The following is a 43,321-nucleotide window of genomic DNA, read 5'->3' as shown; positions in this document are numbered from 1 at the left end:
GCGCGGGGGCGGGGGCGGGCGGCGCGGTGCGCACATTGCGAAGATCGCCCTCGATCATCGAGAGACGATCGACGACGTGGCCAAGTGCGTTGTGGACGGCCTCCAGCGAATCCTGGGTGGTCCGGTTGGTCTCGGCCTGGCTGAAGCGGATGTCGGAGAGCTCGCGCTTGACGAGATCGACCATGCCGGACTCGGCGGGCGGCGTGGAGTTGCGGCTCTCGGCCAGCGCGGAATAGGTCGCCTGCTGCCGCTCCAGGTGCCGCAGAATGTCGTGCAACCCGTCCTCGACGCGGGTGAAATTGCCGTTGCGCGGATCGGAGGCGGCCTCGAGCCGCTCCAGCAGATACGAGACCCGCTGTTCAAGATGAGCAAAGGTCGACGCCGAGTCGTTGCCGACCTGCATGCGGTCGAAACGTTCGGACAGGGCGCGGATCGCGCTTTCGAGATGCTCGCTGCTCTCGGATGGCTGAGGGCGCTCGCGCGTTTCCAGAGCGGCGGTGAGCGCCGCGATGCGCTGCTCCAGCACCGCAAAACTGTCGCCTTGGCCGGACGCCCGGGTGACCTGGTCGACCTTGGACGACAGCAGCTGCACGTCGTCGGAGAGCCGTGCCAGCGCTTCGTTGGAGGCGACGTTGGAGACGATGCCGCGCAGCGCCGAGATCGCGCCTTCGAGCTGGCGGACCGTCGAGGGATCGTCATTGGCGCGCAGGATCAGATCGAGCTTGGCGCCGAGATTGCGGATCGCCTCGTCATAGCCGGTGAGCTGCTCGGCTGGCGTCAGCGTGCGGAGCACCTGCTTGATCTCGGACAGCGCGTGCTCGATGCCGGACAGGACCTGACCGTCGGTGCCGTTGGAGCGGGTCTCGTCGATGCGCCGATGCAGCGAGCGGATCTCGTTCTCGATCGATTCGATCGCGCGGCGCGGCATCGCCTCGGTGATGGCGTTGCGGATCTCCGCAAGCTCGCTGCGGAAGGTGTTGATCGCCTGCTCGGTATTGTCGGGGCGCTGGAGCGATTCGATCTGGCTCGTGATCTTGAGCAGATGGCGCTCGAGCGCAGAGAAATCCGGCCCCGGCTGCGGTGGCGGCGGAGCGTAGGCAGGCGCGGGCGGCGCCATCGGGGGCGCGTAAGGAGCTGCCGCAGGCGCGATCGGCGGCGCGGCGCGCGGCGGCATCTGCCTGGGCGTAAAGCCGTCGAGCTCGCTCTGCCGTGCCGTGATCTCGGCGACTGCGACGTCGAACGAAGCGGGGCTCAGGGGTGGTGAGCTGCGATAGACCTGTGCTGCCGCGCGCTCGACCGCATCGGCCTGGCGCTGGCGCGTTTCGACGGGGGCCTGTCGCGGTGCCGGAGCCTGCTGCGGCTTCGAAATCTGCGACAGCCTTGCATCGAGCCGCGAGATCGCGTCGTTGAGTTGGCGCGCAACGCCCTGCTCGCGCGAGACGTCTTGCCGCGGAGCATCCTGTCGCGAAGAATCTTGCCGTGGCGCGGGCTTTGAAATTCGTTCGATCTGCTGGGTGATGGCATCGAGCCGCTGGTGGATGTCGGCGACTTCGCGGCTTTCCTGGCTCGGCACGTGACTCGGTACGTGACTCGGGACTTGGCTCGGAACGTGCTGGACTTGCGGACGCTGGTCGTAAAGTCCGCGAAAGTTCGGCGGGGCGGTCTCGCCGAGCGTGGAGTTCAGCCAATCGTTGAGTGACATGCCGGCGCGACGCGCAGCAGCTTCGGCCCGCTCCCGGACGGATGGATCGATGCCGTCAACACTCCACGATACGCGCGAATTCATGACTCTGTCCGGTTCCGACTCCGGCGCCCCACCCGGCGCCTCCAGTCTTCCCTCGCGTGCCGGTTGCAAAGACAATCGGATTTGGCGCGGGTCGTCTGCCTCGAAAACCGACTTTTGTCTGTTACGGTAAATAACGGGTTAAGGAACCCGTTGACGGTGTCTTAAAGTTGGGCGGCGGGGGGAATGGGGGCGATCGTTGTGGCGCACGTCCGCTCGCCAAAATAACGGTGTCATGCCCCGCGAAGGCGGGGCATCCAGTACTCCGAGGCAGCGCGGCTAGGAGCGAGGCGCCGCGGCGTACTGGAGGCCCCGCTTGCGCGGGCGATGACGGCGGCGAGGTGGCAGCAGAACGCATAACGGTCGGGCTCGTCCCCCTAGCCCTTGCCCTCGCGCTTGCCTTCCTCCAGCGGCACCACGGTGCCGCTTGCGCTCATCGCCGACAGGGCCTCGAGCGCCTCTTCGCAGAAATCGGCCACCATCTGCTCGTGCCGGGCGCCGAGCTGAAGCAGCAGCAGGTTACCGAGGTCGAGCACGCCGGACGCCGCCCCTTCCGGAAAGCGCTTCTTCAGGATGCGCTCGTAGTTCTCGTGGCGGTCGCGGTGGTGCTCGAGCCGGGCCATCAGGTCGGTGCGCATGGGCTCGAGGCCGATGCTGTCGAGCGCATGCAGCCGCACCAGGAGGTCGTCCTTGATGGAGGGGGGCGTGCTCGGCCGCGCGGCCCAGTGCCGCAGCGCTGTTCGGCCCTCCGGAGTGAGCGTATAGATCAGTTTATTGGGTTTGCCTGTTTGCACGACCTCGCGGCCTTGGATGTAGCCGCGGTCGCGCAGCTTGGAGAGCTCGCGGTAGATCTGCTGGTGGTCGGCCTTCCAAAAGAAGCCGATCGAGGAATCGAATGTCTTGGCGAGCTCGTAGCCCGTCATCGGACGTTCTGTCAGGCATGCGAGGATTGCGTCGCCCAAGGCCATGACCGGTCCTCCTGTTCTCGACCTTAACCAATTGGCTTGACTTTATGCGCATCGGCGCATATGCGTCAATGTGCATATGAGGTGACCCAAGAACGAGGGCAAACACCGCCCCAAAAACACTAGTAGAATCAACCTTGTCGCTACTGTGCATGGGGTTGTTTTCGCGCTTTTTGTAGAAGCCTTTAGTTGCCCTGGCCTTTAGGGAGGCACCCGAGAATGACCGGCCTCGATTCCTGGTACGGCTACATGAAGTCGCATGACCGGGCAGCGCTCTGGGACCTGCTCCATCCCGACGCCATCTTCGAAAGCCCCGTCGTGCACTCGCCGCAGCGTGGACGCGACATCACCTTGAAATATCTGGCCAGCGCCGAGAAGGTGCTCGGCGGTCCCGGCTTCACCTACGTAGGCGAATGGAAGAGTGAGAGCGGCGCCGTGCTCGAATTCAAGACCATCATCGACGGCATCGAGATCAACGGCGTCGACATCATCAGTTTCGACGGCGACGGACGCATCACGCATTTCAAGGTGATGGTGCGGCCGCTCAAGGCGATCAACATGCTGCATCGCCTGATGGCGGAACAGCTTGCCGCCGCTCAATCCTAAACCAGCATCATCACTTCAAGGCCTGCCGGGAGACCACCATGCCGATCTACAAAGCCCCCGTCGAAGACGTGAACTTCCTGCTCAACGACGTCTTCCAGATCGATCGCTATGACAATCTGGCCGGCTTCTCCGATGCGTCGAGCGACGTGCGCGAAGCCATTCTCGGCGAAGCTGCCAAGCTTGCCGAAGAAGTGCTCCAGCCGCTCAATCGCGTCGGCGATCTCGAAGGCTGCAAGCGCGCCGATGACGGCAGCGTCACCACACCGAAGGGCTTCAAGGACGCGTTCAAGCAGGTCGCCGAAGGCGGCTGGCTCGGCCTGTCGGCACCCACCGAGTACGGCGGCCAAGGCCTGCCAGTGACGCTGAGCCAGGCGGTCAATGAATTCCAGATCTCCGCCAACATGGCGTTCTCGATGTATGGCGGCCTCACCATGGGTGCGACCGCGGCGCTGATCGTCCACGGCACTCCGGAGCAGAAGCAGACCTACGTGCCGAAGATGGTGGCGGGCGAGTGGACCGGCACCATGAACCTGACCGAGCCGCATTGCGGCACCGACCTCGGCATGCTCCGCACCAAGGCGGTGCGGCAGGCCGACGGCAGCTTCAAGATCACCGGCACCAAGATCTTCATTTCGGCCGGCGAGCATGACCTCGCGCCCAACATCATCCACCTCGTGCTGGCCCGCATCGAGGGCGCGCCCGCCGGCATCAAGGGCGTGTCGCTGTTCGTGGTGCCGAAATTCCTCGTCAACGCCGATGGTTCGGTGGGGCAGCGCAACGGCGTGGTCTGCGGCTCGATCGAGCACAAGATGGGCATCCACGGCAATTCCACCTGCGTGATGAATTACGACAACGCCACCGGTTGGCTGATCGGCGAAGAGAACAAGGGCATGCAGGGCATGTTCGTGATGATGAACGAGGCCCGCCTCGGCGTCGCCGTGCAGGGTCTCGCGCAGTCGGAAGTGGCCTATCAGAACGCGGTCGCCTATGCCCGGGATCGCATCCAGGGCCGCTCCCTCACCGGTGCCAAGGCGCCGGACAAGCCGGCCGATCCGATCATCGTCCATCCCGACGTGCGCCGCACGCTGCTGTCGATCCGCGCCTTCAACGAGGCCGCGCGCGCCTTCGTAATGTGGACCGCGCTGAAGAGCGACGTCGCCCATCGCTCCGAGGATCCCAAGGACCGTCAGGCCGCCGATGATCACATGGGCCTGATGACGCCCGTGCTGAAAGGCTTTCTCACCGACTACGGCTTCGCCAACGCGGTGCAGGCGCAGCAGATGTATGGCGGCCACGGCTACATCGCCGAGCAGGGCATGGAGCAGTTCGTGCGCGACGCCCGCATCGCCATGATCTACGAAGGCGCCAACGGCATCCAGGCGCTCGACCTCGTCGGCCGCAAGCTGCCGCGCGACGGCGGCCGCGCCATCATGGCATTCTTCGGCGAGGTCATGGCCTTCGCCAAGGACAACGGCGGCGACGAGGCGATGAAGCCCTACATTACCCCGCTCTCGGCTTCGCTCGGCCATCTCCAGCAGGCCACGACGTGGCTGATGCAGAACGCGATGGCGAAGCCCGACAATGCCGGTGCCGCCGCGACCGATTACCTGAATCTGTTCGGTTTCGTCGCGCTCGGCTACATGTGGGCGAAGATGGCGAAAGTGACGCAGGTGAAGATTGCTGAGAGCGGGGCAACCCCCTATCTCTCGACCAAGCTCGTCACCGGCCGTTTCTTCATGGAGCGGATGCTGCCGGAGACCGCCGCCAATCTCGCGCGCATCCAGGCCGGCTGCGCCACCATCATGGAATTGCCGGCGGAAGCGTTCTGAGGATTCCGCCCACGAATGATAGCGACCGCGCGGCGGTCGCGACCAATAACCGCAATCAGGAGGCTCCCATGGCAGATGCCTATATTTACGACCACGTCCGCACCCCGCGCGGCCGCGGCAAGGCGGATGGCGCGCTGCACGAAGTCACCGCGCTCGCGCTCGCGACCGTGCCGCTCAAGGCGCTGAAGGACCGCAATAACCTGCCGGAAGATTCGGTCGATGACGTCATTCTCGGCGTGGTCGATCCCGTCGGCGAAGCCGGCTCCGACATCGCGCGCTTTGCCGCGCTGAAGGCGGGCCTCGGCGAAGCGGTTCCGGGCGTGCAGATCAGCCGCTTCTGCGCCTCCGGCCTCGATGCCGTGAATTTTGCCGCAGCCCAGGTGATGAGCGGCCAGCACGAGCTCGTGATCGGCGGCGGCGCCGAATCGATGAGCCGCGTCGGCATCGGTGCCTCCGGCGGCGCCTGGCCGATGGACCCGTCGATGGCCGTGCCGGCCTATTTCATGCCGCAAGGTGTCTCGGCCGATCTGATCGCGACCAAATACGGCTTCTCGCGCGACGACGTCGACGCCTATGCGGTGCAGAGCCAGCAGCGTGCGGCGAAGTCCTGGGATGAAGGCCGCTTCGACAAGTCGGTCGTCCCGGTGAAGGACATCAACGGCCTCACCATTCTCGCCAAGGACGAGCATATGCGCCCTTCGACGACGATGCAGTCGCTGGCGCAGCTGCAGCCGGCGTTCACGATGATGGCGCAGATGGGCGGCTTCGACGGCGTCGCGGTGCAGTCGCATCCGGAAATCGAACGCGTCAATTACGTGCACCACGCCGGCAATTCGTCGGGCATCGTCGATGGTGCAGGCGCCGTCCTGCTCGGCAGCAAGGAAGCCGGCGGCAAGTACGGGCTGAAGCCGCGCGCAAAGATCCGCGCATTCGCCAATATCGGCTCCGAGCCCGCGATGATGCTGACCGGCCCGGTCGACGTCACCGAAAAGCTGTTTGCGCGCTCCGGCATGAAGAAGTCGGACATCGACCTGTTCGAGCTTAACGAGGCCTTCGCCTCCGTCGTGTTGCGCTACATTCAGGCCTTCGACATCGACAATGCCAAGATCAACGTCAATGGCGGTGCGATCGCGCTCGGCCATCCGCTGGGCGCGACCGGCGCGATGATCCTCGGGACCGTGCTCGACGAGCTCGAGCGCACCAACAAATCGACCGCACTGGTGACGCTGTGCATCGGCGGCGGCATGGGCACCGCGACCATTATCGAACGCGTCTAAGGGTAGGGAGCAACCAGCATGGCTTACAAGAACTTCAAGGTTGAGACCGATTCCGACGGCATCGCGCTCGTGACCTGGGACATTCCGGGCCGTTCGATGAACGTGCTCGACGAGACCTCGACCAGCGAGCTCGATGCGATCGTCAAGGCGACCACGGCCGACGCCGCGGTGAAGGGTGTCGTCATAACCTCTGCCAAGGAGGCGTTCTGCGCCGGCGCGGACCTGTCCATGCTCGAGGGCATGAACCAGGCCTACGCAAAAGTGTTCAAGGAACAGGGCGAGACCGCGGCGAACCAGATGCTGTTCGAGCAGAGCCGGCGCTTCTCGCAGGTGCTGCGCTCGATCGAGACCTCCGGCAAGCCGTGGGCGGCGGCGATCAACGGCCTCGCGCTCGGCGGCGGTTTCGAGATCACGCTGTGCTGCCACTATCGCGTGGCGGCGGAGAATCCCAAGACCCGCCTCGGCCTGCCCGAGGTCAAGGTCGGCCTGTTCCCTGGCGCTGGCGGAACGCAGCGCGTGCCGCGCCTGGTGCCGCCGCAGGACGCGATGACGATCCTGCTCAAGGGCGATCCGGTCACGATCGAGAAAGCCAAGGCGCTGAATCTGATTCACGTCGTCGTTCCCGCCACCGATCTCATCAAGGCGGCAAAGGACTGGATCAAGGGCGGCGGCAAGGCCGTCGCGCCCTGGGACGAGAAGGGCTTCAAGCTGCCCGGCGGCCCGGTGTTCTCCAAGGCCGGCATGATGATGTTCCCGGCCGGCAACGCGATCTATCGCCGCGAGACCTACGACAATTATCCGGCCGCACGCGCGATCATGAGCTGCGTCTACGAGGGCCTGCAGCTGCCGATCGACGCCGCGCTCCGCGTCGAGTCGCGCTATTTCACCTCGGTGCTGCGCTCGAAGGAAGCGGCTGCGATGATCCGCAGCCTGTTCCTGTCGATGCAGGAGCTCAACAAGGGCGCGCGCCGTCCGAAGGACGTGCCGCCGACCAAGGTGAAGAAGATCGCCGTGATCGGCGCCGGCTTCATGGGCGCTAGCGTCGGCTATGTTTCGGCCCGTGCCGGCCTCGACGTCGTCCTGATCGATCGCGACCAGGAGAGCGCCGACAAGGGCAAGGCGCATGCGCAAAAGGTGATCGAGGAGCAGATCAAGAAGGGCCGCGCCAAGCCCGGCGACGCAGAAGCCCTGCTCGCGCGCATCACGCCGACCGCGGACTATTCCGCGCTGAAGGACGTCGATCTCGTCATCGAGGCCGTGTTCGAGGACCGCAAGGTCAAGGCTGATACCTTTGCCAAGGCGCAGGTGCATATGAAGCCGGACGTGATCTTCGCGTCCAACACCTCGACGCTTCCGATCACCTCGCTGGCGGAATCCTTCAAGGACCAGGGCAGGTTCGTCGGCATCCACTTCTTCTCGCCGGTCGAGAAGATGATGCTGGTCGAGATCATCCAGGGCAAGAACACCGGCGATCTCGCGATCGCGACCGCGCTCGACTACGTCAGGCAGATCGGCAAGACGCCGATCGTCGTCAACGACAGCCGCGGCTTCTTCGCCAATCGCTGCGTCGGCCGCTACGTCGCCGAAGGCAACGAGATGTTCCTCGAAGGCGTGCCGCCCGCGATGATCGAGAATTGCGCCAAGATGGCCGGCATGCCGGTCGGCCCCCTCTCGCTGTCGGACGAGGTCGCGCTCGACCTGGGGCTCAAGATCATGAAGGCGACGGAAGCCGACCTCGGCCCCAACGCCATCAATCCCGATCAGAAGAAGCTTATGGTGGAAATGGTCGAGAAGCAGGGCCGTCTGGGCCGCAAGAACAGCAAAGGCTTCTACGACTATCCCGAGAAGGGCAAGGGTCAGAAGAGCCTGTGGCCGGGCTTGTCCGCGCTGCAGCCCAAGCAGCTCGACCCTGATACGCTCGACGTCGAGGAGTTGAAGCAGCGCTTCCTGGTGGTGCAGGCGGTGGAAGCCGCGCGCACGGTGGAGGACCACGTCATCACCGATCCGCGTGAAGCAGACGTCGGCTCGATCCTCGGCTTCGGCTTTGCGCCGTTCACCGGTGGCACATTGTCCTATATCGACTTCATGGGCCTCAAGAAGTTCGTCGAGCTTTGCCACAAGCTGGAAACGAAATACGGCTCGCGCTTCACCCCGCCGAAACTCCTCGAGGAGATGGCCGCAAAGGGAGAAACCTTCTACGGCCGCTTCGCTCCGAAGAAGGCGGCGGCGTGATTCTCTGAGCCGTAGCCAGGATGAAAAATACGAAAGGCCGGATTCTCGATCCGGCCTTTCGCATGTGCGCCTCAGGCAGCCGGAATCAGTCCTTCCTTCTTCATCGCTTCCTGCACCTGCGGCCGCGCCGCGACGCGGGTCTTGTAGGCGGCAAGGTTCGGCATCGCCGAGAGGTCGAACTTCATCCGGTCGCCCCAGGTCAGCATCGTGAAGAGATAGCCGTCAGCCACCGTGAACTGCTTGCCCATGAGGTAGTCGCGGCCGGCGAGCTGGCTGTCGATGTATTTCAGCTTGCCCATGACTCGGTCCTTGAAGAAGGCCTTGGCCTCGTCGTTCAGCGCCGGCGCGAACATCGGGCCGAAGCTCTTGTGGACCTCCGAGGTGAGGAAGTTCAGCCATTCGAGCAGCTTGTAGCGCTCGGAGCTGCCGTGGGCCGGCGCCAGTGCCTTGGCTGAGGCCTGATCGGCGATCATCTGGACAATCACCGGGCCTTCGGTCACGATCTCTCCGCTATCGAGGCCCAGCGCAGGGACCTGGCCCTTGGGGTTCAGCTTCAGATAATCCTCACCGTTTTCGAGCTTCTTGGCCCGGATATCCACCTTGACCAGTTCATAGGGCAGGCCGGCTTCCAGGAGCGCGATATGGGGGGATAGCGAGCAGGCACCGGGCGAATAGTACAATTTCATGGAATTTCCTCCTCTTGTTGCTTGGTTCAGGCGAAAGAACGACTACATGCATCTGCTTGAAATAGTCAAGATTGATGCAGGTGCATCGAATAGGGTAAGAGACGGGCGACGAGCTTGAGCGGGACCATGAAACGCAAACCATCGACCGAGGCGACTTCCGCCTGGATCCGCTTGATGCGGGTGCAGAGCCGCGTGCTCAATTGTGTCGAGCAGGACCTGAAGAAGGCCGGCTTCCCGCCGCTTGCATGGTATGACGCGCTGCTCGAACTGTCACGGGCGCCTTCGGGCGAACTCCGGCCGGTCGAACTCGAACGGCAGATGCTGATCCCGCAATATTCGACATCGCGGCTGATCGACCGCCTGGTCGACGAAGGCCTTGCCTCGCGGCGTGAATGCAAGATCGACAAGCGCGGCCAGTTCGTGGAGATCACGGAAGCTGGCCGCGAATTGCAGAAGCGGATGTGGGGCGCCTATTCGGCCGCGATCGAGAAATATGTCGGCTCAAAGCTGTCCGATGCAGATGCCGTGAAGCTCAGCGGTCTGCTCGACCGTCTGGGCTGCTCGTGCGGCGAGATGAAACTGCCGCCCATCGTCCACGCCAACGAAACCACGCCGTCGCGATGAGCGCGCGGCACACCAGCTCGTCCGTGCACCCGATGGGTTCGCGGACCATCCCGTCACCCGCGCGCGTTCGGTCGAAGCGCCTTTTGATTAGAGTTTGATATGGCGCGAGACCAGATCGATATGACGCCGTTGCAATCGCGCGACGAGCTCGTCAAGTGGTTCGAGGAAGGCTGCAAGGACCCGTCCGAATTCCGCATGGGCACCGAGCATGAGAAGACGCCGTTCACGCTCGAAGGCCACCGCCCGGTGCCCTACGAAGGCCCGCGCGGTATCGGCGCGCTGCTCGAAGGCATGAAGCTCCTGCTCGGCTGGGAGCCGATCATGGAGAAGGGCAACATCATCGGCCTCTACGACGTCACCGGCGGCGGCGCGATCTCGCTCGAGCCCGGCGGGCAGTTCGAGCTTTCGGGCGCCCCCGTCGAGAACGTGCACCAGACCCAGAGCGAGCTGATGGCGCATCTGGCGCAGGTGCGCGAGATCGCAACGCCGCTCGGCATCGGCTTCCTCGGGCTCGGCATGACGCCGTCCTGGTCGCGCGCCGACATCCCGGTGATGCCCAAGGGCCGCTACAAGATCATGACCAATTACATGCCGAAGGTCGGCCAGTACGGCCTCGACATGATGTACCGGACCTGCACGGTACAGACCAATCTCGACTTCTCCTCCGAAGCCGACATGGTCAAGAAGCTGCGTGTCTCGCTCGCGCTCCAGCCGGTCGCAACCGCCTTGTTCGCCAATTCGCCGTTTACCGAGGGCAAGCCGAACGGCTTCCTCTCCTTCCGGTCCGAGATCTGGCGCGACACCGACAACGCGCGCGCCGGCATGATGCCGTGGGCATTCGAGGACGGCATGGGCTTCGAGCGCTATGTCGACTATGCGCTCGACGTGCCCATGTATTTCGTCAAGCGCGACGAGGATTACATCGACGTCTCCGGCTCCTCGTTCCGCGCCTTCTTCGATGGCCGCAACAACAATTTGCCCGGCGAACATCCGACGCTGTCGGACTGGGCCAACCATCTTTCGACGATTTTCCCGGAGGTGCGGCTCAAGCGCTATCTCGAGATGCGCGGCTCCGATGGTGGACCGTGGGGTCGATTGCCGGCGCTATCGGCGTTCTGGGCCGGGCTGCTCTACGACGATGTGTCGCTGGATTCCGCCTGGGACCTTGTGAAGCACTGGAGCGCGCATGAGCGTCAGGCCCTGCGCGACGACGTGCCGCGCTTCGGCTTCAAGTCGCGGATCAAGGACCGCTATCTGTTCGAGATCGCCAAGGAGTGCCTCGTTCTGGCACATGCCGGCTTGCGCCGGCGCGGCCGGATCGACCAGCTCGGCCGCGACGAGACCAGGCATCTTGAGCCGCTCGATCGCATCATCGATTCCGGCCGCACGCCGGCCGAGGAGATGCTCGACAAGTTCAACGGTCCCTGGAACGGCTCGGTGGAACCAGCCTACGCGGAATACGCGTTCTAGACCCAAGGCCCAACGATCGGGACTCGAGCCGTTCATCGCCCGTACAGGTTTGCGGCGATCAAATGGCCGGCTGAAAAACCCGAGCGTCGTCAATAACTCGAAAGCTGTTCCGATGGGGAAGGGCCGCCTGGCCGTCATGGCACGCGTCCTGGCAAGCATCGTGGCCTGCGCCGCGCTGCTTTCGCTCGCGTTTGCGAGCGGGCCCGCGCGCGCCCAGACGGCGTTCGACCGGCCTGGCGGAGACTATTTCAGCACCCCGGTCACGTCGGGCGATCCCGAGGATTGCGCGCTGCTGTGCGAGCGCGACCGCCGTTGCCGCTCGTGGAGCTTCAGCTATCCGGACGTCGAAGGCGGCTCGGCGGTGTGCTGGCTGAAGAACACGGTGCCTGCGCGCGTGCCGGGAAGCTGCTGCATCTCCGGGGTGCGCGGCGCTGGCGTGATCGAGCCGCGTGTCGAAGGCGTGGAGACCTCGATCGACCGCCCCGGCGGCGATTTGCGCAATTTCGAGATGAAGGACGGCGAAGGCGAAGAAGCCTGCAAGGCCGCCTGCACCGCCGACAACAAATGCCGCGCCTTCACCTATGCGCGCCCCGGCTACACCGGACGCGAAGCGCGCTGCTTCCTGAAAAAGGAAATCAAGCCGCCGCGGCGGAAGGCAGGGTTCACGTCGGGCGTCGTGAGATAGCGGTCTAGCTTGGTCGGGTGCATTTGTTGAAGGCGTAACCAACCAGAGTTTGCCCGCCTCAGAAGCGAGAGAGCTCGATTAACTTCGCTAATCCGCCCGACTCACTCGCCCTCGCGCGCGTCGTGTCGAGCGCGCGCCGCCTTCGAAGCCAGCGTGCGCCAACGCCGCCGCAGCAGCGGCTCCACGATCGCGCGCTTTGCCTTGGACAGGCGGATCAGCACTATCGGATAATCGGCGTAGTGATCGCTGAAATAGAAGGTTTCCGGCTGGCTCTCGACCAGCATCGCGCGCTCGTCGATCGGGACGTCCGGCATCACCAGGCTGTCGCCATCTTCCTTCAGACGCGCCAGCATCTTCTTCCGCACCTTCAGTGCAGGCGTGCCGTAGGAGGTGCCGTCCTCGACCTCCGGCCACGTCAGTGCGAATTTTCTGACGTCGTCGAAGGTCATGAGATCGGTTCAATGCACGGCGGTGAAAAACCGCGCCATGCGAAATCCGGACAGCCAGGTCCACACCGGCTGGCCCCGGATGCCGAGATCCCAGGATCCGAGCACGGCATCCGCGCGGCCGACCAGATTGTCGATCGGCAACATGCCGACGCCGCCGGAGCGCAAGGGGACGCGGCTGTCGGCGGAGTTGTCGCGGTTGTCGCCGAGCACGAAGAGATGGCCCGGCGGCACCGTCACTTCCTGCGTGTTGTCGAGCGGACCGTTGTCGCGCATCTTGAAGATCAGATGCGAGACGCCGTTCGGCAGCGTCTCGACATAGCGATAGGCGGGTTCGCTGCCGCCATTGTCGTCCTCGGCGGCGCCAACGCCGTCCGGCTTCAGCTCGGCGGGGCGGTCGTTGACGAAGAGCTGGCCCTGGCGCAGCTGGATGCGGTCGCCGGGCAGACCCACGACGCGTTTGACCCAGGCCTGCGAGCGGTCGCCGGGCCAGCGGAAGACCACGACGTCGCCCTGCTTCGGCGTCTCCGCGAAGACGCGGCCGCTCTCGGGCAGGTTGATCTGGATCGGCAGCGACGAGGTACCGTAGCCGTAGGGGAATTTCGAGGCGATCAATGCGTCGCCGATCAACAGCGTCGGCTCCATCGAGCCGGACGGCACGTAGAACGGCTCGGCCAGCGCGCCCTTGGCGATGAACACCGCCGCGACGATGCCGGCGAGCTGCATCAGCTGGCCAGCCCAGCCGCTGCTCTTCCGCTTGGTGGTGACAGTTATCTTCTCGACGCTCATCCGCCTGTTCCACCCACCGTAATGCGTTCCATCAACAGCGACGGCTGGCCGACGCCGACCGGCACGCCCTGGCCGTTCTTGCCGCAGGTACCGATGCCGGTATCGAGCGCGAGGTCGTTGCCGATCATGCGGATGCGATGCAGGTCGGTCGGCCCGTTGCCGATCAGCATGGCGCCCTTCAGAGGCGCACCGATCTTGCCGTTCTCGATCTTGTAGGCCTCGGTGCACTGAAACACGTATTTGCCCGAGGTGATGTCGACCTGGCCGCCGCCGAAGTTCGCGGCGAAGACGCCGTTCTTCACCGAGGCGAGGATCTCGGCCGGATCTCGGTCGCCCGCGAGCATGTAGGTGTTGGTCATGCGCGGCATCGGCACATGGGCGTAGCCCTGGCGGCGGCCGTTGCCGGTCGGCTTCATGTTCATCAGGCGCGCATTCTGACGGTCCTGCATGTAGCCGACCAGGACGCCGTCCTCGATCAGCACGGTGCGGTTGGTCGGCGTGCCCTCGTCGTCGATCGACAGCGAACCGCGGCGCGAGGCAATGGTGCCGTCGTCGACTACGGTCACGCCCTTTGCCGCGACCTGCTGGCCCATCAGACCGGCAAATGCCGACGTCTTCTTGCGGTTGAAGTCACCTTCGAGCCCATGGCCGACCGCCTCATGCAGCATTACGCCAGGCCAGCCGGCCCCGAGCACCACGTCCATCTCGCCGGCGGGGGCGGGAATCGATTCCAGATTGACGAGGGCCTCGCGCAGCGCGCCGTCGGCGGCGTCGCGCCAATTCTTGCTTTCGATGAATTCGGCGTAGCCGGCGCGGCCGCCATAGCCCTTGCTGCCGCTCTCCTGGCGGTCGCCCTGACCGGCGACGACGGAGACGTTGACGCGCACGAGCGGGCGGATGTCGCGATAGCTTTCGCCGTCGGGCCGCAGGATCTCGACCACCTGCCAGGTCGCGCCCAGACTGACGCTGACCTGCCGCACCCGCGGATCCTTGTCGCGCAGATAGGCGTCGATCTCGGCGAGCAGTTTGACCTTGGTCTCGAAGCCGGGGGCATCGAGCGGATTGTCGTCGGCGTAGAGCCGTACATTGGTATGCGGCGGAGGCGCCGCGAAGCTGCCGGAATAACCGCCGCGCACGGCCGCGACCGCGTCCGCGGCGCGAATCAGCGCCGGCAGCGACACGTCGGAGGAATGCGCGTAGCCGACCGCGTCGTCCTTGACGGCGCGCAGGCCAAAGCCCTGTGAGGTGTCGTAGGTCGCCTGCTTCAGCCGCCCATTGTCGAACATCAGCGCTTCGGTCTGGCTGTATTCCAGGAACAATTCGCCGTCGTCGGCACCGGCAAGCCCGCGCGCGAGCTCGTTGCGAACTTGGTCGCGGTCGAGATTGGCGCGGTCGAGCAGGGAGGTTGTGGCAGGGTTGGTCATGCGTCCGTCCATTATCGGGGGATGTGGGGCAAGATAATGGTTTCCCGGCGGTTCCGCGAGGGGCTTGGCCGTCACATTACGGAAACGATAGGAACGGCTCGGAGCAAGGGGCCCTGACGTGGAAGCCGATCGATGCTATGCTAGCTCCATGAATTACCGAGATATCATCTCGATTGAACCTGGCAAGCGTGGGGGGCGGCCCTGCATCCGCCACATGCGGATCGCTGTGGCAGATGTGCTCGGCTGGCTGGCTGCTGGCCAGACCCACGCCCAAATCCTCGACGACTTCCCCGAACTGACCGAGGACGATATCCGCGCTTGCCTGGCCTATGCCGCCGACCGCGAGAGGCGATTGGTGACCGCGCCGATATGAGGCTGCTGTTCGATCAGAACCTCAGTTTCATGCTTTGCCCGATGATCGCCGACCTTTTTCCAGAATCCAGTCACGTCAGGTCTCACGGACTATCCGAAGCTGCGGACCGTGCGCTTTGGGAATTTGCGAAGGCAAATGGCTTCGCGATTGTGACCCAGGACGTCGATTTTGCCGAGCTGGCGGCCCTGTTGGGCTCTCCACCCAAAGTGATTTGGCTTCGGGCTGGCAATCAAACGACCGCGACGATTGCGGCTCTGCTTCGCCAGCACGCGCGGACGATTGAATCTTTCGAGAGCGATGACAGCACTGCGTGCCTTGAGATTTATTAAACCGGGAATAGCCTACGGCAGCTTGTCATATCCCTCGCCGAGCCCGTTCAGGCTGAGCGGGAAGCCGATGCCTTCTTCCGGGGTCTCGAAGATGATGAAGGTCGCGGTCTTGGCGGTGCGGAGCTGGCCGAGCAGCTTGTCATCCATGACGACCTCGGCGACGCAGCCATTGGGCAGGCAGCGGACAAAGCCGGCACGGCCGACATCCTGGTTGTCGAGCTTGAGGCCGAGCCCAGAGGGCAGGAGAACGCCGAGGGGGGCGACGACCCGCATCAGGCGGCTCTTCTGGTCGGCAGTCTTGAGAACGATCACGGTCAGGCCGGCGTTGGAGCGGTCTTCGGCCACCACGCTCTGGATCAGGGCACATTGCTCGGACTGGGCGCCCGGCGGGGTGTCGCAGCGGATCTGCCAGTCGCCATGGACGGAGCGCACCGCGCCCTGCGCATGGGCGAGGCCCGGAAGCGCTAGGACGACGAGGGCCGCCAGCAGGGCAGCCAGCATCGTGAGGCCGCCAGCCTGGCTTCTAGCCCGCCTTGCCATGGATCTCGAAAACCCCATCGGGTCGGTCCCTCTGCTCGCCTGGGTCGCTCGCACCCGGCGGACTGATACGGGAATGACGGCGTCTTGAAGGCGATTCGCAAGCAAATTCCACGCCGCCACGGTCGCCGTCGCCCGCACGAATCAGGTTCCGGTGCGGCTGTCCGCCAGTGCCTACCGCGGGCAATTCCGCTGTCAAGGCGCAGCATCCCGGGAAACGGTATTTTTGTTTGATGTTACTAGGAAATATCTTGCGGGTGATGGCTGACAGGCGAGGCTCAAGACTGCATTGCGATAGATCAAGAATTATGGTTTGAGAGGCTTGATTTCGGCGTTCTAGCGATCTGGCCCCAATTCCTCTTAGAGGTATTCTTGCGCGGCGGTTTGTCAGACGGGGGGATCGAATAAAGCGTTTCCCGAAAATAGGGGAATGCACTTGGGGTGATTTCGTTAGGGGAGCGCGAACGGCATGAAGATGTCGATGGGCCCGGTGGGCCGGCACTTGCTGGGATTGGCCGTGGCGGGTCTGACGCTGGCGACGGGCGGTGCGGCATTTGCCGAGCTCGGGCAACCGGCTGCGTGGGAGTGGACGCTTCAGCAGTCCGCTTCCCCGGTGATGGACAACATCGTCTGGTTCCACAATTTCCTGTTCGTGCTGATCACGCTGATCACGCTGTTCGTTCTGGCGCTGCTCGTGATCGTGGTCGTCAAGTTCAACGCGAGGGCCAACCCGGTGCCGTCGCGGACCACGCACAACACGCTGATCGAGGTGGCGTGGACGCTGGTTCCGGTGCTGATTCTGGTCGGAATCTCGGTGCCGTCGTTCCGCCTCCTGTTCCTCGAGCTCGACGTGCCGAAGGCGGATCTGACCATCAAGGCCACCGGCAAGCAGTGGTACTGGTCCTACGCCTACCCGGATAACGGCAAGTTCGAGTTCGACTCGCTGATGGCCCAGGACAAGCAGCCCCGCCTGCTCGGCGTCGACAACGAGATGGTGGTGCCCGTCAACAAGGTGGTCCGGGTTCAGGTGACCGGCGCCGACGTGATTCATGCCTTTGCGCTGCCGGCCTTTGGCGTCAAGATCGACGCCATTCCGGGCCGCCTGAACGAGACCTGGTTCAAGGCCACCACGACCGGCATGTTCTACGGCCAGTGCTCGGAATTGTGCGGCAAGGACCACGCCTTCATGCCGATCGCCATCCGCGTGGTGAACGATCAGGAGTTCGCCTCCTGGGTCGAGACGGCGAAGAAGAAATACGCGAGCGGCGGCACCAGCACTTACGCCTCCACAGCCGGCCCGACGCAGTGAGCGCCGGGTGACGGGTTCGAGGAAACTGAAAGCGACATAAGGCGGGACCTCCAGAGGTCCGATCGGGACGCAAGGCAGGATTAGAAAATGGCAACGAGCGCAGCGGCACACGGCGATCACGCGCAAGACCACGGACATGACGAGCATGCCCATCCGACCGGATGGCGGCGCTACGTCTATTCGACCAACCACAAGGACATCGGCACGATGTACCTGATCTTCGCGGTCATCGCCGGCGTCATCGGCGCCGCGATGTCGATCGCGATCCGTGCCGAGCTGATGTATCCGGGCGTGCAGATCTTCCACGAGACGCACACCTACAATGTGTTCGTGACCTCCCACGGCCTGATCATGATTTTCTTCATGGTCATGCCCGCGATGATCGGCGGCTTCGGCAACTGGTTCGTGCCGCTGATGATCGGCGCGCCTGACATGGCGTTTCCGCGCATGAACAACATCTCGTTCTGGCTGCTGCCGGCGTCCTTCGCGCTGCTGCTGATGTCGACCTTCGTCGAGGGCGAGCCGGGTGCCAACGGCGTCGGCGCCGGCTGGACCATGTACGTGCCGCTGTCGAGCTCGGGCCATCCGGGTCCGGCCGTCGACTTCGCGATCCTGTCGCTGCATCTGGCGGGCGCCTCCTCGATCCTCGGCGCGATCAACTTCATCACCACCATCTTCAACATGCGCGCGCCGGGCATGACCCTGCACAAGATGCCGCTGTTCGTGTGGTCGATCCTGGTGACGGTGTTCCTGCTGCTGTTGTCGCTGCCGGTGCTCGCTGGTGCGATCACGATGCTGCTCACCGACCGCAATTTCGGCACGACGTTCTTCAATCCTGAAGGCGGCGGCGATCCCGTACTGTTCCAGCATCTGTTCTGGTTCTTCGGTCACCCCGAAGTGTACATCCTGATCCTGCCCGCCTTCGGCATGGTTAGCCAGATCGTCTCGACCTTCTCGCGCAAGCCCGTGTTCGGCTATCTCGGCATGGCCTACGCCATGGTCGCGATCGGCGGCATCGGCTTCGTGGTGTGGGCGCACCATATGTACACGGTCGGCATGTCCTCGGCGACGCAGGCTTATTTCGTCGCCGCTACGATGGTCATCGCGGTCCCGACCGGCGTGAAGATCTTCTCATGGATCGCCACGATGTGGGGCGGCTCGATCGAGTTCCGCGCGCCGATGATCTGGGCGGTGGGATTCATCTTCCTGTTCACCGTCGGCGGCGTCACCGGTGTGGTGCTGGCGAATGCTGGCGTCGATCGCGTGCTCCAGGAGACCTACTACGTCGTCGCGCACTTCCACTACGTGCTGTCGCTCGGTGCGGTGTTCGGAATCTTCGCCGGCTGGTACTACTGGTTCCCCAAGATGTCGGGCTACATGTACAATGAAGGGCTTGCCAAGGCGCACTTCTGGGTCACCTTCATCGGCGTGAACCTAGTGTTCTTCCCGCAGCACTTCCTGGGCCTGTCGGGCATGCCGCGCCGCTACGTCGATTACCCCGACGCGTTCGCTGGCTGGAATTTGGTCTCGTCGATCGGCTCTTACATCTCCGGCTTCGGCGTGCTGATCTTCCTCTACTGCGTGATCGACGCCTTCGCGAAGAAGGTGCCGGCTGGCGACAATCCGTGGGGTGCAGGTGCGACCACGCTGGAATGGACGCTGCCCTCGCCCCCGCCGTTCCACCAGTTCGAAGTGCTGCCCCGCGTGCAGTAAGCCAATGCTCGCGGCGCCCGTGACGGGCGCCGCGGCTCGACAACGAAGCGAGTCAGTCTAGTGTCCGTCCTCGACCACAACGCCATCGACATCAATCCCCGTATCTCCGAAGCGGAGGTTGGCGATTACATCGCGCTCCTGAAGCCGCGGGTGATGTCGCTGGTGATCTTCACCGCGCTGGTCGGAATGGCGTTGGCGCCCGGGCATTTCCACCCGGTGCTGGCCATCACCTCGCTGCTCTGCATCGCCGTCGGCGCCGGCGCGTCGGGCGCGCTCAACATGGCGCTGGAAGGCGACATCGACGCCAAGATGTCGCGCACGGCGAACCGGCCGATTCCGCGCGGGCGCATCACCCGCCCCGAGGCGATGACCTTCGGCATGACGCTCGCCTTCTTCTCGGTGATGACGCTCGGCATCCTCGTCAACTGGATCGCGGGCGCGCTGCTCGCCTTCACCATCTTCTTCTACGTCGTGATCTACACGATCGGCCTGAAGCGCTGGACCGCGCAGAACATCGTGATCGGCGGTGCGGCCGGCGCGCTGCCGCCGGTGGTGGCCTGGGCCGCGGTCACAGGCACGGTCGACGTCGAGCCGCTGCTGCTGTTCGCCATCATCTTCTTCTGGACGCCGCCGCACTTCTGGGCGCTGGCGCTGTTCCGCTCCGACGACTACGCGCGCGCCGGCATTCCGATGCTGCCCAACGTCGCCGGCCCCGACGCGACGCGGCTTCAGATCCTGCTCTATACCATCGTGCTGATCGCGGTCGCGGCTGCGCCCTGGGCGCTCGGCTATTTCGACGCCATCTACGGCATCGTCTCGCTGATCCTCGGCGCCGGCATGCTGGCGTTCGCCGTCAACGTCTATGTCCGCCGCGAGCGCAGCCAATCGCTGCGGGCGACCCGCAAGCTGTTTGCGTTCTCCATCCTTTATCTGTTCGCGCTGTTTGCGACCTTGCTGGCCGAGGTCGTGTTCCGGGCGCTTGCGCCGATGGTAGGGGGCGCATGATCACAGGGATGGCCGACAAACCCGAGATAGATGGAATCGTCCTCACCGAGGCGCAGAAGAAGAGCCGTCGGCAGCGCTCAGTCGCGATCGCACTCGCGCTCGGCGTGCTCGTGGTGCTGTTCTTCGCCGTGACCATGGTCAAGGGGCCGGCCGTGCTCGTCCGGCCGATGTAGGAAACATGGATCAGAAGCCGACCATATCGCAGGATCAGAGCCGGACGGCCATCAAGGCGCATAGGCCCTCCAAGGGGCTTGGCCGAGACGTTGTGGTCGCCTCGATCTGCGGCGGCGTGGTCGCGCTGATGGTCGGCGCCTCCTACGCGGCGGTGCCGTTCTACAACTGGTTCTGCCGCGCCACCGGATTCAACGGCACGACCCAGGTCGCGACCTCGGCGCCGGCCAGCGGCCCGATCGCACGCAAAATCGCGGTGCGCTTCGATTCCAACGTCGCGCCCGGCCTGCCCTGGAAGTTCGAGCCCGAGCAGAGCGAGATCGAGGTCAATATCGGCCAGGTCGTGACCGTCTTTTACACGGTGACCAACCAGGCCGCACGGACCACCGCAGGCCAGGCCGCCTACAATGTCGCGCCGCTGACGGTCGGATCCTATTTCCAGAAGATCAACTGCTTCTGCTTCACCGAGCAGACCATGGCGCCCGGCGAGAAGCGCGAGATGCCGGTCGTGTTCTACGTCGATCCGTCGATCGCCGACGACCACGAGAACGACGGTCTCAACACCATCACGCTGTCCTACACGTTCTATCCGGTGAAGGATCCGGTGGTGAAGCCGCTGGCATCTGGTGAGAACGACAAACGCAAGGGAAATCTCTGACCGCCGGGCTCACGTCCGGGGGGTTGGAAACAAGGGGATAAGTGCCGGACAGGCACGGGATTGAGGAGCGAGACCGCATATGGCAACGGCGCACACCAAACATCACGACTACCACCTGGTCGATCCCTCGCCATGGCCCGTCGTCGGCTCCATCTCGGCCTTCATCATGGCGGTCGGCGCGATCACCTGGATGCACCACATGTTCTCGGCTGCGCCGATCATCTTCGGTGTCGGCACCGTCGGTGTGCTCTACACCATGGCGAGCTGGTGGGCCGACGTGATCAGGGAAGCCCAGTACAAGGGCGACCACACCCGCGTCGTGCAGCTGCATCACCGTTACGGCATGATCCTGTTCATCGCCTCCGAGGTGATGTTCTTCGTCGCCTGGTTCTGGGCCTATTTCAACGCAGCGCTATTCCCCGCCGACGCCGTCCACGCCACCCGCGATGCGGTGTTCGGCTGTGGTCTCGGGACCGCGGCCGGCGCCTGCGCCGTGCCGGGCACCTGGCCGCCGCACGGCATCGAGACCTTCGATCCCTGGCATCTGCCGCTCCTGAACACGCTGATCCTGCTCACCTCCGGCACCACGGTGACCTGGGCCCACCATGCGCTGCTCGAGAACGATCGCCAGGGCCTGAAGTATGGCCTGATCCTGACCGTCGTGCTCGGCGCGCTCTTCACCTGCGTGCAGGCCTATGAGTACAGCCACGCGGCATTCTCCTTCGGCGGCAACGTCTACGGCGCGACCTTCTTCATGGCGACTGGCTTCCACGGCTTCCATGTGCTGGTCGGCACCATCTTCCTGCTGGTGTGCCTGTTCCGCGCCTATGCCGGCCACTTCACACCGACCCAGCATCTCGGCTTCGAGTTCGCCGCCTGGTACTGGCACTTCGTCGACGTGGTCTGGCTGTTCCTGTTCCTCTGCATCTATGTCTGGGGACACGGCGCCGAGACCATGGCCCACGGCGCGCACTGAGCAGCGTTGGATAGATCAGAAGGGCGGCCGCAGGGCCGCCCTTTCGCTTTTGTGCCGCCGGAGGTTGGCGGAACCGTGCTAGAGTCCGTCATCATGAACAACACCAGCGACGCACCCGAGCCCGAGACCACCGTCCTGCAAAGCGCGCTGCGCGGGCTTGCCTGCAAATGCCCGCGCTGCGGTCAGGGCAAGCTCTATGCGGGCTTCCTGACGCTTGCGCCGTCCTGCGAGCGTTGCGGCCTCGACTACGCCTTCATCGATTCCGGTGACGGTCCGGCGATCTTCATCATCATGCTGGCCGGCGCGATCGTGGTCGGCTGCGCGCTCGTCGTCGAGGTCAAGTACCAGCCGCCGTACTGGCTGCACGCGGTGTTGTGGCTGCCGCTGATTCTCGCGACCACCCTGCTGCCGTTGCGCGCCATGAAGTCGCTGCTGATCGCGCTGCAATTCCACCACAAGGCGGCGCCGGGCCGGCTGGTCGACCGCGCGAAATGAACGAGACCGCGCGCAAGCCCCGCGTGGCCGGCTTCGCGCTGTTCACGCTATTCCTGACCGCGGTCTGTGTCGTGCTCGGTGTCTGGCAATTGCAGCGCCGCCTCGCCAAGCACGAGCTGATCGCCGCACTCACCGAGCGTCTCGCGGAGGCACCGGTCGCTCTGCCGCCGCCGGCACGATGGGCCGCGCTAAGCCCCGCGCGCGATGAATTCCGCCGTGTCAGCTTTTCCGCGACCTATGCGCCATTGCCCGACGCGATGGTCTATTCCCCCGGATCCGCCGTGCGCAAGGACGCATCGGGCCCCGGCACCTGGGCGTTCCTGCCGGCGCGGCTGCCGAGCGGCGAGACGGTGGTGATCGATGCGGGCTTCGTCGAAAATACCATGCAGGATCGCAGCGTCGAGGATCGCGCGGTCAAGAAGCTCGTCACGGGGCAGGAGGTCTCGTTCACGGGCTATCTGCGCTTCCCCGAGGTCCCTGGCTGGCTGACCCCGGCGGAGAACCGCGACAAGCGGCTGTGGTTCGTGCGCGATCACGTGGCGATCGCGCGCGCGCTGGGCTGGGGCGCGGTTGCGCCGTTCTATGTCGACCTCGAGCAGCCGGCGCCCGAGAACGGCATTCCGCGGCCGGGGCCGCTCGACGTGCATCTCAAGGACGATCACCTGCAATACGCCATCACCTGGTTCACGCTTGCAGGCGCTGTGCTCATCGCCTTCGCCGTGTGGGCAAGAGGGCGGCGGCGGGGCTGAGCTACTTAGATCCCTCCAGGGAACCCGGTATCGCCCGGGGTTTACCATTCAGCGCACATTCACGAGTGTGGTCCTAAGCCGCCATCGTTTTTCCGCGGCAGACAGGATTGCAGCGTGAGCGATTTCGACCAGATGGGAATTGTCGTCGACTGGGTCGATGCCTGCAGGAAGGGCGACCTCGCGACGCTCCTCGATCTCTATGCGGACGATGCCCAGGTCGAATGCACGTGCAACGGCACGCAGCGCTATCGCGGCCGAAGCGAGCTCGAAGCCTATTGGCAGCCGCGGCTCAGCGCTTTCTCGTCGGCAGGTTTCGGGCTGGAGGAAATCCATCCTGCGCCCCACGGCGTCGATCTCGAATATTCGGTTGCCGGCGCGCTGCGCATCCGCGCCTCATTTTGTTTCAGCCCGGACGGCAAGATCCGCACCACGCTGTGCGAGCCGGCGCGACAGAACGCGCAGCTTGGCTGTGCGTGCTAATCGTCGATGAGCGCCTCGCGTGCCGGTGCGGCGGGAAGGCGGCAGCGCACATAGGTCCTGTCGTCTACGCGCAGCAGTGATAGCGATCCGCTGAGTGCGCGCACGCGCTCATGCATGCCGGTCAGGCCGCGGCCGAACACGTTGCCTTCGGGAAAGCCGCCGCCGTCGTCGGAAACCTCGATGACGACCGTCTCGCTGGCGAAGGTCGCTTGCACATGGGCATTGCTGGCGCCGGCGTGGCGCAGCACGTTGGTCAGCGCCTCCTGGATCACGCGATAGACGGTCTGAGCCAGCGGCCCGTCGATCCCGTTGAGATCCGGATCAACCGTGTCCGTCAGGTTGATGGACGGCGCCTGCTTGCGAAAATTCCGGAGCAGCGTCTGCACACTGGTCTCCAGGCCCAATTCCTCGATGTAGAGCGGTCGCAACCGGTCGAGGATGCGGCGGTTGGTCTGCTGGAGCGCCTCGACCGATTGCAACACATCCTGCGCCGAACTGCCGGGATTTCCCGCCGGGGGCGAGGCGTCGGCCAATGCGATCGTGCCGGCGCGGATGCTGAACAGCAGCGGACCGAGTTCGTCGTGCAGTTCGCGCGCGAGATCGCGCCGCTCGTCGTCCTGGAGCGACACCAGGCGGTGCAGCAGGTCGCGATTGTCCTGGCTCAACTGCGCCAGCGTTTCGGCCAGCGCGTTGGCCTCCTCGCAGCTTTGCCGGATTTCCGGCGGTCCTCCGACCGGGATCGGCGTTGCGTAGTCGCCGCGCCGCATCCGCGTGAGCCCTTCGCCGAGATCTTGCAGCGGGCGCAGGGCCGATCCCGCGAAAACATAGGCAATGGTACCGGTGAGCACCATCAGCGCGGCAACGAGGATGGTCAGCGCGAGAAAGCCGATCCACTTCTCGAACAGATCGGCCGACAGGTCCGGCAGGAAGACGAGATCGCCGACACGCTGGCCGTCGATCGTCACCGGCGCTGCCGCGTCCATGACCGGAACGGTGAGCAGGTCGACAAACCATTGCGGTACGCCATGCGGCTTGCGCAGGCTGCCCCTCGCCGAGGACGCGGGACCCGTCTCCACGGCACGGAATTGGATATCGGAGGAAATGTCCAGAGAATGGACAAAGGCGTCGAGCGTCTGCCGCGGATTGTTCGAGGTGCGCAGGGTGTTGTTGAGCGCGGCGGCAACGGTCTGGATCAAACGCCGCCCCGGCTCGTTCTCGTCCGCCAATTGGTCGGTCGCGAAGGTTTGGAGCAGCACGCCGCCCATGATCAGCGCGGCGAGGAAGCTGATGCCGAGCGGCAGAAACAGTTGGGTCCTGAACGAGAAGCGTTGCCACATTAGGTCAATTCTAACGCGCATCGGTCCGATTTGCTCTTTCCATTTGTTCCCGTCGGTTTATGAGTCGAAAAACTAGAGAATTGCGATGCAAGATACTGCCAAGCCGGCGACCCGCGTCCTGATTGTCGACGACCATCCCGTGGTGCTGTCCGGTTGCCGCACCCTGTTCGCCTCCGACCATTCGATCCGGATCGACGAGGCGACCGACGCCAAATCCGGGCATCGCGCCTATGTCAGCAAGCGGCCCGACGTCACAGTGATCGACATCAGCCTGCCCGACGTCTCTGGCTTTGAACTAATGCGACGCATTCGCAAGGACGATCCCGACGCCAAGATCATCATGTTCAGCATGAACGACGATCCGGCCTTCGTGGTGCGGGCGGTCGAGCTCGGGGCGCAAGGCTACGTCTCCAAGGGCGATGATCCCCGGATCCTGCTCAAGGCGGTGCGCAAGGTCGTTGCGGGCGACAATTTCATCTCACCGCAGCTCGCCGAAGCCGTGACGTTTTCCGGCGCGGCGATCAAGGCCAATCCCGCCTCGCAGATGACGCCGCGGGAGCTCGAGATTCTCCGCCTGCTGGGGCGAGGCGACAAGATCGTCGAGGTCGCCGAGGCGCTCGGTATCTCCTACAAGACCGTCGCCAACACCACTTCCCTGCTCAAGCAGAAGCTCGGTGCCAAGAACCATTCCGACCTGATCCGGATCGCGGTGGAAATCGGGATGAACTGACGCCCCGGGGCGCCGAACCGGCTGCTCCAGGATGCTGCCGGTCCGGCGGGCGGACCGGTCTCGGCGCTCAGCCGGGCAATGCATGGAAAGCGCCGACACCATCCGCCGACACAATGGGCCGAGCCGTCGTTCGTTCCCGAACTGTCCGGCCGTTCGGGAATTAATGGCAATGCGTGAGGCGAGACCGCTCAAGAACGGTTGCTAGGGCCGAAACGTGTCGGGAAAAATAGGAACATTTTCTCGCGCATCCAGTTTTGACCTTGACGATCGCGTGACAGGCGATGAAAGCTTGCTCGAACAGTTCTTGCGGGTCGGTGACCCCAACAGGCAAAACCGGTCTGCACACAACGACAGACCTTCCAAGAGAGGGCTGCGGCATTGCCGCAGCCCTTTTCGTTGGCAGGCATTCTCGTTGGCAGCGCATTTCGTTGGCAGTGCTTTTCGTTCAATGGCCCCAGTTGCGAAGCGGTTTCCCGATGCCGCAAAACACTTTATGGTGGCTCAAAGCCTCTGGCTGTTAACAAGTAATTTCGTAAAATCAAAGGCTTGCGGATCGAGCTCAGGCTCGGCCGGCCTTTGGAGGGCAGTTTGACTCGTTATATCTCGACCCGGGGCGAGGCCCCCGAACTCGGCTTCTGCGACGTGATGCTGACCGGGCTCGCCCGCGACGGCGGCCTGTATGTGCCGGCTACCTGGCCGCAACTCTCGACTGACGCCATCGCCGGCTTCTTCGGTCGCCCCTATTGGGAGGTCGCGGTCGAGGTGATCCGCCCCTTCGTCGCCGGCGAGATCTCGGACGCCGAGCTCGGCCGCATGGCGAACGAGGCGTACGCCACCTTCCGCCATCCGGCGGTGGTGCCGCTGCGCCAGATGGCGCCGCACCAGTTCGTGCTGGAGCTGTTCCACGGTCCGACGCTCGCCTTCAAGGACGTGGCGATGCAGCTGATCTCGCGGCTGATGGACCACGTTCTCGCCAAGCGCGGCCAGCGCACCACCATCGTGGTCGCGACCTCGGGCGACACCGGCGGTGCTGCGGTCGACGCGTTCGCAGGGCTCGAAAATGTCGATCTCATCGTGCTGTTCCCGCATGGCCGCATTTCCGAGGTACAGCGGCGGATGATGACGACGACGGGCGCGGCCAACGTCCATGCGCTCGCCGTCGAGGGCAATTTCGACGATTGCCAGGCCCTCGTGAAGGCGATGTTCAACAACCATCGCTTCCGCGATGCGACGTCGCTGTCCGGCGTCAATTCCATCAATTGGGCGCGCATCGTCGCCCAAGTGGTCTACTATTTCACCTCCGCGGTTGCCGCTGGCGCACCCGCGCGCGCGGTGGACTTCGTCGTGCCGACCGGCAATTTCGGCGACATCTTTGCCGGCTATGTCGCCAAGCGCATGGGTCTTCCCGTGCGGACCCTGGGCATCGCCGCCAACGTCAACGACATCCTGGCGCGCACGCTGAAGACCGGGATCTACGAGGTGCGCGAGGTCCACGCGACGGCGTCGCCGTCGATGGACATCCAGATCTCCTCGAATTTCGAGCGGCTGCTGTTCGAGGCTGGCGGGCGCGATGCCGCCGGCGTGCGCCGTCTGATGGATTCGCTGAAGCAGTCGGGGCGCTTCGTGCTGCCCGATGCGACGCTGGCCGCGATCCGCGAGGGATTCGATGCAGGCCGGGCCGACGAGACCGAGACCGCCGCCGCGATCCGCGCCGCCTGGCGCGAGGCGGGCGAGCTGGTCGATCCCCACACCGCGGTCGCGCTCGCGGTCGCCGACCGCGACACCACGGACAGGACGGTTCCCAGCATCGTGCTGTCCACTGCCCATCCGGCCAAATTCCCCGATGCGGTCGAAGCGGCCTGCGGCCAGCGGCCGCAACTGCCGGCCTGGCTCGATGGTCTGATGACCAAATCCGAACACATGAAGGTGATGAAGAACGACCAGGCCGAGGTCGAGCGGTTCGTGCTGTCGGTCAGCCGCGCCGCGAAACAGGGAGTTGCCGGATGAGCGTCGAGATTTCCAAGCTTGCGTCCGGCCTGACTGTCGTCACCGACAAGATGCCCCATCTCGAGACCGCGGCGCTCGGCGTCTGGGCCGGCGTCGGCGGGCGCGACGAGAAGCCCAACGAGCACGGGATCTCGCATCTTCTGGAACATATGGCGTTCAAGGGCACGACGAAGCGCTCCTCGCGCGAGATCGTCGAGGAGATCGAGGCGGTCGGCGGCGACCTCAACGCCGGCACCTCGACCGAGACCACGTCCTATTATGCGCGGGTGCTGAAGGCCGACGTGCCGCTCGCGCTCGACGTACTCGCCGACATCCTGGCCAACCCGGCCTTCGAGCCCGACGAGCTCGAGCGCGAGAAGAACGTCATCGTGCAGGAGATCGGCGCGGCCCAGGACACGCCTGACGACGTCGTGTTCGAGCATCTCAACGAGCTCTGCTATCCCGACCAGCCGATGGGCCGCTCGCTGCTCGGCACCGCGAAGACCTTGCGTGCCTTCAGCCGCGACTCGCTGCGCGACTATCTGTCGACGCATTACCGCGGGCCGGACATGGTGGTGGCGGCAGCCGGGGCGGTCGATCACAAGCAGGTGGTCGCCGAGGTCGAGCAGCGCTTTGCCAGTTTTGAAGGGATTGCGGGTCCCAAGCCGCAACCCGCACAGTTCGGCAAGGGCGGCACCAAAGTGGTGCATCGCGAGCTCGAGCAGGCCCATCTGACGCTGGCGCTGGAGGGCGTGCCGCAGACCGATCTGTCGCTGTTCTCGCTCCAGGTCTTCACCAACATCCTCGGCGGCGGGATGTCGTCGCGGCTGTTCCAGGAGGTGCGCGAGAAGCGCGGCCTCTGTTACTCGATCTACTCGTTCCACGCCCCCTATACCGACACCGGCTTCTTCGGCCTCTACACCGGCACCGATCCGGCCGATGCGCCCGAGATGATGGAGGTCGTGGTCGACATCATGAATGATTCGGTCGAGACCCTGACCGAGGTCGAGATCGCGCGGGCCAAGGCGCAGATGAAGGCGGGGCTGCTGATGGCGCTGGAGAGCTGCTCGTCCCGCGCCGAGCAACTCGCCCGCCACGTGCTGGCCTATGGCCGGCCCCAGACGGCCGAGGAGCTGGTGGCCCGGATCGACGCCGTCAGCGTCGAATCGACCCGTGATGCGGCGCGTGCGCTGCTTTCGCGCAGCCGCCCTGCGGTTGTCGCATTGGGCAGTGGCAGGGGTCTGGACACGGCGGTGTCTTTTGCGGAAGGATTGACCCGGGCACGCGCCAAGGCGCGGCTGCATTAGGAGCCGCGCACGGGTTGAACCGCCCCGGGAAGCATCACCATGGCCCTCTTTCGCCTGCCATCCAGTGGACCCGCCGCTCTCGCGCCGCGCGGCAACGGCCTGTTGCTACGCGCGCCGCAGATGTCGGACTTCCTGCAGTGGGCCCATCTGCGCGAGTCCAGCCGCGATTACCTGACGCCCTGGGAGCCGATCTGGCCGTCGGACGATCTCACCCGCTCCGGCTTCCGCCGTCGCCTGCGCCGCTATTCCGAAGACATCGCCGCGGACCGGTCCTATCCCTTTCTGATCTTCCGGGAGCTCGACGGCGCCCTGGTCGGCGGCATCACGCTCGCCAATGTCCGTCGCGGCATCGTCCAGGCCGGCACCATCGGCTATTGGGTCGGGAAGCCTCACGCCCAGCGCGGCTACATGACGGCCGCGCTGCGGGTGCTGCTGCCGACGCTGTTCGGCGAGCTCAATCTGCACCGGGTCGAGGCCGCCTGCATCCCGACCAATGCGCCGTCGATCCGGGTGCTGGAGAAGTGCGGTTTCTCCCGCGAGGGCCTGGCGCGCCGCTATCTCTGCATCAACGGGGTCTGGCAGGACCATTTGCTGTTCGGCCTGCTGCACGAGGATTTCCGCGGCTGAGCCCGTTCATTCATGTGACCAAAGTCTCCTGTGTGCCTGCCTTGGGTTCGCCGGTTTTGACGATATAACGGCGCAACCCGGCCGGTGATCGGCCGTGATGTCGTCATGGAGTATGGGTGTTGATGGTGCAGGAGCTTCGGTCATCGCGGACTACGTTGCGGCGGGGGGCAGCGGCCGCGCTGGCGTTGTCAGTTGCGCTCGTCTCCATCTCGCCGGTCGCGGCGCAGTCGCTGACCGATCGATTCAAGGGCCTGTTCGGCGGCAAGTCGGACGAGCCGGCCCAACCCAAGCCGGCGCCTGCACCAGGCCAGCCGGCGGCTGACGACGATCTTGATTGCCCGCAGGTCACGGTGCGTGCCGGAGCCTCCACCTATGCGGTCGGTGCCACCGGCAAGCCGGCCGTCGGGAATGAGATCCGCTTCCAGGCCACCATCACCAAGATGGCGCGCGAATGCGCCCGCAATGGCGGCGATATCACGGCCCGGATCGGCATCCAGGGCCGCGTCATTGCCGGTCCCGCCGGTGCGCCTGCGACCGTCGAGGTGCCGCTTCGCGTCGCCGTGGTGCAGGGCGGCGTCGGCGAGAAGGTGATCGCTTCCAAGGCCTACCGGACCACGGTCGGAATGTCGGAGGGCGGCAGCGTGCCGTTCACCTTCGTGGCCGAGGATCTGGTCTATCCGATGCCGTCGGCCAAGGACGCCGATAGCTACATCTTCTATGTCGGCTTCGATCCGCAGGCGCTGTCACCCGAGCCGAAGCCGCGGGCGAAGAAGAAGTAGGCGAATGATTTGCAAGTGACCGTCATGCCCGGGCTTGTCCCGGGCATCCACGTCCTTCGCTCCGCCTGAATAGAACGTGGATGGCCGGGACAAGCCCAGCCATGACGACGAGAAAGCAAACTTTCAAACAAAAAAGCCGGCGCTCATCGCGCCGGCTCTTGATGGGTGAAGGCGAGACCCCTCAGTTCAGCTTCTGCCGAACCTCGGTGATGCCCTTGGCGAGCAGATCGTCGGCGACCTGGCCCCTGACCGACTGCGACAGGATCGTGGAGGCGGCCTGGACGGCGGCTTCCGCGGCTGCGGCGCGAACATCGGCGACCGCCTGGGCCTCGGCGAGCGCGATCTTGCCTTCCGCGGTCTTGGTGCGGCGAGCGACGAAATCTTCCACCTTGGCCTTGGCCTCGATTGCGATGCGCTCGGCTTCGCTCTTCGCGTTGGCGATGATGTCGGCGGCCTCGCGTTCGGCCGAGGCGGTGCGCGCCTTGTAGTCGGCGAGCACCTTGGCGGCTTCCTGCTTGAGGCGCGTCGCGTCGTCGAGCTCGGCCTTGATGCGATCGGCGCGATGGTCGAGCGCAGTCATGGCCTTCTTGAAGACCCCGAGATAGCCGAACACGACCATCAGGATCACGAAGGCGATGGCGACCCAGGTTTCAGGATCGAAGAACATATCGATTAACCCTTCAAGGACGCATCAACGGCGGCATTGACCAATGCCGCGTCCGGAACCACACCGGTGAGCTGCTGCACGATGGTGCCTGCCGCATCGGCCGCGATGCCGCGGACGTTGCTCATGGCGGTCGCACGGGTCGAGGCGATGGTCTTCTCCGCCTCGGCAAGCTTGGCCGCCAATTGCTCTTCCAGCGCCTTGCGCTCGGCGTCCGCCTGCGCATTCGCCTTGTCGCGGGATTCGTTGCCGATGGCCTGCGCGCGCGAGCGTGCCGAAGCAAGCTCGCTTTCATAGGCTTTCAACGCCGCTTCGGACTGGTCCTTCAGCTTCTGCGCTTCGGCGAGGTCGCCCTCGATCTTGTTCTGGCGCGCCTCGATCGCACCGCCGACGCGCGGCAAAGCGAGCTTGGACACGATCACGTAAAGCGCGACGAAGAAGATCGCGAGCGACACCAGCTGCGAAGCATAGGTGCCGCTCTCGAACGGCGGAAAACCGCCACCGTGTCCGCCTTCGGACCCGGTGTGGGCGCCCGCCGCCGGACTTTTCGCCCCGCCATGACTTTCAGCCATGGATTACTCCTGTTGCAGCCATGCGCGTCGCTTCGGTCGAAGCGGCGCGAAAAATCGTCCTCAGAGCGGAACGAACAGCAGCAGCAGCGCGATCAGCAGCGAGAAAATGCCGAGCGCTTCGGTCACGGCGAAGCCGAAGATCAGATTGCCGAACTGGCCCTGAGCGGCCGAGGGGTTGCGAACGGCTGCGGCGAGGTAGTTGCCGAAGATCACGCCGACGCCGACGCCCGCGCCGCCCATGCCGATGCATGCGATGCCCGCGCCGATAAGTTTTGCTGCTGCCGGATCCATTTTAGACTCCTTGGAAGAAAGATTGGGTTTTGGGTGGAAATTCCCCGGACCGCTCAGTGTCCCGGATGAATGGCGTCGTTGAGGTAGATGCAGGTCAGGATCGCAAACACATAGGCTTGCAGGAACGCGACCAGAATCTCGAGAGCGTACAGCGCGACCGTGAGCGCCAGCGGCAGCACGCCGCCGACCCAGCCAAGGGCGCCGAGCGAGAAGCCGAGCATGGCGACGAAGCCCGCGAACACCTTGAGCGCGATGTGGCCGGCCAGCATGTTGGCGAACAGACGGACGCTGTGGGAGACCGGCCGCAGGAAGAACGACAGGATCTCGATGAACATCACCAGCGGCAGGATGTAGCCGGGGACGCCGTGGGGCACGAAGATCGAGAAGAATTTCATGCCGTTCTTGGCAATGCCGTAGATCAGGACCGTGAAGAAGACCAGCAGCGCGAGCGCGGCGGTGACGATCAGATGGCTCGAGATCGTGAAGGTGTAGGGGATGATGCCGACCAGGTTCGAAACGCAGATGAACATGAACAGCGAGAAGATCAGCGGGAAGAACTTCATGCCTTCCGCGCCGGCCGTCGAGCGGATCGTCGAGGCCACGAACTCGTAGGAAATCTCGGCGACCGACTGCAGGCGTCCGGGAACCAACTGCGTGCCGCTGGCGAGCATCAGGATCGAGATGATCGCGACCGCCACCAGCATGTAGAGCGACGAATTGGTGAAGGCGATCGTGTGGTTGCCGATATGGCCCAGGGTGAAGAGAGGCTCGATGTTGAACTGGTGGATCGGATCGATTTTCATCAGCGCGGCATCTCTTGGTCTGCCGGGCGATGCCGGCGGGTCTCGGTCTGCCGGTCGGGCCCGGCCCGTACCGGCGCGAGCCGGCACGATCATTCCTCTCCTGGAGTGGATCGCTTAAGAACCACCGCGCCTGTTCTGACCCGCGCCTGCCGTTCTCACCACATTCACCACGCCGGCGACGAAGCCCAGGAGCAGGAACACGATAAATCCGAAAGGCGACGTCGACAGCAAGCGGTCGAAACCCCAGCCAATCCCCGCTCCGACAACGACCCCGGCGACCAACTCGGAGGATAACCGGAAACCAAGCGCCATCGCCGAGGCTCTGGCCGCTCTGTCTTCACCGTCACCTGCGGGTTGCTCGGTCTTGATGTGGCGGCCGCGAAATTCGGACAACCGCTGATCAAGATTTCCGAGCCGTTCGGAAAGCGCAGCTTCCTCGGGCGATCTATCGCGATCTCCATTCTCGCCGTGTCCCGTGCCCTGTGTCATGCAACGAAGACCCGAAACGCCGCGGCTGAATGGAAATTGCGCCCGCCACCCTCAAAAGCCGCGCGGACCATACTGATGGCCCATAATCAAGTCAAGCCAAGTCACGATTGCGTCCATTCCCGTTATGTATCTGATTTATTTGAAAATATCGACGCGAGCGGCAGCGCTGCACACAGCGTGACGCCGCACCGCAGCAGGTCTCCGCTTGATCGGCGGATGCAGTCGCCATTTCACCCGGCTGCCGGGATCAAAGGGGGTGCCGCGATCGTTCATGTCAAAGGCGCGTTTTGGGCGGCGGATCGCCTCGCCGGGGTGTAGAATTTGCGAGAAATGCCACCTTTATGAGCGCCATGTTTGGAAGTGCTACGGGCGCCTCGTGGCGGAGAACGCGATGAGACCAGCGAATTCATCTACAGCATCATCCACAGCATCATGGCTTGCAGCGGCGGCGTTCGCCGCGGCGATGGCGGTCAGCGCTGGCGGCCTCGCCGCGCAATCCGCGCCCGACAGCGAAAACGGCCGCTACAGCATGACCCCCATCCCCGAGGGCGTGCTGCGGCTCGACAGCCGCACCGGCACGGTGTCGACCTGCACCCGGAGCGGCGCCGGCTGGGCCTGCTACGCGGTGCCCGATGAACGTGCCGCGCTCGACGCCGAGATCGGCAGGCTCCAGGCCGAAGTCGAGACGCTGAAGGGACGACTTGCGGCGGGGCCGACCGTGTCAGGCAAGATCGACGAGGCGCTGCCGAAATCCGACCCGTTCAAGAAGGCGGAGCCGCAAGCACGAGAACCAAAGGCTGCCGAGGGTGACCGCAGGATCGAGATCCCGCTGCCGAGCGACCAGGACGTCGATCGCGTGATGTCATTCCTGGAAAGGGCCTGGCGTCGGCTGATCGACATGGCGAACCGCGTGCAGAAGGACGTGTCGGGGAAGATTTAGCGCATGGCGAGATGCGGTAGGGTGGGCAAAGGCGCGACGCGCCGTGCCCACCAATCTTCCAACTATACAGGGCGAATGGTGGGCACGCTTCGCTTTGCCCACCCTACGGCAGCTTTCGATCAGGCGAGACTTTCATGACGTCAGGCAAATCCGTCACGCGCTCGGCGCCATCGTCGGTGCAGGCCACCACGATCGCATCGTCGCTGCTGACCGTGCAGACGCCGGGCCGCGGCTTCACCGATCTCTCCGGCGAAGCTGCGAAGTTCGTCACCGAGGCAGGCGCGCGAGACGGCGCGTTGACGTTGTTCGTTCGTCACACCTCGGCATCGCTGACGATTCAGGAGAACGCCGATCCTTCCGTGCTCGTGGATCTGACCACGGCGCTGTCCCGGCTCGCACCGGAGAACGCCGGCTGGACGCATGATGCCGAGGGACCCGACGACATGCCGGCGCACGTCAAGACCATGCTGACCCAGACTTCGCTTCATGTGCCGGTCCTGAGCGGCAAGCTCGCGCTCGGCACCTGGCAGGCGATCTACCTGATCGAGCACCGCAAGCGCCCGCACCGGCGCGAAATCGTGCTGCAATTCGTCGGCGGCAATCAGTAGGGCGTTTTCGAGCGGGGTGGATAAAACAAAACCGGCCGCGGAGACCGCGGCCGGTTTGTGTTGATCCGGATCTGCCGTCGATCAGTTCGACTTGATATCGACGTCCTTGGTCTCCGGCAGGAAGAACAAGCCGATCACGACGGTAATCGATGCGAAGATGACCGGATACCAGAGGCCCGCATAGATATCGCCGGTCGAGGCCACGATGGCGAAGGCGGTCGCCGGCAGCAGGCCGCCGAACCAGCCGTTACCGATGTGGTAGGGCAGCGACATCGAGGTGTAGCGGATGCGGGTCGGGAACAGTTCGACCAGCATCGCGGCGATCGGGCCGTAGACCATGGTGACGAAGAGCACCAGGACGAATAGCAGCCCAACAACCGCAGCGACCTGCGGACGGAAGATGTCGAACGGATGCGCCATCTTCACGATGCCTGCATCGCCGGGCTTCGGATAGCCGGCCGCCTGCGCGGCAGCGAGGAGCGCCGGATTGCCGTCCTTCGCGTTGGCGTAGGGAACTTCCTTGCCGTTGACCACCACCTTCACGCCGGAGCCCGCCGCACCCGGCGTGGTCGAGTACTTGACCGACGACTGCGACAGGTAGGCACGCGCGGTGTCGCAAGGCGACGTGAAGACGCGGGTGCCGACCGGGTTGAACAGGTCGCCGCAACCTGCGGGATCCGCCACCACGTCGACCTTGACCGACTCGATCGCCTTTTCCAGCGCCGGGTTGGCGTTGGTGGTGATCATCTTGAAGATCGGGAAGAAGGTCAGCGCCGCGATCAGACAGCCGCCGAGGATGATCGGCTTGCGGCCGATCTTGTCGGAGAGCATGCCGAACACGATGAAGAAGCCGGTCCCGAGCAGGAGCGACCAGGCGATCAGCAGGTTGGCGGTGTAGCCGTCGACCTTGAGGATCGATTGCAGGAAGAACAGCGCGTAGAACTGGCCGGTGTACCAGACCACGCCCTGGCCCATCACGCCGCCAAGCAGCGCCAGCAGCACGAGCTTGCCGTTCTGCCAGTTGCCGAAGGCTTCCGTCAGCGGGGCCTTCGAGCTCTTCCCCTCGTCCTTCATCTTCTGGAAGATCGGGGATTCGTTGAGGCGAAGCCGGATCCAGACCGAGACGCCGAGCAGCAGCACCGAGACCAGGAACGGAATGCGCCAGCCCCAGGCCGCGAAGTCGGGTTCGCCGAGCGCGGAGCGCGTGAACAGGATCACCAGCAGCGACAGGAACAGTCCGAGCGTCGCCGTGGTCTGGATGAAGGAGGTGTAGTAGCCGCGCTTGCCGTTCGGGGCATGCTCCGCGACGTAGGTCGCCGCACCGCCATACTCACCGCCGAGCGCCAGGCCCTGGGCGAGACGCAGCGCGATCAGGATGATCGGGGCCGCGATGCCGATGGTCGCCGCGTTGGGCAGCAGGCCGACGATGAAGGTCGACAGACCCATGATCAGGATGGTGACGAGGAAGGTGTATTTGCGACCGACGATGTCGCCGACACGGCCGAACACGATCGCGCCGAAGGGGCGCACCAGGAAGCCCGCGGCGAAGGCCAGCAGCGCGAAGATGTCGCGGGTTGCCGGCGGATAGGCCGAGAAGAACTGCGCGCCGATGATGCCGGCCAGCGAACCGTAGAGATAGAAATCGTACCACTCGAAAACGGTACCGAGCGAGGAGGCGAGAATGACGAACCGTTCGTCCTTCGTCATCCCTCCCGCGCCTGCTTGAGACACAGCCATTGTCGACATGTTGAGTCGCTCCCCGAAAAATCGTTTCCTCGCGCCCTGGATGCCCGGCCATGCCGGATCAACCCAAGCCTTACCCCCAAGGTAACATTGGCGTGAAACCCGCCCCAATACGACTTTCGGCCTTTCGCACTGACGCTCGCCTGACGCCGCGGGCGTTCCATTCGGCAACATAGTGCCGGCCTGTGGATTAACCCCGTTGCCGCAAAGGGATAATGTCCACTTGCATGCCACGGCTGGTCGGGAAAGAATTGACCCAAGGGCCTGCGCCGGCTTACTGGCCCGGTGCGATTGCCAGCAAGAGAACGATGAACGCTCCCTCGACCCATCTCGTCATTGCCGATGACCACCCGCTGTTCCGCGACGCGCTGCGGCAGGCGGTGGCGGGCGTCCTGAGCTCGGCCAGGATCGACGAGGCTGGATCGTTTGAGGATCTGACCAAGCTTTTGGAACAGACCTCCGACGTCGACCTGATCCTGCTCGACCTCTCGATGCCCGGGATCTCCGGCTTTTCAGGCCTGATCTATCTGCGCGCGCAATATCCGGCGATCCCGGTGGTGATCGTCTCCGCCTCCGACGACAGCGCCACGATCCGCCGTTCGCTGGATTTCGGCGCTTCCGGTTTCATTCCGAAGCGCTTCGGCGTCGAGACCCTGCGCGACGCCATCCTCAAGGTGATGGAGGGCGAGGTCTGGGTTCCCGCCGACACTGATCTGTCGGCGGTCGCCGACCCCGACATGACGCGCCTGCGCGATCGGCTGGTGACGCTGACGCCGCAGCAGGTCCGGGTTCTGATGATGCTGTCGGAGGGATTGCTCAACAAGCAGATCGCCTATGAGCTCGGCGTCTCCGAGGCCACCATCAAGGCGCATGTCTCGGCGATCCTGCAAAAGCTCGGCGTCGAAAGCCGGACCCAAGCCGTGATCGCCGCCGCAAAGATCGCCGGCGGCCAGTGGAAGCAGGGCACCCCGACGGGGTGAGTCCCTAGCGGGCGAGCTACGCGACCGCGCCTGTGTCGCCCCTCTGTCAATCCGCGCGCGCAAAAATATTCCACTTTACCGAAATTCGGAAATGGCGTATGTGTCACCTATCCCGGCTCATCCTTGAGGGGCGATCTTGTGGTCGTCACGTTCGCGAGCCGGGCTTGCGGTGGACGCGGCAGCGTTCGGGTGCGAGAGGCGTGGGCAGGGCGGATTGCTCTCCGTGAGCCCAAGGCTTCGTTCCGAGCGGCGCTGCTAGGCTTCGTCTCGTCTGTAAGTTTCCGGCTCCGTCGACAGGCTGGGAAAACTGCGGCGAAATGGCGGGCCGTGCGTACGGCAAAACCGTGTGGTCCTGGCCGTCGTTGCTACGGTCAAGCTCTTGCGGATGCGGCATCTGCGTCAACCGGCGCGGTGCCGGTGAATTTCGCGAGGACGAGGGAGGCCAGCAGGAACTCGGCTCCCGGGAGAGCACGGCATAAGCCGTCCAACCATCGCGCAGGGAAGGCCGAGTGATTGGCTACACCTGTATGCTGCTGTGCGGTTTTCCTGCGTGTGCTTTTCGCGCAGCGGACCGCGGGTGCCAGCCGGCACCCGGCCTTCCCTGCGCCCTCTTGGACAAGAGGGTGGAGTGACGAAGCAAAGCTCGGGCGAATTGCGCCGCGAGACGCGAAGGCGTGTCCGGATTCAAAAATGCGAGCTGGAAGAGTGGCGCTGCCGCCTCATACTCCGTCATTGCGAGCGCAGCGAAGCAATCCAGTCTGCCGCCGCGGAGGGATTCTGGATTGCTTCGCTACGCTCGCAATGACGATGTGGAGAGAACGTGCGCCACACTCCGTTCTCGTGTCCCGGCGATCGGGCCGCAGATGCTGGAACCGGAACCTCACAACTTCTCACAACTCCAAACGGGTGTCTCGCGGTCGCCGCTGCTAGTCAGTGCATGGCCGATCAACAAGGGAGCAGCACCATGACACAGAGCATTGACCAGCACCGCCGCCAGTTCTTTGGCGTCGCCGCAGGAACTGTCGCCGCCGGCCTCGGCGTGATCGGCCTCGCCCGCGCCGAATCGGAAGCGCCGCGCTATTCCGCAACGAACGCCTCATTCGGCGCGATCAAGCAGATCGATGCCGGCGTCCTCAACGTCGGCTACGCGGAAGCCGGTCCTGCGAACGGTCCCGTAGCGATCCTGCTGCACGGCTGGCCCTACGACATTCACGCCTTCGTCGACGTCGCGCCGATCCTGGCGAAGGCCGGCTATCGCGTCATCATCCCCTACCTGCGTGGCTACGGCTCGACGCACTTCCTCTCCGACGAAACGCCGCGCAACGGCGAGCCGGCAGCAATGGCCGCCGACATCATCGCGCTGATGGACAAGCTCGACATCAAGAAGGCGGTCGTCGCCGGTTTCGATTGGGGCGCGCGCACCGCCGACATCATCGCTGCGCTGTGGCCGGAGCGCTGCCGCGCGCTGGTGTCGGTCAGCGGCTATCTGATATCCAGTCAGGCCGCGGGCAATGCACCGCTGCCGCCGTCGGCCGAGCTGCTCTGGTGGTACCAGTTCTATTTCTCGACCGAGCGCGGCCGCGCCGGATACGAGAAGTACACGCATGATTTCGCAAAACTGATCTGGAAGCTGGCCTCGCCGCAGTGGAAGTTCGACGACGCCACCTTCGACCGCAGCGCGGCGGCGCTGGACAACAAGGATCACGTCGCGATCACCATTCACAATTACCGCTGGCGGCTCGGGCTTGCCCAGGGCGAAGTGAAGTACGAACATCTCGAAAAGAAGCTCGCCGCGGGTCCGGTCATCGACGTGCCGACCATCACGATGGAAGGCGACGCCAACGGCGCCCCGCATCCCGACCCGAGCGCCTATGCCAAAAAGTTCTCGGGCCGCTACGAGTTTCGCCTGATTACCGGTGGCATCGGCCACAATCTGCCGCAGGAAGCACCACAAGCCTTTGCCAAGGCCGTCATCGACGCCGACGGCGGCGCCTGACCCGCTACTCCGCCGCCACCATCTGCTGCGTGCGCCACTGGCCGAGCAGGGCGCGGAGCGAAGCCGGCTTGACCGGCTTGTTGAGCACCGCGACCTTTTCGTCGCGCGCAGCCATTTGCACGGCGGGGCTGCGGTCGGCAGTGATCAGGATCGCGGGGATGCCGTCACCGAAGCGGCGGCGGATGTCGCGGATCGCGGCGATGCCGTTGCCGCGGTCGAGATGGTAGTCGACCAGCAGGCCGGTCACGCGGCGGCCGGCAGTTTCGATCGCGGCGATCGCGCCCTCGGGATCGGCTACCGCGATCACTTCGGCGTCCCACGCCTTCAGCAGCGTGCGCATGCCGTCGAGGATCGCGGCATCGTTCTCGATGCAGACGATCAGGGTCCCCGAGATCGAGGTGCGTGCGAGCGGCGTCGCACTGGTCACGGCCGCGGTGTGGGTGATCGCCTTGGCCGTCGGCACCGTCACGGAAAACACCGAGCCGCCGCCGACATTGGAATCGATGGCGATGCCGTGCTTGAGCACGCGCGCCAGCCGCTCGACGATCGACAGGCCAAGGCCGAGGCCGCGGGCGATCCGCGCGCCCTGCTCAAGGCGGTGGAATTCCTTGAAGATCTCGCCGCGCTTGACCGTCGGGATGCCGACGCCGGTGTCGTAGACGCAGATCTTGAGCGAGGCGCCGCGGCGGCGGCAACCGACCAGCACGCGTCCGCGCGGGGTATACTTGATCGCGTTGGAGATCAGGTTCTGCAGCAGCCGCCGCAGCAGGAGACGATCCGATTCGACGGGCAGCGAGCACGGCACGAAGACGAGCGCCAGATTCTTGGCGCGTGCGATCGGCGCGAACTCGATCTCCAGCGAGCGCATCAGATCGGCCATCTTGAAGCTCGAGATCGAGGTCGTCATCGCGCCGGCGTCGAGCCTGGAGATGTCGAGCAGCGCGCCGAGGATCTCCTCGATCGCCTGAAGCGATTCGTCGATGTTCTCGACCAGTCGCGTCTCCTCGCCGCTGTGCTGGCGCTCGACCAGGCTCGTGACATAGAGCCGCGCCGCGTTCAGCGGCTGGAGAATGTCGTGGCTGGCGGCGGCGAGAAAGCGCGTCTTGGAGATGCTGGCGTCTTCGGCCGCGCTCTTGGCCAGTGCCAGCTCGGAATTCAGCCGGGTCAGCTCCTCGGTGCGGTCGCGCACCCGTTTTTCCAGCGTCGCATTGGCGCGCTCCAGCGCTTCGGCCGCCTCGAAACTGGGCGTGACGTCGGTGAAGGTGATGACGAATCCGCCGCCGGGCATGCGGTTAGTCAAGATCTCGATCACCATGTGGCGGTCGGGCAGGCGCTCGAGATAAGGCTCGCCGTCGGTGGTGTAAGCCACCAGCCGGCGCTCCAGCATGGCCTCGCGCTCGGTCGGATCGGCCGGCTCGCTCACGCCCATGAATTCCAGGATTTCACGCAGCGGCGTGCCGAACTGGATGAAATGCGGGGGAACGTTGAGGAGATCGCCGAACTGCCGGTTGGAGCAGATCAGTTGCAGATCGGCATCGAACACCGCGATGCCCTGGCGCACATGGTTGAGCGCGGTCTGGAGAATCTCGCGGTTGAAATGCAGCGCCGCATGGGAATCGTCGAGCAGCTTGAGCGCAGCCTTCGCCGATACCGTTCGTTTGCGCAGCAGCAGCGACATCACGAGACGCGAAGAGGCCGCACCGATCGAGGAGGCGATCAGGTGCTCGGCGTGCTGCAGCAGCTCGAAATCGGCGGGCGCCCCGGACTCCAGCCGCACATTGCGCCGCGCGGAGAATGCCTCGAACGAATGTCGCGCGCGGTCAGGCCCGAGATATTGCGCCACCGTGGTCTGGATGTCCTGCACCGTGACGGTGGTGCGCCAGCGCCGGAAGTTCGGGGAGATCGGCGCGAGGGTGTTGGGGACGAACAGATCGGCCTGCACCAGCTCGATCGACGAGGGCCGGCGCGCCAGCGACAGCAGCACGTAGGTGAGGATGTTGAGCGCCAGCGACCAGACGACCCCGTGCATCAGCGGCGGCAAATCGGCGCCGAACAGCGCCTGCGGTCGGAGCGCCTCGATCCCGAACGGGCCGTGCTGGAGCAGCAGGATGCCCGCCGTCGAAGTATCCATGAAGCTCGGGATGAACAGCGTGTAGAGCCACACCGCGAACCCGACCAGCATGCCGCCGATCGCGCCGCGCGCGGTCGCGCGCCGCCACAGCAGTCCGCCGAAGAAGCTTGGTGCAAGCTGGGCGATTGCTGCAAAAGACAGCAGGCCGATCGCCGCGAGCTGGGTGTTGCCGAGCGCGCGGTAGTAGAAATAGGCCATCACCATGATGGCGAAGATCGCGAGCCGGCGCGAGCGCAACAGGAAGTCGCTGAAATCGGCCCCGCCGGTTCGCCCTTCGGGCCGTCGTTGCAGCACCAGGGGCACCACGAGATCGTTCGAGACCATGATGGAGAGCGCGACGCATTCGACGATCACCATCGCGGTCGCCGCCGACAGGCCACCGACGAAGACGGCGACGCTGAGCAGATCCGCGCCGCCCTCCATCGGCAGCGCCAGCACGTACATATCCGGATCGGCGGCGCCGAACGGGAAGCTGACGAGGCCGGCGAGCGCGATCGGGATCACGAACAGATTGATGGCGACGAGATAGAGCGGAAACAGCCAGCGCGCGCGGCCGACCTCGGCGTCCGAGGAATTCTCCACCACGCTGACGTGGAACTGGCGCGGCAGCAGCATGATCGCGCATAGCGACAGCAGCGTCATGGTCAGGAAGTTACCGATCGAGGGCGAATAGTTGATGGCGCGGACCGCCTCCGGTGTCTTCATCGCGCGCTCGATCAGCTCGTGCGGCGAGAACATCCAGAACGTGACGAAGATGCCCGCGGCGAGGAAGGCGACGAGCTTGATGATGGATTCGGTCGCGACCGCCAGCATCAGGCCGTGCTGATGCTCGGTGGCGTCCGTCTGCCGCGTGCCGAACAGCACCGCGAAGGCCGCCATCGCCAGCGTCACCATCAGCGCCACGTCGCCGACGATCGGAATGTGGGAGAAGGCCTGGTCTTCGCTCAGGATGGTTTCGAGCGAGGAGGCGACCGCCTTGAGCTGGAGCGCGATGTAGGGCACCGAGCCGATGATCGCGATCAGCGCGACGGTTGCCGCCACCGCCTGGCTCTTGCCGTAGCGCGCGCCGATGAAGTCGGCGATCGAGGTGATGTTGTGGGCCTTGGCGAGCTGGATCACGCGGCGGAGAACGCCGGCCCCTAACCCGATCATCAGGATCGGGCCGACATAGATCGCGAGGAAGTCGGTGGAGGTGCGAGTGGCGAAGCCGACCGAGCCGAAGAAGGTCCAGGAAGTGCAGTAGATCGCCAGAGACAGCGGATAGATCAGCCCCGAGGCGCGGCCGCGCCCAGCCGGCGAGCGGCGGTCGCCATGGCTCGCCACCAGGAACAGAAAGCCGATATAGCCGAAGGCGGCGGCGATCACGCCCCAATCGTGCAGCATGCGAGCGTGCTTCTCCCGGGGCGCGCGCTGGCCGCGCCCGATCTCATTTTCCCTGTAAATCTAGCGCGTTGGACCGTCGCAGGCGACAGCGAAATGCCGTGCGGGCGCGGGAACTGTGGTTGTCGTTACCCGGTGTGCTGCCCCAAAAGCTGCGCTGCGTCGGGCTCACCGAGAGAGCACCCCGTGGTACCCCCCTCCCTGACCCTCCCCCACAAGGGGGGAGGGAACGGACAGAGCGTCCGCGTTGCAGGAAATCGAGACCGACCCTTACACTGTGCGGCTCCCGACGTAAGGGAGGCGAAACTCTCTCGCTCCCTCCCCCCTTGTGGGGGAGGGTGGGGAGG

42 protein-coding genes and 1 pseudogene are annotated in these 43,321 nt (G+C 64.6%); 28 read left to right on the top strand and 15 right to left on the bottom strand.

Going from position 1 to position 43,321, the window contains the following annotated elements; all coding sequences use genetic code 11:
- Together GWG67_RS36585 and GWG67_RS36580 are read right to left on the bottom strand one after the other, a co-directional pair.
- Nucleotides 1-1,786: pseudogene (locus GWG67_RS36585) on the bottom strand (hypothetical protein); the annotation flags it as partial.
- A gap of 374 nt (nt 1,787-2,160) precedes the next feature.
- Nucleotides 2,161-2,751: a PadR family transcriptional regulator gene (locus GWG67_RS36580; protein ID WP_275174532.1), complete on the bottom strand. Its 591-nt coding sequence runs from the start codon at nt 2,749-2,751 to the stop codon at nt 2,161-2,163.
- A gap of 216 nt (nt 2,752-2,967) precedes the next feature.
- Between GWG67_RS36580 and GWG67_RS36575 the strand changes: the two genes are divergently transcribed.
- From GWG67_RS36575 to GWG67_RS36560, 4 genes are all read left to right on the top strand, one after another.
- Nucleotides 2,968-3,354, top strand: a complete 387-nt coding sequence (locus GWG67_RS36575) for a nuclear transport factor 2 family protein (RefSeq protein WP_275174531.1) — start codon at nt 2,968-2,970, stop codon at nt 3,352-3,354.
- Nucleotides 3,355-3,392: 38 nt separating this feature from the next.
- Nucleotides 3,393-5,183, top strand: a complete 1,791-nt coding sequence (locus tag GWG67_RS36570; protein ID WP_275174530.1) for an acyl-CoA dehydrogenase C-terminal domain-containing protein — start codon at nt 3,393-3,395, stop codon at nt 5,181-5,183.
- Between the two features lie 68 nt (nt 5,184-5,251).
- Entirely contained in the window at nt 5,252-6,460 is a 1,209-nt protein-coding gene (locus tag GWG67_RS36565) for an acetyl-CoA C-acetyltransferase (protein WP_275174529.1), read from the top strand.
- An 18-nt stretch (nt 6,461-6,478) separates the two neighbouring features.
- Nucleotides 6,479-8,692 (top strand): FAD-dependent oxidoreductase, encoded by a 2,214-nt coding sequence (locus GWG67_RS36560; protein ID WP_275174528.1) that lies wholly within the window; start codon nt 6,479-6,481, stop codon nt 8,690-8,692.
- Between the two features lie 71 nt (nt 8,693-8,763).
- Here GWG67_RS36560 and gstA read toward each other — a convergent pair whose 3' ends face one another.
- The gene (gstA, locus tag GWG67_RS36555; RefSeq protein WP_275174527.1) at nt 8,764-9,378 is read right to left on the bottom strand and encodes a glutathione transferase GstA; all 615 of its coding nucleotides are present in this window, start codon (nt 9,376-9,378) and stop codon (nt 8,764-8,766) included.
- A 126-nt stretch (nt 9,379-9,504) separates the two neighbouring features.
- Here gstA and GWG67_RS36550 point away from each other — a divergent pair, with 126 nt between their 5' ends.
- The 3 genes from GWG67_RS36550 to GWG67_RS36540 all read left to right on the top strand — a co-directional run bounded on the left by GWG67_RS36550 (nt 9,505) and on the right by GWG67_RS36540 (nt 12,157).
- Entirely contained in the window at nt 9,505-10,002 is a 498-nt protein-coding gene (locus GWG67_RS36550) for a MarR family winged helix-turn-helix transcriptional regulator (protein WP_027515263.1), read from the top strand.
- A 99-nt stretch (nt 10,003-10,101) separates the two neighbouring features.
- Nucleotides 10,102-11,472: a glutamate--cysteine ligase gene (locus GWG67_RS36545; RefSeq protein WP_275174526.1), complete on the top strand. Its 1,371-nt coding sequence runs from the start codon at nt 10,102-10,104 to the stop codon at nt 11,470-11,472.
- Nucleotides 11,473-11,584: 112 nt separating this feature from the next.
- The gene (locus GWG67_RS36540; protein WP_275174525.1) at nt 11,585-12,157 is read left to right on the top strand and encodes a PAN domain-containing protein; all 573 of its coding nucleotides are present in this window, start codon (nt 11,585-11,587) and stop codon (nt 12,155-12,157) included.
- 101 nt (nt 12,158-12,258) lie between these two features.
- Here GWG67_RS36540 and GWG67_RS36535 read toward each other — a convergent pair whose 3' ends face one another.
- The 3 genes from GWG67_RS36535 to tldD are packed head-to-tail and all read right to left on the bottom strand — an operon-like array spanning nt 12,259 to nt 14,816.
- Nucleotides 12,259-12,606, bottom strand: a complete 348-nt coding sequence (locus tag GWG67_RS36535; RefSeq protein WP_275174524.1) for an MmcQ/YjbR family DNA-binding protein — start codon at nt 12,604-12,606, stop codon at nt 12,259-12,261.
- A gap of 9 nt (nt 12,607-12,615) precedes the next feature.
- Nucleotides 12,616-13,392, bottom strand: coding sequence for a signal peptidase I (lepB, locus tag GWG67_RS36530; protein WP_275174523.1), 777 nt, complete (start codon nt 13,390-13,392; stop codon nt 12,616-12,618).
- Nucleotides 13,389-14,816 carry a metalloprotease TldD gene (gene tldD / locus GWG67_RS36525; protein ID WP_275174522.1) on the bottom strand — a complete coding sequence of 476 codons (1,428 nt, stop codon included), beginning with the start codon at nt 14,814-14,816 and terminating at the stop codon, nt 13,389-13,391. Before tldD ends, lepB begins: the two co-directional genes overlap by 4 nt.
- Nucleotides 14,817-14,964: 148 nt before the next feature.
- Here tldD and GWG67_RS36520 point away from each other — a divergent pair, with 148 nt between their 5' ends.
- Nucleotides 14,965-15,189 carry a DUF433 domain-containing protein gene (locus GWG67_RS36520; protein ID WP_007599426.1) on the top strand — a complete coding sequence of 75 codons (225 nt, stop codon included), beginning with the start codon at nt 14,965-14,967 and terminating at the stop codon, nt 15,187-15,189.
- A complete protein-coding gene (locus tag GWG67_RS36515) occupies nt 15,186-15,518 on the top strand; it encodes a DUF5615 family PIN-like protein (RefSeq protein ID WP_275174521.1) in 333 nt (110 codons plus the stop codon). Before GWG67_RS36520 ends, GWG67_RS36515 begins: the two co-directional genes overlap by 4 nt.
- A 12-nt stretch (nt 15,519-15,530) precedes the next feature.
- Here the strand turns inward: GWG67_RS36515 and GWG67_RS36510 are convergent, their stop codons facing one another.
- Nucleotides 15,531-16,076, bottom strand: coding sequence for an invasion associated locus B family protein (locus GWG67_RS36510; protein ID WP_275174520.1), 546 nt, complete (start codon nt 16,074-16,076; stop codon nt 15,531-15,533).
- 448 nt (nt 16,077-16,524) lie between these two features.
- Here GWG67_RS36510 and coxB point away from each other — a divergent pair, with 448 nt between their 5' ends.
- The 9 genes from coxB to GWG67_RS36465 all read left to right on the top strand — a co-directional run bounded on the left by coxB (nt 16,525) and on the right by GWG67_RS36465 (nt 23,611).
- Nucleotides 16,525-17,364, top strand: a complete 840-nt coding sequence (gene coxB / locus GWG67_RS36505; protein ID WP_275174519.1) for a cytochrome c oxidase subunit II — start codon at nt 16,525-16,527, stop codon at nt 17,362-17,364.
- An 87-nt stretch (nt 17,365-17,451) separates the two neighbouring features.
- Nucleotides 17,452-19,077, top strand: a complete 1,626-nt coding sequence (gene ctaD, locus GWG67_RS36500; protein ID WP_275174518.1) for a cytochrome c oxidase subunit I — start codon at nt 17,452-17,454, stop codon at nt 19,075-19,077.
- A 60-nt stretch (nt 19,078-19,137) separates the two neighbouring features.
- On the top strand, nt 19,138-20,082 hold the full coding sequence (locus GWG67_RS36495; protein ID WP_275174517.1) for a heme o synthase: 945 nt from the start codon (nt 19,138-19,140) through the stop codon (nt 20,080-20,082).
- Nucleotides 20,079-20,255 (top strand): CoxF protein, encoded by a 177-nt coding sequence (locus GWG67_RS36490; protein ID WP_275174516.1) that lies wholly within the window; start codon nt 20,079-20,081, stop codon nt 20,253-20,255. The genes GWG67_RS36495 and GWG67_RS36490 overlap by 4 nt, the downstream gene beginning before the upstream one ends.
- 5 nt (nt 20,256-20,260) lie before the next feature.
- Nucleotides 20,261-20,911: a cytochrome c oxidase assembly protein gene (locus GWG67_RS36485; RefSeq protein WP_275174515.1), complete on the top strand. Its 651-nt coding sequence runs from the start codon at nt 20,261-20,263 to the stop codon at nt 20,909-20,911.
- A gap of 79 nt (nt 20,912-20,990) precedes the next feature.
- Nucleotides 20,991-21,887, top strand: coding sequence for a cytochrome c oxidase subunit 3 (locus GWG67_RS36480; protein WP_275174514.1), 897 nt, complete (start codon nt 20,991-20,993; stop codon nt 21,885-21,887).
- Nucleotides 21,888-21,980: 93 nt separating this feature from the next.
- A complete protein-coding gene (locus GWG67_RS36475) occupies nt 21,981-22,382 on the top strand; it encodes a DUF983 domain-containing protein (RefSeq protein ID WP_275174513.1) in 402 nt (133 codons plus the stop codon).
- Nucleotides 22,379-23,131: an SURF1 family protein gene (locus tag GWG67_RS36470; RefSeq protein WP_275174512.1), complete on the top strand. Its 753-nt coding sequence runs from the start codon at nt 22,379-22,381 to the stop codon at nt 23,129-23,131. The genes GWG67_RS36475 and GWG67_RS36470 overlap by 4 nt, the downstream gene beginning before the upstream one ends.
- Before the next feature lie 114 nt (nt 23,132-23,245).
- The gene (locus tag GWG67_RS36465) at nt 23,246-23,611 is read left to right on the top strand and encodes a nuclear transport factor 2 family protein (RefSeq protein WP_026233921.1); all 366 of its coding nucleotides are present in this window, start codon (nt 23,246-23,248) and stop codon (nt 23,609-23,611) included.
- Here GWG67_RS36465 and GWG67_RS36460 read toward each other — a convergent pair.
- A complete protein-coding gene (locus GWG67_RS36460; RefSeq protein WP_275174511.1) occupies nt 23,608-24,948 on the bottom strand; it encodes a histidine kinase in 1,341 nt (446 codons plus the stop codon). The genes GWG67_RS36465 and GWG67_RS36460 overlap by 4 nt on opposite strands.
- A gap of 85 nt (nt 24,949-25,033) precedes the next feature.
- On the opposite strand from GWG67_RS36460, the gene GWG67_RS36455 reads away from it, so the two are divergent.
- The 5 genes from GWG67_RS36455 to GWG67_RS36435 all read left to right on the top strand — a co-directional run bounded on the left by GWG67_RS36455 (nt 25,034) and on the right by GWG67_RS36435 (nt 30,377).
- Complete coding sequence (locus GWG67_RS36455) at nt 25,034-25,678, top strand: response regulator transcription factor (RefSeq protein ID WP_008541266.1); 645 nt, start codon at nt 25,034-25,036, stop codon at nt 25,676-25,678.
- A gap of 588 nt (nt 25,679-26,266) precedes the next feature.
- Complete coding sequence (gene thrC, locus GWG67_RS36450) at nt 26,267-27,685, top strand: threonine synthase (RefSeq protein WP_247283169.1); 1,419 nt, start codon at nt 26,267-26,269, stop codon at nt 27,683-27,685.
- On the top strand, nt 27,682-28,971 hold the full coding sequence (locus tag GWG67_RS36445; RefSeq protein WP_275174510.1) for a pitrilysin family protein: 1,290 nt from the start codon (nt 27,682-27,684) through the stop codon (nt 28,969-28,971). The genes thrC and GWG67_RS36445 overlap by 4 nt, the downstream gene beginning before the upstream one ends.
- Nucleotides 28,972-29,010: 39 nt before the next feature.
- On the top strand, nt 29,011-29,598 hold the full coding sequence (locus GWG67_RS36440; protein ID WP_275174509.1) for a GNAT family N-acetyltransferase: 588 nt from the start codon (nt 29,011-29,013) through the stop codon (nt 29,596-29,598).
- A 122-nt stretch (nt 29,599-29,720) separates the two neighbouring features.
- The gene (locus GWG67_RS36435; protein ID WP_275174533.1) at nt 29,721-30,377 is read left to right on the top strand and encodes a hypothetical protein; all 657 of its coding nucleotides are present in this window, start codon (nt 29,721-29,723) and stop codon (nt 30,375-30,377) included.
- Nucleotides 30,378-30,558: 181 nt separating this feature from the next.
- Here GWG67_RS36435 and GWG67_RS36430 read toward each other — a convergent pair whose 3' ends face one another.
- From GWG67_RS36430 to GWG67_RS36410, 5 genes are all read right to left on the bottom strand, one after another.
- A complete protein-coding gene (locus tag GWG67_RS36430; RefSeq protein WP_027570043.1) occupies nt 30,559-31,044 on the bottom strand; it encodes an ATP F0F1 synthase subunit B in 486 nt (161 codons plus the stop codon).
- Nucleotides 31,045-31,049: 5 nt separating this feature from the next.
- A complete protein-coding gene (locus tag GWG67_RS36425; RefSeq protein ID WP_275174508.1) occupies nt 31,050-31,613 on the bottom strand; it encodes a F0F1 ATP synthase subunit B' in 564 nt (187 codons plus the stop codon).
- Between the two features lie 60 nt (nt 31,614-31,673).
- Nucleotides 31,674-31,904 (bottom strand): F0F1 ATP synthase subunit C, encoded by a 231-nt coding sequence (locus GWG67_RS36420; RefSeq protein ID WP_007599451.1) that lies wholly within the window; start codon nt 31,902-31,904, stop codon nt 31,674-31,676.
- A 53-nt stretch (nt 31,905-31,957) separates the two neighbouring features.
- Nucleotides 31,958-32,707, bottom strand: a complete 750-nt coding sequence (locus tag GWG67_RS36415) for a F0F1 ATP synthase subunit A (protein WP_275174507.1) — start codon at nt 32,705-32,707, stop codon at nt 31,958-31,960.
- Between the two features lie 114 nt (nt 32,708-32,821).
- On the bottom strand, nt 32,822-33,196 hold the full coding sequence (locus GWG67_RS36410; RefSeq protein WP_211395574.1) for an AtpZ/AtpI family protein: 375 nt from the start codon (nt 33,194-33,196) through the stop codon (nt 32,822-32,824).
- A 75-nt stretch (nt 33,197-33,271) separates the two neighbouring features.
- Here GWG67_RS36410 and GWG67_RS36405 point away from each other — a divergent pair, with 75 nt between their 5' ends.
- From GWG67_RS36405 to GWG67_RS36395, 3 genes are all read left to right on the top strand, one after another.
- Nucleotides 33,272-33,514 (top strand): hypothetical protein, encoded by a 243-nt coding sequence (locus tag GWG67_RS36405; RefSeq protein ID WP_275174506.1) that lies wholly within the window; start codon nt 33,272-33,274, stop codon nt 33,512-33,514.
- A 73-nt stretch (nt 33,515-33,587) separates the two neighbouring features.
- Entirely contained in the window at nt 33,588-34,136 is a 549-nt protein-coding gene (locus tag GWG67_RS36400; protein ID WP_275174505.1) for a hypothetical protein, read from the top strand.
- Nucleotides 34,137-34,270: 134 nt separating this feature from the next.
- Nucleotides 34,271-34,744 (top strand): secondary thiamine-phosphate synthase enzyme YjbQ, encoded by a 474-nt coding sequence (locus GWG67_RS36395; RefSeq protein WP_275174504.1) that lies wholly within the window; start codon nt 34,271-34,273, stop codon nt 34,742-34,744.
- 81 nt (nt 34,745-34,825) lie between these two features.
- Here the strand turns inward: GWG67_RS36395 and GWG67_RS36390 are convergent, their stop codons facing one another.
- Nucleotides 34,826-36,451, bottom strand: a complete 1,626-nt coding sequence (locus GWG67_RS36390) for an MFS transporter (RefSeq protein ID WP_275174503.1) — start codon at nt 36,449-36,451, stop codon at nt 34,826-34,828.
- A gap of 344 nt (nt 36,452-36,795) precedes the next feature.
- On the opposite strand from GWG67_RS36390, the gene GWG67_RS36385 reads away from it, so the two are divergent.
- Nucleotides 36,796-37,467, top strand: a complete 672-nt coding sequence (locus tag GWG67_RS36385) for a response regulator transcription factor (protein ID WP_275174502.1) — start codon at nt 36,796-36,798, stop codon at nt 37,465-37,467.
- 964 nt (nt 37,468-38,431) lie between these two features.
- Nucleotides 38,432-39,463, top strand: a complete 1,032-nt coding sequence (locus GWG67_RS36380; RefSeq protein WP_275174501.1) for an alpha/beta fold hydrolase — start codon at nt 38,432-38,434, stop codon at nt 39,461-39,463.
- A gap of 4 nt (nt 39,464-39,467) precedes the next feature.
- Here the strand turns inward: GWG67_RS36380 and GWG67_RS36375 are convergent, their stop codons facing one another.
- Nucleotides 39,468-42,977, bottom strand: coding sequence for a PAS domain-containing hybrid sensor histidine kinase/response regulator (locus tag GWG67_RS36375; protein ID WP_275174500.1), 3,510 nt, complete (start codon nt 42,975-42,977; stop codon nt 39,468-39,470).
- Nucleotides 42,978-43,321 lie beyond the last annotated feature (344 nt).

The sequence above is a fragment of the Bradyrhizobium sp. CSS354 genome (genome assembly GCF_029051725.1).
Lineage (GTDB): Bacteria > Pseudomonadota > Alphaproteobacteria > Rhizobiales > Xanthobacteraceae > Bradyrhizobium.
This window is presented reverse-complemented; position numbering and strand designations above follow the sequence as displayed.

Excerpts from the sequence above, each read along its gene's own strand:
- GWG67_RS36475 (WP_275174513.1), top strand. The coding sequence starts at position 21,981 with ATGAACAACACCAGCGACGCACCCGAGCCCGAGACCACCGTCCTGCAA.
- GWG67_RS36470 (WP_275174512.1), top strand. The coding sequence starts at position 22,379 with ATGAACGAGACCGCGCGCAAGCCCCGCGTGGCCGGCTTCGCGCTGTTC.
- coxB (WP_275174519.1), top strand. The coding sequence starts at position 16,525 with ATGAAGATGTCGATGGGCCCGGTGGGCCGGCACTTGCTGGGATTGGCC.
- GWG67_RS36430 (WP_027570043.1), bottom strand. The coding sequence starts at position 31,044 with ATGTTCTTCGATCCTGAAACCTGGGTCGCCATCGCCTTCGTGATCCTG.
- lepB (WP_275174523.1), bottom strand. The coding sequence starts at position 13,392 with ATGAGCGTCGAGAAGATAACTGTCACCACCAAGCGGAAGAGCAGCGGC.
- GWG67_RS36440 (WP_275174509.1), top strand. The coding sequence starts at position 29,011 with ATGGCCCTCTTTCGCCTGCCATCCAGTGGACCCGCCGCTCTCGCGCCG.
- GWG67_RS36580 (WP_275174532.1), bottom strand. The coding sequence starts at position 2,751 with ATGGCCTTGGGCGACGCAATCCTCGCATGCCTGACAGAACGTCCGATG.
- GWG67_RS36390 (WP_275174503.1), bottom strand. The coding sequence starts at position 36,451 with ATGACGAAGGACGAACGGTTCGTCATTCTCGCCTCCTCGCTCGGTACC.
- GWG67_RS36520 (WP_007599426.1), top strand. The coding sequence starts at position 14,965 with ATGAATTACCGAGATATCATCTCGATTGAACCTGGCAAGCGTGGGGGG.
- GWG67_RS36420 (WP_007599451.1), bottom strand. The coding sequence starts at position 31,904 with ATGGATCCGGCAGCAGCAAAACTTATCGGCGCGGGCATCGCATGCATC.
- GWG67_RS36575 (WP_275174531.1), top strand. The coding sequence starts at position 2,968 with ATGACCGGCCTCGATTCCTGGTACGGCTACATGAAGTCGCATGACCGG.
- GWG67_RS36485 (WP_275174515.1), top strand. The coding sequence starts at position 20,261 with ATGGATCAGAAGCCGACCATATCGCAGGATCAGAGCCGGACGGCCATC.
- gstA (WP_275174527.1), bottom strand. The coding sequence starts at position 9,378 with ATGAAATTGTACTATTCGCCCGGTGCCTGCTCGCTATCCCCCCATATC.
- GWG67_RS36550 (WP_027515263.1), top strand. The coding sequence starts at position 9,505 with ATGAAACGCAAACCATCGACCGAGGCGACTTCCGCCTGGATCCGCTTG.
- GWG67_RS36510 (WP_275174520.1), bottom strand. The coding sequence starts at position 16,076 with ATGGGGTTTTCGAGATCCATGGCAAGGCGGGCTAGAAGCCAGGCTGGC.
- GWG67_RS36405 (WP_275174506.1), top strand. The coding sequence starts at position 33,272 with ATGGCCCATAATCAAGTCAAGCCAAGTCACGATTGCGTCCATTCCCGT.
- GWG67_RS36395 (WP_275174504.1), top strand. The coding sequence starts at position 34,271 with ATGACGTCAGGCAAATCCGTCACGCGCTCGGCGCCATCGTCGGTGCAG.
- GWG67_RS36425 (WP_275174508.1), bottom strand. The coding sequence starts at position 31,613 with ATGGCTGAAAGTCATGGCGGGGCGAAAAGTCCGGCGGCGGGCGCCCAC.
- GWG67_RS36400 (WP_275174505.1), top strand. The coding sequence starts at position 33,588 with ATGAGACCAGCGAATTCATCTACAGCATCATCCACAGCATCATGGCTT.
- GWG67_RS36415 (WP_275174507.1), bottom strand. The coding sequence starts at position 32,707 with ATGAAAATCGATCCGATCCACCAGTTCAACATCGAGCCTCTCTTCACC.
- GWG67_RS36435 (WP_275174533.1), top strand. The coding sequence starts at position 29,721 with ATGGTGCAGGAGCTTCGGTCATCGCGGACTACGTTGCGGCGGGGGGCA.
- GWG67_RS36480 (WP_275174514.1), top strand. The coding sequence starts at position 20,991 with ATGGCAACGGCGCACACCAAACATCACGACTACCACCTGGTCGATCCC.
- ctaD (WP_275174518.1), top strand. The coding sequence starts at position 17,452 with ATGGCAACGAGCGCAGCGGCACACGGCGATCACGCGCAAGACCACGGA.
- GWG67_RS36455 (WP_008541266.1), top strand. The coding sequence starts at position 25,034 with ATGCAAGATACTGCCAAGCCGGCGACCCGCGTCCTGATTGTCGACGAC.
- GWG67_RS36565 (WP_275174529.1), top strand. The coding sequence starts at position 5,252 with ATGGCAGATGCCTATATTTACGACCACGTCCGCACCCCGCGCGGCCGC.
- GWG67_RS36410 (WP_211395574.1), bottom strand. The coding sequence starts at position 33,196 with ATGACACAGGGCACGGGACACGGCGAGAATGGAGATCGCGATAGATCG.
- GWG67_RS36540 (WP_275174525.1), top strand. The coding sequence starts at position 11,585 with ATGGGGAAGGGCCGCCTGGCCGTCATGGCACGCGTCCTGGCAAGCATC.
- GWG67_RS36445 (WP_275174510.1), top strand. The coding sequence starts at position 27,682 with ATGAGCGTCGAGATTTCCAAGCTTGCGTCCGGCCTGACTGTCGTCACC.
- GWG67_RS36535 (WP_275174524.1), bottom strand. The coding sequence starts at position 12,606 with ATGACCTTCGACGACGTCAGAAAATTCGCACTGACGTGGCCGGAGGTC.
- GWG67_RS36560 (WP_275174528.1), top strand. The coding sequence starts at position 6,479 with ATGGCTTACAAGAACTTCAAGGTTGAGACCGATTCCGACGGCATCGCG.
- tldD (WP_275174522.1), bottom strand. The coding sequence starts at position 14,816 with ATGACCAACCCTGCCACAACCTCCCTGCTCGACCGCGCCAATCTCGAC.
- GWG67_RS36515 (WP_275174521.1), top strand. The coding sequence starts at position 15,186 with ATGAGGCTGCTGTTCGATCAGAACCTCAGTTTCATGCTTTGCCCGATG.
- GWG67_RS36570 (WP_275174530.1), top strand. The coding sequence starts at position 3,393 with ATGCCGATCTACAAAGCCCCCGTCGAAGACGTGAACTTCCTGCTCAAC.
- GWG67_RS36490 (WP_275174516.1), top strand. The coding sequence starts at position 20,079 with ATGATCACAGGGATGGCCGACAAACCCGAGATAGATGGAATCGTCCTC.
- GWG67_RS36545 (WP_275174526.1), top strand. The coding sequence starts at position 10,102 with ATGGCGCGAGACCAGATCGATATGACGCCGTTGCAATCGCGCGACGAG.
- GWG67_RS36380 (WP_275174501.1), top strand. The coding sequence starts at position 38,432 with ATGACACAGAGCATTGACCAGCACCGCCGCCAGTTCTTTGGCGTCGCC.
- GWG67_RS36460 (WP_275174511.1), bottom strand. The coding sequence starts at position 24,948 with ATGTGGCAACGCTTCTCGTTCAGGACCCAACTGTTTCTGCCGCTCGGC.
- GWG67_RS36375 (WP_275174500.1), bottom strand. The coding sequence starts at position 42,977 with ATGCTGCACGATTGGGGCGTGATCGCCGCCGCCTTCGGCTATATCGGC.
- GWG67_RS36385 (WP_275174502.1), top strand. The coding sequence starts at position 36,796 with ATGAACGCTCCCTCGACCCATCTCGTCATTGCCGATGACCACCCGCTG.